This window comes from Hyphomonas sp. NPDC076881 (assembly GCF_050269995.1).
In the GTDB taxonomy this organism is placed as follows: domain Bacteria; phylum Pseudomonadota; class Alphaproteobacteria; order Caulobacterales; family Hyphomonadaceae; genus Hyphomonas.
In genome coordinates this window covers 113,595-169,605 of the sequence record NZ_JBNNJJ010000011.1, presented here as the reverse complement: position 1 = coordinate 169,605, position 56,011 = coordinate 113,595, and the positions used below count along the sequence as shown (strand labels likewise).

Below are 56,011 nucleotides of genomic sequence, written 5' to 3'. Positions count from 1 at the left end.
CTCGGCAGCGCCTGTGGGCGTGGGCGCCCGGCGGTCGGACACATAGTCAATCAGCGTCGTGTCGGTCTCGTGCCCCACCGCTGAAATCAAGGGGATTTCGCTGTCAAAGGCGGCCCGGACGACCATTTCCTCATTGAACGGCCAGAGGTCTTCAATCGACCCGCCGCCCCGCGCCACGATCAGCACATCGGGCCGGTCTGTCCCTGTCATCGCGTTGAACCCGCGGATGCCGGCGGTCACCTGGGCAGCGGCCTGATCCCCTTGCACCAGCGCGGGCCAGACAATGACACGCACCGGAAACCGGTCACGGATCCGGTGAAGAATGTCGCGGATCACCGCCCCGGTCGGCGAAGTAATCACCCCGATGGTGCGGGGCATATAGGGGATCGGCTTCTTGTATCTGGCGTCGAACAGGCCTTCGGCGGCGAGCTTTTTCTTGCGCTCCTCCAGCAGCTGCATCAGCGCGCCGGCGCCGGCGGGCCGCATCGTGCTGGCGATCATCTGATAGGCCGAGCGGCCCTCATAGGTGGAGAGGCGCCCGGTGGCCACCACTTCCAGCCCTTCCTCGGGCCGGAAAGTCAGCCGGTCCACCTGGCCCCGCCACATGATGGTGTTGAGCACCGCCTTGTCATCTTTGAGGTCAGCATACATGTGGCCCGACTTGGCAATCGTCACCCGGCCAAGCTCGCCGCGCACCGTCACCTGGTCATAATTGGTCTCAATCGTCCGCTTCAGGCTCGCGGCGAGTTCCGAGACGGTCAGTTCAGGCTGATTTGTGGTCGGCGAGTCAGGCATTTGGGCTTGATCCCATGCCCTGCTCAGCGCATCAAGCCGCCCCATGAACATACTCCTGATCGGATCGGGCGGCCGTGAACACGCCCTGGCCTGGAAGATGGCCCAGTCTCCCCTCGTGGACGTGGTGCATTGCGCGCCCGGCAATCCCGGTATGGACGCGGTGGGCCCCTGTTTTGATGTGGCGGCCGATGACATTGACGGGCTGGTGAAGCTTGCCCTGCAGATCGAGCCCGACCTGGTGGTGATCGGCCCGGAAGCGCCCCTCGCCCTTGGCCTGTCGGACATTCTGCGGGCACGGGGGTTTGATGTGTTCGGCCCGTCGAAAGAGGCGGCCCAACTGGAAGCCTCCAAGGCCTTCTCCAAGGGCCGGATGACGAAATACGGCGTGCCGACGGCGGCCTATGGCGAGTTCACCGAGGCTGCGCCCGCCAAAGCCTTCCTGCGCAAGATGCGCGCGCCCTATGTGCTGAAGGCCGATGGCCTGGCAGCCGGCAAGGGCGTTGTGATTGCCGGAACACTGGAAGAGGCCGATAGCGAAATCGACGAGATGCTGTCGGGCAAGTTTGGCGACGCCTCCGCCACGCTGGTGATCGAGGAATTCATGCATGGCGAAGAGGCCAGCGTGTTCGTCATCACGGATGGCGAAGGCGCGATCTTCCTGCCCGCCGCGCAGGATCACAAGCGCGTGGGCGATGGCGATACCGGCCCGAACACCGGCGGCATGGGCGCCTACGCGCCCGCCCCGGTCGTCAGTGAAGAGATCATGGCGCGCGTCAAGCGCGAGATTGCCGCCCCGATGCTGAAGGGCATGGCGAAAGACGGCATGCCCTATCAGGGCGTGCTTTACATCGGCATCATGGTGACCGCTGAAGGCCCGAAGGTTGTCGAGTTCAATGCGCGTTTTGGTGACCCGGAATGCCAGGTGCTGATGAAGGGCCTGAAGGGCGATATTGTGCCCGCCATTCTTGTGGCCGCGACCGGCGGCCTCAAGGGCAATGAAGAAGCGTTCGAGGCGCTGCTGGAACTGGAGGAATTCCAGCCGGCGGCAACCGTCGTTCTGGCGGCCAAGGGCTATCCCGGCAGCTATGAAAAAGGCACCGTGATTGAAGGCGTGAAACAGGCCGGGGCGCTGGAAGGCGTGACTGTATTCCATGCGGGTACGGATGTTGCCGATGGCGGAAAGCTGATCGCCAAGGGCGGCCGCGTGCTGAACGTGACTGCCAGCGGCGCTACCCTGCGGGAAGCGGTCGACCGGGCCTATGCAGGCGTTGACGCGATCAACTGGCCGGAAGGCTTCTGCCGCCGGGATATTGGCTGGCGCGCGCTCTAGCTAGTCATAGCTGAATGCAACGCTCATCCTGAGCGAAGTCGAAGGATGGCAAGCAGCGCGATCGCCAGCCCCGGCTCGTCCTTCGACTTCGATCAGGATGAGCCGTTCGGGGGGCCGCGGCGCCTCAGGAATTGGGATCGATCAGGATCTTGATCTCGCTGGGGTTTTTCGCGAGGCTGTCGAAAGCCGCTTCGGTGTTGGCGAGTGGCTGGCGGCTGGTGATGAGGCGGGCGGCCTTTTCCGGGTGCGCCTCTATCATGGCGAGGGCAGCGGCGAACTCTTCCGGGCGGTAGGCGAAGCTGAACTCAAGCGTCAGTTCACGGAGGATGCCGTCAAGCGGGGTGAGCTTCTCCTCATGCGGGCAGACGCCGGCCACGATGATATGGCTGTGCGGCGGGGCGCCCTTGATCACCTGATCCAGCATCCCTTGCGCGCCGGTGCATTCGAAGATGTTGGCGCCGGGCGGCAGGCCGCGGAAATCCCGCTCAAGCAGCGGTGACATCGGGTAGGGCGTCAGTTTCAGATCGCCCCAGTGATCGAAGGCAGACCCGGCCGAGGGATCAATGACGATGCCGGCGCCAAGCGCGCTTGCGGCGCGGCGGCGTTCTGCGGAGAAGTCTGCCGCCAGGATCGGCCCTCTCCCCTGCAGGCTGAGCGAGAGGATGACGGCGAGCCCGACCGGGCCGCAACCGATGACGACATTTGGCGCGCGGTTGCGGCTGGCCAGATTGGCCGCATGCAGACCAACGGCCAGCGGCTCGCTCAGCGCGGCAAGATCATGCGGCACACCCTCGGGGATGCGGAAGCTGCGGCAGGCATCAATGCAGGAAAGCTCGGCCAGCCCGCCGCCATGGGCGGGCGAGAGGCCGATGGTCTGCGGCCCTTCATGCGTGTGCGTGAAGGGCAGGCCGGTGATGAGGTCGCCGGTCCTGATCTGCGTCTCCGTGCCCGGCGCGATGCCGACCACTTCGGCGGAAAATTCATGGCCCGGGATAATCGCCGGCATCTGGGGCAGGGCTTCCGGCGGCAGGGTTTCGGCCATGGCCGCCATCTGCTTGCGCGCGCTGAGATCGCTGCCGCAGATGCCGGTAAAGATCGGCCGGACGAGGAGTTGGCCAGGCGCGGGCGAGGGATCCGGCATCTGGCGTATGCTGATGGATTTGCCCTGAAGAACGGCGGCGCGCATGATACGTGTCCTGATGCTTGCTGCAGGTCAGCTCTGGGGCGGAAGGGCGAAACGGGCGACTTCCGGCTGGCCGGTGTGTGCGGTGGTGCCACCATCGGCCACCATGATGGTTCCGGTAACATAGGAGGCGTCTTCCGAAGCCAGGAAGACGACGACACTGGCCATCTCTTCGGGCTGCGCCGCGCGGCCCAGCGGAATGCGGCTTTCCCATTCTTCCTTCAGGCCCGGCAATTGCTGGGCGCCGGCAGTAATCGGTGTATCGACGAGGCCGGGACACAGCGCGTTGACGCGGATACCGTCGCGGGCATGGTCCACCGCGAGGGCGCGGGTGTAGTTGATCACGGCGCCCTTGGCGGCGTTATAGGCGGCGAAGCGGTAGTCCCCGCCCATGCCGGAAATGGAGGCCGTATTCACGATGGCGCTGCCGCGCGGCATGTGGGGAATGGCGAAGTGGCAGGCGTAATAGACGCTGTGCAGGTCTACCGCGATGACACGTTCCCATTCCGCAGGCTGAACTTCGACGCTGGTGCCAAAACTGCCGATGCCGGCATTGTTGAAGAGGATGTCGATACGGCCATGGCGATCCACTGCCGCCTTGATGAGCGCTTCGATATCGGCGGCGCTGGAGACGTCGCATTTGACGGGCATGGCCGTAGCGCCAAGGTCAGCGGCGATGGAGGCGCCGCCATTGTCGTTCAGGTCCGCCAGCACCACATGGGCGCCTTCGCGGGCCAGCAGGCGGGCGGTGGCCGCGCCAATGCCGGAGGCAGCGCCGGTGATGACGGCGACTTTGTTCTCAAATCTTTTCCGGGTCATGTGAGGCTCGCCTATTGCGCGCTGCTGGGCGGGGCTTCGGTGGCCCAGGCCGGGCGGCGCTCCTTGATCACATCGGTGATCTTCGCCCAGGCGGGCAGCGTCTTGGCCAGGAACTTGATGTCAAAATTCTCTTCGCTGCGGAATTCCAGCACCTCGACGCCTTCCGGGCCGGGCGTGTAGCGATAGGCCTTGTCCTTGCCAATGAAGAAGCCGTCGCCCGCGCCCAGCTTTTCCGTGCCGAGCTGCAGCGAGCCGGCGACGATATAATAGAGGCAATCGGCGTTGTGCGTATGCAGAGGAAGCGGGAAGCCACTCTTGAACCAGGCATAGGTGAGGCTGAAGCCGGGGCGGGAGAAGAGGGTTTTCACAACATTGCCTTCAGCAAAGCCGGCTTCCAGCGCGCCGCCGATGCCGGCCTGCATCTCTTCATTGAGATCGGCCACTTCCATATGGCCTGTCTCGTCCAGCGTGGGCGCAGAGGCAAAGCGGAAAATTTCCATACCGGCGCCCGTATTGGCAGACGGTTCCGTGGCGGCAGTTGCAGTCATGTGTTCCTCCCGTGCCGGATGATTTCTTGTTATGGCTTCGAAAAGCCTCTGGCGCCGCGCCCGGCAACGCGGCAAGCTGGAAAATTAATATCATGGTCAGAAAAGTAGTCAATGTTGACTATTTTCGGGCCGGATAGCCAGGATGACGAGTGGGGAGCGCAGTCGTGATGGGAATGGACAACAGGAGCGATCCGCTGCCGCACGCGCTGGCGGCGCGGCCCCGGCGGACGCGGCGGGGCGAAGAAACGCGCCGGCAGCTCATTCTTGCCGCGATCGAATGCCTGTGTGAACGGGGCTATGCCGCCACCTCCATCGAAACGGTGATGGAGCGGGCAGGCGTCAGCCGCGGGTCTGTGCTGCACCAGTTCCCGACGCGGATCGCGCTGATCACCGGCGCCGTGGAAGCGGCAATGGACCAGATGATGGCGCACACGCGGGGCTTGATGCGTCAGATCCCCGATCCGGCCGCCCGCTACCGCGCGATGTGCGATCTTTTCTGGGAAACCCAGAATATTCCCGAAGGCGCCGCTGTGACAGAAGCGCTGCTCGCTTCACGCTGGGATGCGGCGCTGGGCGAAGCGCTGCGGCCCATCGGCATGCGGGTGGAAGCGGAGATCGATCAGGATACACGCGCCACGGCGATTGCCGCCGGGGTGAAGGATGTTGAGGCGGGAATGGTGCATGCCCGCGTGCTGATCCTCACGCTGCGCGGCATCACGCTGGAACTGATGTATGACAAGAACCGGGCGATGATCCACAAGGCCCTGGAACAGATCCGCGCGCAGCATAAGGCGCATTGCGAGGACATGCTGGGGCCGGAACCGGCTTAGCCCTGGGTTTCCTCGTCCTTGAACCAGACCTCGACCGGCCCCTTCAGGGTCAGCTGCATCGGGCGGCCCTTGCGGTCCACTGCCTTGCCGGCGGAGACCTTTATCCAGCCCTCGGAGATGCAATACTCCTCGACGGTGGTTTTCTCTTCGCCGCGAAAGCGCACGCCAATGCCGCGCACCAGCACGTCATAGTCATAGTACGGGCTGTTGGGATAGATTGAGAGACGGTCGGGAGGTGTATCGGTCATGGCCGGGGTTTAGCCGCCTCGGGCGGGGCTGATCAAGCGAAATAGGCGGCGTTATTTGCCGACGAAGATCAGCGTGCCCGCGGGCACTTCGTTTGCAAACCGGGCCAAGTCGTCCTTCGAGAACACGATGCATCCGTTCGACCGGCCGAGCTTGCCATGGCGGGTAAGGAAGGCGGGCTCTGCATAGTCGGCGGCATGGACGACGATTGCCCGCTCACGGGAGGTGCTGTTGGTTTTGTCCAGCCCATCGAGGCGGAAGGACAGGCCATGTTTGCCGGTATATTCCTCGGCGAAACGGAAGGTGCCTTCGCTGCTCGCCTGTGAACCGGGCAGGCTGGAGAAACCGTCGAGATAGCCATCATGATCCTTGTCGGTGCCCATGCCATGGGCGGCGCGATAGGCCGAGACGGCGCCCGTTGCCAGATCGATGACATGCAGCCGTTTCTTGCTGGAATGCTGGCCATAATCGACGATCACCAGCTTTCCGCTGCTGCCGCCATCGCGGGCGTGCGCTTCCATCGCAACGAGGGCGCGTTCCAGCAGTTCCGGGCGTATGAGCCCGTCCGGATCGAGCATTTTTGCCTGCGCGCTCAACCCGGCGCTGGAAAAGATCAGAAAGATCAAGGCGCAAAAACGGAATGCGGTTCTCATCCTGGTATCCTGAAAAGGTGACGCGACGTGGCGGCAGGTCTTGGCGGGGCGGCGCGGACTTGTATGGTATCCATACAGAATCCGGCAGAATTGAGAGAGACCAAAATGGCAGAGGGCGATACCGCACAAGACCTGTATTCCGGCACCAAGGAAGTCGCCGAGTCGCATCGTTTTGACGAAACCAAGCTGGCTGCCTGGATGGAAGCGAATGTCGAGGGGTATGAAGGCCCGCTGGTGGTGCGCCAGTTCAAGGGTGGCCAGTCCAACCCGACCTATCAATTGATCACGCCGAAGAAGAAATACGTGATGCGCCGCAAGCCGCCGGGCAAGCTGCTGCCAAGCGCACATGCGGTGGACCGCGAGTTCACGATCATCAACGCCCTCTACCCGCTCGGCTATCCGGTGGCCCGCCCCTACGGCCTGTGCCTGGATGAGAGCGTTACCGGCACGATATTCTATGTGATGGACTGTGTGGAAGGCCGCATCCTGTGGGATGGCACGCTGCCGGAGTATCAACCGGCCGAGCGCCGGGCGATCTATGAAGCCAAGGTGAAGACCTTTGCGGACCTGCACAATGTGGACTGGAAGAAAGCGGGCCTGGAAGGCTTCGGCAAGGAGGGCGATTATGTTGCCCGCCAGATCCACCGCTGGACGAAACAATACAAGGCCTCCGAGACGATCCACATTCCGGAGATGGAAAAGCTGATCGACTGGCTGCCGGGGAACATTCCGCCGGGCGACACGACGACGATTGTTCACGGGGACTACCGCCTCGACAACATGATCCTGCATCCGACCGAGCCGAAGGTGATCGCGGTACTCGACTGGGAGCTGTCTACGCTGGGTGATCCGATTGCGGACTTTTCCTACCATCTGATGAACTGGGTGATGCCGCCGGGGGATTCGGCGCGCGGCTCGATCATGGCGATCCCGGACCTGAAGGCCTGGGGCATTCCGACGATGGAAGAATATGTGGGCCTTTACTGCGAGCATACCGGCCGCAAGGGCCTGCCGGAACTCGACTATTACTTCTCCTACAATGCCTTCCGCCTGGCCGGCATCCTTCAGGGGATCATCGGCCGCGTGCGCGATGGCACTGCCAACAGCGCGAATGCCGAGTCGAATGCAGCCCGCGTGGTGCCGCTGGCGCGGTTCGCTTATGAATATGCCCGCCGCGCCGGCATGCCGGGGTGAGGCCTGAGCCTTCCAGCCCGCCGGTTCCGGAAGGGGGCCGGCGGCTGCTGACACGCCGGGATTTGCTGTTGCTGGCGCTGGCAAGCGCCGTTGTTACGGCAAACGCCTACTACATCCATCCGATCATCGCGCTTGTGGCGAAGGATTTTGGCGTTTCGCCATCGGGCATCGGTCTGGTGCCCGCGCTGAACCAGATTGCGCTGGCGATCGGGATTTTCGTGCTGCTGCCGCTGGGCGACCGGTTCAGCAACCGTCAGCTGGCGACCGTGTTTGCCGCCGGGCAGTTCCTTGGGCTGATGATGATGGCCTTTGCGGGCAGCTTCTGGCTGTTCGTGGCCGGATCGACTTTCCTGGGCTTCTCGACGATTACGCCCTATCTTCTGCCCGCTTATGCCTCCAAGCGGGTGGAGCCTCGGCGCCTCGGCCAGGTGACGGCGACGCTGACGACCGGGGTGATCGCCGGTATCCTGATCGCCCGCGTGGGCGCTGGCTGGGTGGGTGAGCATCTGGGCTGGAGAACGGTCTACTACATCGCCGCCTGTGTCATGCTGGCGATCACCCTGCTCCTTCCACGGATCATGGAGGGGCGTGAGAAATCCGCTGCAGAAGGCCCGGCAGAGAATTATTTCAGTCTTGTCCTCTCGGTCATCCCGATTGTGCGGCGGCATCCCGAAGTGGTGCTCTCCGGCGTGATCCAGGGGCTCGGCTTTGGCATTTTCCTGTCGGTTTGGCTGACGCTGGGGCTTCATCTCACCAGCCCCGAGATGGGCTATGGCACCGATACGGTCGGCTATCTGGCGGCGCTGGCGCTGCTGAACCTGATGACAACGGCGCCGCTGGGCGCCTGGGCAGACCGGGTGGGCGCCCGGAAGGCGCGCTTCCTCATTTCTCTGGTGCAGTTTGGCGGTGTCTGTCTGCTCGGGGTTTTCGGGCACAGCCTCTGGCTGCTGATTATCCCGCTGACGCTGATGAACGTTGTCGGCCCGTTGATTGACGTAACGGGGCGGATGACGTTCCTGAGCCAGCCGCCCGGTGTGCGGACCCGGCTGATGACGGCTTATATCGTGCTGATGTTCATCGGTGGCGGCCTTGCCAGCTGGGGCGCAACCTTTGTGTACGAGCAGGCCGGTTGGGATGGGACGACACGGCTGGCGCTGATACTCTCGGCCTTGCTGGTGACGCTGTCCTTTCTGAGTATGCGTTTCATGGGGCGCGGCAAGGCGTGACCCGGCAGCCTGAACATGGCAGGATCGATCAAAAGGGAGATATTATGACCGAAATTCTCAAAGGCCCGCTGCGCAGCCCCGTCAACATGCTGACCGAGCAGAAATATGGTGGCCACAAATCCCTGCATGATGACGCAGAAGCCGCGCGCCTTGGCATCAAGGCGGGCCCCATCGAAGGGCCGACGCATTTCCAGCAGTTCGTGCCGCTGCTGGCGGACGTCTGGGGACAGGCCTGGTTTGAGCGGGGCTGTTTTTCCTGCCATTTCCTCAACATGGTGTTCGATGGCGAGAAAGTCCGTGCCGAGATTGACAAGCCAGCGCCGGGCGCCACGCGGACGGCGGCACGCGCCTTCAAGGAAGATGGCACGCCCGTGCTGGAGGCGAGCGCCTCGCTGGGCCCGGGCCATGGCGAGACGCTGCTGGAGGCGCGGATGAAGGCGCTGCGCCCGGCGAGTGATCTCGTCATCCTGGCGGACATGAAAGTTGGCCTGCAAGGCGCCGCCGAAGAACGTGTGCGGATGGGGCCGGATCAGAATATGGGTGATCTTTACCCCTTCTCTCTGGCGGAGAAGCTGGCCGTGATCACCGAGAATGACCCGATGTATTCCGACGCCGGCGGCTCGCCCTGGGGGCGCCCGGTGGTGCCGCTCGAAATGGTCAGCGTGCTGGCCAACTATTCCAGCCATGCCGCCCGCTTCCCGGTGAAACATCCGAGCATTGGCCTCTTTGCCGATCTGGAAATCCGGATGATCGAGGGACCGCTTTTCGTGGGCGAGGAATATGTGCTGCGCCGTGAGGTCGTGGCGCTTTCCGAATCGCGGCGGGTGGAGAATTACTGGATCCGCACGCGCATCTTTGATGCCTCCGGCCAGAAGCAGGTGGCCGAGATGCTGCTCAACCACGGCGTGATGAAGGCGAGCTATCCCGAATATCCCAAGGAACGCCTCGCCTGACGCGCGGGGGGCAATTGCATCGGCGGTAAGAGGCGCTACCCTGCGCGGCATATCTCTGGGAGGGATTACCCGTGAAGAAACTGATTGCCGCCGCGCTCGGCGCGCTCATCCTATCAGCCCCGGCTGTCGCCGAGGATGCCGTCATCCATGCCGGCCATGTGCTCGCCAAGCCGGGCGAGGGCTATCTGACCCGCCAGACAATCCTCGTGGAAGATGGCCGCATCGTGTCGATCACGGCCGGCTATTCGGCGCCGAAGAACTATACCGTGATCAATCTGCGAGACGCCTATGTGCTGCCGGGCCTGATCGACAGCCATGTGCACATCACCAGCGAGAACGGGCCGGGTGGCCGTATCAAGGATTTCGAGGATTCCGAGGTCGACACCGCCTTTGATGGCGCTGCTTTTGCGCTGGTGACGCTGAAAGCGGGGTTCACCACGGTTCAGGATGTGGGCGCGCCCAACGATTCCATCTTCGGCCTGCGCGATGCCATTGCGCGCGGCGCTGTGCCGGGGCCGCGCATGCGTGCCTCCGGAAGCAGTGTGGCCATCACCGGCGGGCATGGAGACATCAACGGCTATTCCTCGCGCGTGATGGCGGCCTTCACGGGCAGCAGCATCTGCAACGGCGCTGATGATTGCCGCCGGGCTGTGCGCCAGCAGATCAAGGAAGGCGCCGATCTCATCAAGATCACCGCGACCGGCGGGGTACTGTCCAACACCGCTGCGGGGCTGGAACAGCAATTCACCGATGAGGAGCTGGCCGCCATTGTGGACGCCGCCCACAAGATGGGCCGCAAGGTGACCGCGCATGCCCATGGCAAGAGCGGGGTCGATGCTGCGCTGCGCGCCGGCATCGATTCCATCGAGCACGGCACGTACCTGGATGCCGAGTCGATTGCGCTGTTCAGGCAAAGCGGCGCCATTCTCGTGCCCACCGTGCTGGCAGGGGCGACGGTAACCGGCTGGACGAATGAGCCCTGGCTGCCGGCGCCGTCACGCGCCAAGGCGGCGCAGGTTGGGCCGTTGATGTTGGAGATGCTGCGCCGGGCGCATGAGGGCGGTGTGGCGGTGGCCTTTGGCACGGATACCGGCGTCTCGCGCCACGGGGATAATGCCCGGGAATTTGCGCTGATGGTTGAGGCTGGGTTCTCTCCCGAAGAAGCCATCCGGTCAGCGACGGTCGTGGCGTCCGAGCACCTTGAAATGGCCAAGGACATCGGCACCCTGGAGCCGGGCAAATATGCCGATCTGATTGCAGTGACCAAAGACCCGCTGAAGGACATCCGCGTGCTTGAGACGGTCGACTTCGTGATGAAGGGCGGAGAGGTCTACAAGTCCGGCAAGTAACTTGCAGGGCGGCAGGGGCGCAGCCTCCCGCTTTGACGGCGGGGGCTGCACCGCTTATGCATTTATGATGGTAAATCCTGCCCGCGCCGGCGTTACCCCTGTGAGGAAAGTCATGGCTATCCGCTCCTGCCTGCTTGTTTCGGCCGCGTTTCTGACGCTGGGTGCCTGTAGCGACACGGCCCCTGCTTCTACCCGTGCGGCGGCCCCAACCGCCTCAATGGCGGGCGGAGACGAATGTGTGCCGATTGCGGACGGGATGTACGAGATGCGGGATGGCCGCCTCCTGGTGAGCACAACGCCTCCGGAACTCGCCGCCAATAATCCCGCGCTCTGGGCACAGGAAATTCAGACCGGGCTGCAGGCTGCGGGAATTGACTGGCTTGGCATCGCCATGCGCGACCAGGTGGCCGTGGTGACCGGCACAGCGCCGGACGCCGGCGCCAAGACGCAGGGCCTTGCTGCCGGTGTGGCCGCCATTGAGGGGCATCCGCGCGCAGGGGCTGCCGGTATGCTGGTCGTGGACGGTATTTCGGTTGAGGGCGGCGAAGAGGGACTTGGCGTACCGCTCGCGGCGCTGGCGGGCCAGTTGACCACGGCGGAAAGCTGCCAGGCGGCGTTCGATGCGACCTCCAGAGACCGGGTCATTCAGTTCGGCACCGGCAATGCCAATATCTCCCCGGTCAGCCTGCCGCTGGTTGATGCGCTGGGCGGGGTTGCCATGCTCTGCCGGGCCTTCGAGATCGAGATTGGTACGCATACGGATACACGCGGCGCCGACGACTATAATTTGCGCGTTTCGCAAGAGCGGGCCGATGCCCTGCGCGCCTATCTGATCGGCAAGGGGCTGCCCGAAGAGACGCTGAAAGCGGTGGGCTATGGCGAAAGCCGTCCGATCGACACAGGCTCGACGGCTGAGGCGCACGCCCGCAACCGCCGGACCGAGTTCACGGTAAAGCCGCGCTGAAGCCTCAGAAGCTGAGGATCAGGCCGGTCGACGGGGAGACCTTGGCGTCCAGCGTCTGGCGCCAGGCGGTCTCGATGGCGGCGCGGCCCTTCTGATGTTCTGGCGTCAGGTATTTTGACGAGGCAGCGTAGAAACCCGCCAGTGACTTGCCCGTCCGCGCGTTGAGTTCATCCGCCCCCAGCGCCTTGGCGCGCTCGGCGGCATATGTTGGCACAAAGAAGAATTCAGGCTGGGGGCCGGGCGCCTCCACCGGCGCGCGGTTGCCTTCCCAATCTGTCACGCCAATCACCAGGCTGCGCACCAGCCGGTCTTTCAGGGCGTGGTGGACATCGGCTGTCAGCGCCGGGCGGCCAAGGAAATCCACATAGGCGGTGAGGCCGCGGGCATGCAGACTGTCGACTTCGTCATAGGTGGTGGTGCGCGCATAGAGGCCGGAGGCTTCGACAAAGGCCTTGTTGGCCGGTGAGGTGAGGCCGATGGCTTCCACGGCGCCCCGCTGTTTCAGGCAATGGGCAAGCGCCAGGGCCGTCTTCGATGAAGCAGAGGAGATGACGACGGTTTCGGGAATGTCCGCGCCCGTTTCCATCAGGCAGTCGTCGATCATCCAGCCGGTGGTGAACAGCGGGCGGAACAGCATTTGCTGGGCTTCGAAAGCAGGATTGTAGGACGGGTCTGCGGCGTTGAAGATGTAGGTGTTGTAGATCGGCGCGAGGCCCTGGCGGTGGGCGGCGCCGTCCATGAGGCTCGCCGCGCTGACGCGGATAGGCGAAACGTCGAACTGTTCGGAGACCGGCAGATAGCCATAGACCCGCGCGCCGGGCGAGACGCCCTCGGCTTTCGACTCGGTCACGGTCGCAAAGCCCCAGACCGGCACGCGGCCAAAGGCCGGGTCCGCAGCGGGAAAGAAGTTCCAATACCCCATCGCCTCGCCAAAGGTGGCATAGGTGACGTTGTTGGCTGTGAGCGCGAAGGCATCGACCTTGAGGCGGGCCTGGCCATCAGCCAGCGGAGCCACAGGCGTTTCGGCCCAGCTCGTGTCACGCAGATTGCCGCGACGGATCAGAAAGTCAGCCATGTCTTGTCCCCTTTTTTGGGGCTCAGCTACGGCCTTTCCCCATGAATGCGCCGATGCGAGCCTGCATGTCCGGGCCTACACCCTCATTGTTAAGTATTTCCCATTGCAGGCCGCTGTCCATATCCCGCGCGTCTGTCGCCTCCAGAAGGCGCTTGTTGGCGGCGTGGCTGAAGGGCGAGTTGGCGAGGATCTGACGGGCGATCCTGTCGATGGCGGCGTCAAATTCCGCATCCGGAACAACGAGTTCTGCAAGGCCAATCCGGTGCGCCTCGGCGGCGCCGAACATTTCGGCGGTGAACATCAGGCGCTTGGCGGTGGCAATGCCGACGCGCCGGGGCAGGCGCTGGCTCATGCCCCAGATCGGGGTGAGCGCCCATTTGGCGTGGGTGTCGCCAAACTTTGCGCTTTCGGCGGCGATGATGAAATCGGCCGCCAGTGCCACTTCCAGGGCGCCGGTATAACAATGCCCGTGCACGGCAGCGATGACCGGTTTGGGCAGGCGCTCCATCAGACGGAGAGTTTCCGAATGCCAGCCTCGCGAGGGCACAGCTTCGCCTTCGGCAATATCGGCCAGGTCATGCCCGGCGGAGAAACACCGCCCGGCGCCGCGCAATACTACGCAGCCGATGGAGTCGTCCTTGTAGAGCGCGAGCACATGTTTGCGCAGCTCCTCAAACATGCCCACGGTAAGCGAGTTGAGCTTGTCCGGGCGGTTCAGCGTCAGAATGGCCAGGCCATCGCGGTCTTCGCGGAGAACGACGCTCATTTGCCGAGATCCACCATCAGCGACGAGATCGCATGCACGAAGTTGTTGGGCGCGATGGTCTGCTCACCGGTCCAGCGCACATTCGGGAAGCGGCCAAGAATGTTCCGGTAGGCCGATTCCAGCTGCATGTTCGCCACACGCTGGCCAAGGCAGACATGCGGCCCGTGGCCGAAGGAAAGGTGTTCCTTGGCGTTGGCGCGGTCGATGTCGAATGTGTTGGGATTGGCAAACTTTGCCGGGTCGCGGTTGGCGGCCGGATAATACATTACGATCTTTTCGTCCGCGGCGATCTTCTGGTCACCCAGTTCGGTGTCCTGCGTGGCGGTGCGGCGCATATAGGTGACGGGGGTGACCATGCGGATGGCCTCATGCACGAAATTCGGGAAGCGCTCGGGCTTCTCCTTGAGCTGGTCACGCAGATGCGGATTTTCCGTCAGCAGGCGCATGGTTCCCGAGAGGGAGTTGCGCGTGGTATCGTTCCCCGCAAAGACGATCAGCAGCCAGGAACCATCCAGGAATTCCGGCGAGAGCGGCTTGCCATCAATCTGTACGTTGGCGATGGCGGAGAGAAGGTCCGGCTGCGGATTTTTGCGGCGCTCATCCAGCAGATAGCGCCCATATTCGAACATGGCCTGAATTTCGGTCATGAAGGTCATGATCTGCTCAGGGGTCACATTGCCGAGGCCTTCCTGCTGGGCCTGGTATTGCGAGGTCTCCAGGAAGTGCATCCAGTGGACGAGTTTCGGCCGGTCGGCCGGCGGCACGCCGAGGATTTCGCAGAGCGTGAAAAGCGGCAGTTCGGCCGAGAACATCTCCACCATATCGACCACGGGCCCCTGCTTTTCCATGGCATCGAGCAGGCGATTGACTTCCACGTCCACCCGCTTGCGAAGTTCGGTAACAAAGTCCGCGCGGAAATAGGCCATATGCTCCATGCGGAGCGGCGTATGGTAGGGGCGGTCCAGATTGATCAGTGAGTTCAGGGAAGATGAATGCAGCAGTGGATGGCGGGGCGTGCCTTCCATCCCGTAATTCATCAGGATACCGCCTTTCTGGGACGAGAAGGTTTCCGGTGCCAGCTCGACTTTCTTCACCAGATCATAGGACGTAACCGCCCAGAAGCCCGCGCCATAATCTTCCGGGTGCCACATGACGGGGGCATTTTCCCGCATGGCGTCGAAAGCCTCATGCGTATACCCGCCATGGTCAGAAAAAACCGTCGGCTGGGTCAGGTCCAAGGGGCGCGTAAGGGCGTAAGCCTTGCCGAATTTTGGCTCCTTCGGCGGGCTTTCAACCTGATAGGTGTCGGTGACATTCAGAAGCGTCATGGATGCTGCTCACTGTGATGGCGCCTCCCCCAGGGAGGCGATTGACTAGAACTTGTACCGTACCGGGATGGATTTCGGGCCGCCGACGAAATTGGCCTTGATGAAGCTCGGCTCTCCGGAAAGCTCGATCGATTTCACGCGGCTGAACAGCTCCTCATAGATCGCCTGCATTTCGAGGCGGGCAAGGTGCATCCCAAGGCACATGTGGCCGCCATAGCCGAAGGAGATCAGCTTGTTGGGCGAGCGGTCTGCGCGGAAGGTGAAGGGATCGTCGAAGACGTCCTCATCCCGGTTGCCGGAGGGATAGCAGAGCAGAACGCTCTCCCCCTTTAGGATCTTCTTGCCCCGGATTTCATAGTCATCCTGCGCGGTGCGCATGAAATGCTTCACCGGCGTCGTCCAGCGGATGGCCTCGTCCACAGCGGTGCGCGAGATGGCTTTCGGATCGGCCATCATCTTTTTCAGCTCGGATGGGTTTTGCAGCATGCCGAGCACGCCGCCGCCGGTCGAGGCGCTGGTTGTGTCATGGCCGGCGGCGGCCACGATGATGTAATAGCTCATCGCTTCCAGCTGGCCGATCGGCTCGCCATCCACCGTGCCATTGGCGATGACGGTGGAGACATCATCTTTGGGGTTGGCGCGCCGGTCGGCTGTGATGCTCGTGAAGTACATGAAGAATTCGGCCAGCGTTGCCTGGATGGAGGCAAGGCCCTTTTCCACGTCGCGCTCCTCGGCGAGGGACTTGTCGCGCATCAGGTCTTCATCCTGCGCGCCGAAAATCTCCTGCGTCAGTTTCAGCATCATCGGTTCATCCGATTCCGGAACACCGAGGATCTGCATGATCACGCGCAGGGGATAATAGAGCGCCACATCGCGCTGGAAGTCGCATTCCCCGCCCAGGTCTTCCATCCGGTCAACATACTGCTTGGCGATGGATTTGATGGCGTCTTCGCGCTTCTTCACATTCTGCGGCATGAACCATTCCTGGCTCAGGTGGCGCAGCTTGTAGTGAAGCGGATCGTCCAGCTGGACGAGGGTTTTCAGAAGGTGGGGCTGGCCGAATTTGGCGTAAACGCCCTTCTCCGCCTCATGATAGGAGAGCATTTCGCGCTGGCCATTGGTGAACAGCTGGTTCTGGCGCGAGATGTCCATGATGTCGGCATGTTTGGTGGCCGCCCAGAAGGGACGGAAGCCTTCAGGCTCGCACCAGGCCAGCGGATCTTCGGCGCGCAGCCGCTTGAAAGCCGCGTCCAGCGCCGCCTGGTCGGCATAGACGGCCGGGGTGACGATCTGGTCGCAGGTGGCGGCCGCTGCTTCGCTCATGCGGCGCGCAGGGTCTTTCTTTGTGTCCGGCGGAACCGCCAGCACAGCTGTATCGGACATAGGAGTTCCTCCAGAGCGTTGGGTGCGGATCTAGGCCCGCTTTCCCTTCACTCTAGTCGAAGGCCCCCGCCTGCCAAGGCGTGACTTAGGGGCAGGAGCAGGCTTGGCGGGCGCAGAATCGACCTTATGGCCAAGCTCTGCCAGCGCCGCTTCGAGGAGGTCGGAGGGCACTTCATCCACCTGGCCGGGTTTCAGATCTGCCAGCACGAACGGGCCATAACTCACCCGGATCAGGCGGTTCACCGTGAGGCCCACCGATTCCAGCGCCTTGCGCACTTCCCGGTTCTTGCCCTCTGTCAGCGTCACGGTCAGCCAGGAGTTGGCGCCCATTTCCCGGTCGAACACCGCCTTGATCGGCTGGTATTTCACGCCCTCGACTGTGATGCCGCTGGCCAGTTCGTCGATCTTCAGCTGCGTGACAGTGCCTTTGGCGCGGACGCGGTAGGTGCGCTCGAGCGCCGATTTCGGCAGCTCCAGGAAGCGGGCGAGTTCCCCGTCATTGGTGAGGAGGAGCAGGCCTTCGGTGGTCAGGTCGAGCCGGCCAACGGTGACGGTCCGGGGCAGGGATTTGGGCAGTTCGTCGAAAATCGTGCGCCGGCCGGCCGGATCGTTGGTGGTGGTGATCAGGCCAGCGGGCTTGTGATAGCGCCAGAGGCGGCTGGCATCGGGCGCCCGAACCGTCTTGCGGCCAACCTTGATCAGCTCCTTGCCGGTCACCTTGAAGGCAGGGGATGTCAGCTTCTGGCCGTTGACGGTCACTTCGCCCGCCTCGATCAGGCGTTCGACCTCGCGGCGGGAGGCAATGCCTGCCCGCGCCAGATATTTGGCGATGCGCTCGCCTTCCGACCAGTCGGCCGGGGCGGCAGCAGGTTTATGGGAGGGGGCTGGCCGTTTCGCGCCGGAAGGTTTCCGGTTCGGGCGGGCCGTCTCGCGACGCTCCGTCATGGCGGTGTCTTTCTATGTAGCTTCAGCCGAGGAATTGCAGGACTGGCGCGCCAATAGCAAGGCCGAGCGCCACCTCAGTGGCCATCCAGATCGGGAGGATGCGCGTATCGCCGAGTTTCGAGCGGTCAAACAGCAGCGAAACCACCCGGCCAAACGCTGCGCCAAACCATCCCGCCGCAATCGGCATTACCGCGAGAGCAGAGCCCGCCGGCGGGGTGGCCAGCACAATGCCCAGCGCCATAGCATGAACCAGGAAGAGGAGGCCGCCATACGTGGCGCGGAATTCCGAATAGCCCCCGCCCTTCGCCGGATCTGCCTTGAGGCGGACGATACCCGAAGCCCATTCGGGCACAAGGAGGGCGCCCAGCCCCATCGCCGCCCCGAGGCCAAGCCCTGTAATCGCTAGAATTTCTGTCAGCGGCATGACGGTTCCCTGCGTTTTCTGAAGTGAGGATAGTCCGCTCAGCCTGTCCGGCCATACGGCTCCACAAAACGTTACAAACGCCCTGCTTTCCTGAATTTCCTGTAAACCCTAACGCAGTTTCGGAAAAAATTAACCTTTGGGCGGCTTTGATCAAATCGAGTTCAGCGGCGCCCCAGAGAATCACTCCCCACTCCCGCCGCAGCGTAACCTGAGGACACGACGCCCATGCGCATGAAGATGTTCGCCGCAGAATCGATGGAAGCTGCCAAGGCGATGATCTTTGCGGAAATGGGCGCGGATGCGGTCATCCTGTCCGAGCGCGAGGTGGATGGCGGCGTGGAAGTGCGCGCGGCCACCGACCGGAAAGGCGCAGCCGCTGCCGGGAACGAGCCGCTCTTCCTGCGCGACGCCCGCAATCTCGGCCATGGCCGCGGCGTGGACAATCCGATCTTTGCCCGCGTGCGGGACGCGCTGGTGTGGCATGGCGCCCCGCAACGCTTTGCCGAACGTGTGGCCAATGAAGGCGCTGGCCGCCGCCCTGGCGAATTCTCCACGCCTGAGGAGGCGATGGCCGAGGGCCTGTCGCGCCTTGTGACCTGCGATCCGATCCCGGCCCGCCTGGACCGCGACATTCTTCTCGTTGGCCCGCCCGGCCATGGCCGCACCTCGACAGCGGCCAAGCTGACCCGCCGCGCTTCGGTGGCGCGTGCCGAGATCACCCCGCTGGCGGCTGACCTCGACGGGTCTGCGGCCGGTGAGCAGCTAGCTGCCTATCTCGAGCGCGAGCGCGGGCAGATCCGGGTGGCTGAAACGCCCGACGCGCTGTTCAGTGAGCTGAGATCCCTGCGCAATGAGAGCCGCCGCTGCGTGATCGACCTGCCCGCCATCAACCCCTTCGAGGGCGATGATCTTGCGAGCCTTGGCGATCTCGTCGCTGCCATCCGCGCCGAGCCTGTGCTGGTGCTCTCCGCCGAGGGGCACCCGGAAGATCTGGCCGAGTCTGCGCGCGCATTCCACCGCGCAGGTGTGCGCCGCGCTATCCTGACCAAGCTTGATGTTGTACGCCGCCGGGGCGGGGCCATCGCGGCCCTTACCTCATCAGGTATCGCATTCTCGCATCTGGCAATCACGCCGTTCATTGGTGGCGGGCTCGTCCCGGCCGCCCCGTCACGTCTTGCTGCGCTTCTCATGGAAGACGCCCGCTGCGATGTGATTGCCCTTAGAGGAGCTGCATGATCCCATGAGCTTTGCCCTTCGCAGATCGCAAGACCGCCCGCCCGTTCGTCCGCCCCCGCGCGTGACGCCGGCTTCCGTCATCACCGTTGCCAGTGGCAAGGGCGGGGTCGGCAAGACCTTTGTATCCATCTCTCTGGCCTCGTCCCTGGCGCAGGCCGGCCGCCGCGTTCTGCTGGTGGATGGCGACCTGGGCCTTGCCAATGTCGATGTCCAGCTGGGCATCGCGCCGGAGACGGATCTGGCGGCTGTGGTGGCTGGCTGGGTTGAGCTTGAAGACGCCGTCACCCCGATTGATGGCGGCGCAGGCCATGGCGGATTCGATGTGCTGCCGGGCCGTTCGGGCTCCGGTGCCCTGGCTGAGCTGCCCACGGAAGAAGTTGCGCGCCTGGCCGCCGGTCTCTCGGCGCTGGCGCTGCAATATGACCATGTGGTGATTGATCTTGGCGCCGGCATCGAAGCCAACTGCATGCGGCTCGCCCGCTCGGGCGACAAGGCGCTGATCGTCATTACCGATGATCCCGCCTCGATGACCGATGCCTACGCCTTCATCAAGGTGCTGCGCGGCTATGCGCCGTCGGTTGAGCCGCTGATCTGCATCAACCAGGCCGATACGCGCGCGGCGGGTCAACGCACCTATGAAGCCATTGCGCGCGCCTGCCAGACCTTCCTCGGTTTCCGGCCGCGCCTGGCGGGAACCGTCATGCGCGATCCCAAGGTTCGCGATGCCATCCGGTGTCAGAAGACGCTGATGTCAATTGATCCGCAGGCCCAGCCTGTTCAGGATGTGATCGCGGTGGCCCAGGTCATGATGGGCCAGGCCTCCGCAGAGCTTGGCAACTGATCCGTTCAGGGAAAGTGAATCATTTCGTCTGTGGTCCAACGCTTTTTTAATACCTGTTAATAAAGGTACGTTAGGATTCACAATGTTAACCAAAACAGCTACGACTGACTTTAAGATGATTCGGGAGACGAGCGATGCGCGTCCTGCTAATTGAAGATGATCGGGCGCTGGCCCGTTCGATCGAGCTGATGCTCAAAGCCGCTGGCTTCAACGTCTATCTCACTGATCTGGGGGAAGACGGCGTTGATATCGGCAAGGTCTACGAGTTCGACATGATCCTCCTGGATCTGTCGCTGCCTGACATCACGGGCTTTGAAGTTCTCAAGCAGCTCCGCATGAGCCGTGTGAACACGCCCGTCATGATCCTCTCGGGTAATCCGGACATTGAAGCCAAGGTGAAAACCCTCGGCTACGGCGCTGACGACTACCTCACAAAGCCGTTCAACAAGGACGAGCTGATCGCCCGCATCACCGCCATTGTGCGCCGCTCCAAAGGCCATGCCGAGAGCGTGATCCGCACGGGCGAGATCCTGGTGAACCTCGACGCCAAGACGGTCGAAGTGGAAGGCGAGCGCGTCCACCTCACCGGCAAGGAATACGCCATGTTCGAGCTGCTCTCCCTGCGCAAGGGAACGACGCTCACCAAGGAAATGTTCCTCAACCACCTTTATGGCGGCCTCGACGAGCCAGAGCTGAAGATTATCGACGTCTTCATCTGTAAGCTGCGCAAAAAGCTGCAGCAGGCCACCGGCGGCAACCACTATATCGAAACCGTGTGGGGCCGTGGCTATGTGCTCCGTGATCCGCGTCCCGGCCAGAAGGCTGGCGAGATCGAGGAAGCCGCCTGAGGCTCCACGGAATATTGAAAATCAGCGCCCGGAGAGTCTGAGCTCTCCGGGCGTTTTCATCTCTGAGTTAACTTCCGAGAGCGGCCCTGACGGCATCTGCCAGCGGTGTGGTTGGGCGGCCGATCAGTTCCCTGAGCTGGCGCGTTTCGTCAAAGAGGGCTCCCCGCGAGGCCAGAAAATCCCAATGAGCGAGGTTCTTGGCAACGGCTTCCGGCAGGCCGGCGGTTGTCAGAACGGCAGCATACTCTGCTTCCGGCAGGTTGCTGTAGGGGATTGTGTTGCCGGTTTGGCGGGAGATTTCGGCGGCAAGATCGGCCATCGTGAAGGCGGTATCGCCCGCCAACTCGTAGGTTTTGCCCGCATGGCCCTCTGTGGCTAGCACGACGGCAGCGGCCTCGGCCAAATCTGCGCGGGTGGCGGCAGAAACCGCTCCGTCCCCGGTGCTGCCAATCAGGGCCCCGGCGGCAATCGCACTTCCGATTGAGCCTGTGTAATTCTCAGTATACCATCCATTGCGCAGCAGGATGTATGGCACGCCGGATGCCTTGAGAAGGGCTTCTGTCTCGCGATGCTCTTCTGCGAGGCTCAAGGGTGAAGTGTCTGCGTGCAGAAGGCTGGTATAGGCGATCAGCTTGACGCCAGCGCCTTTGGCGGCGTCGATGACATTCCGGTGCTGAGCGGTGCGCGCGCCGATCTCGTTGGAGGAAATGAGCAGAAGCTTATCGACCCCGGCAAGAGCCGCTTCGAGCGAGGCTGGATCGGTATAGTCGGCCTTACGCGCGGCGACGCCGAGATCGGTCGCCTTTTCGGGGCTGCGCACGAGGGCCAGGATCCGGCTGCTGGGGATATGGCGCTTTAAGGCGGCGATGGTGAGGCGGCCTAGCTGGCCGGTGGCGCCCGTTATGGCAATCATTGTGTTGTCTCCTTTGCGGCTTGCCAGAGACAACGCATCTATGGCCTAAGCTTACTTATAGTAAGTACGCACATAGAGGTAAGTATGGATCAAACTGAAAAGAACGACATCGGGCCAAGTCAATCGCTGTCCGAGGCTATGGCGCGAGGCCAGCTGTTTGCGGGAGCCTGCCCCTCGCGCGAGGTGCTCAAGCATGTCACCAGCCGCTGGGGCATATTGGTGTTGATAGCCCTTCTGACGGGCACGCACCGGTTCAGTGAATTGCGCCGCAAGATCGGGGGCGTGAGCGAGCGCATGTTGGCGCAGACGCTGCAATGGCTGGAGGAGGATGGATTTGTGAATCGTGTCTCCTATCCGGTTGTTCCGCCACATGTGGAGTACAGTCTCACGCCGCTTGGCGAGGAGGTCGGCGCGCGCGTCCGCGACCTGGCTGATTGGATCGAGGTGAACCTGCCACGCATTTTGCAGGTTTGGGACGCGCGCAAGGAAAAGGCGTAATTGGCTATTTCCGCCCGCGCGCTTCATCCGTGCCTTTGCGCGCAAGGGCGTCGGCGCGCTCATTGCCTTCGTCGCCATTGTGGCCCTTCACCCATTTCCAGGTGATGTCATGGCGTTTGCAGGCTTCGTCCATCGCCATCCAGAGTTCCTGGTTTTTCACGGGCTTCTTGTCGGCGGTTTTCCAGCCATTGCGTTTCCAGCCCTTGATCCATTTGGTCAGGCCGTCCTTCACATAGGTGGAGTCGACATTGAGCGTGACCTTGGACGGCCGCTTGAGGGCGTTCAACGCCTCGACCACAGCGGTCATTTCCATCCGGTTGTTGGTCGTCGCCGGATCGCCGCCATAGAGTTCCTTCTCATGGCCGTTCCAGCGGATCAGCGCGCCCCAGCCGCCCGGCCCGGGATTTCCGCTGCAGGCGCCATCGGTCCAGATTTCAATCACATCATCAGTCATCATCGCGAGGTGCGGGGCTTCGGTGCCTGCGTCAAGGCGGGTTTAGAAGACGCTTACATCCAATTGCGTGAGTTGCCGGGCCGGCTGCACGATGGTGTGGAAAAGATACCCACAGAAGGTGCCGGCGATGCCTCCGATGAAAGCCCCGCCAACCAGCGCGCCGAGGCCGGAGGCGAGGCTGTCGATCAACCCGAAGAGGCAGGTTGTCCCGCCAACAAGAAGGGCGCCCCAGATGGCCCCCCAGCGAAGATAGGATTTCACCCCGGCGATGCGCCGATAGGGAAAGCGGGCAACGGAAAGTCCCATCAAAATTGCGGCGGCAGGGATGGTGATGAAAAACAGAATGAAATTCAGCGCCGAAAGCTGGGCTGCCAGCAGGAAGCCCTCGCCGAACGCTCCGGCGCCCGTTGGCGGCCCTGCGCCCAAGCCGCCGAGGCCTGTAAAGGTGGCGCTCAGCGCCAGTACCAGAAAGCCGATAATGGCAACGGACAGGCAGGCAACAAGCGCGCAGAGGAAAACCGCCAGCTTGACCCGTTTGAAGCGCCTGGGCTGCATATCCATGGCATAGGTGGGGGCCGCGCCGGCGGGTGCGGGCGTCTTGCTTTGCGGGTCGGAAGCTGTGTTTTCCGTCATGCCCCATAGCCCTCGGCGGTTTCCATCTTGCGATGGAAAGCCAGCCGAGCGGCGTATTCAAGGGGGTTTTTGGGCCGGACGAGGGCGCCCGCCGGTGTGGACGACCAGTCGGCAAGCCGCGTCAGGAAGAAGCGCATTGCTGAGCCGAGGCAGAGCGCCGGCAGTGCTTCAAGCTCTACCGCCTCCAGCGGGCGCACGGACTGATAGCCCGCGATCAGCGCCGAACCTTTGGAGAAATTGTATTCCAGCCGCGAGGCGTCCGTCGCGTTGCCCTCTTCGAATGCCCAGGAATTGAGGCAGACGGCGAGGTCATAGGCGAGGGCGTCGGTGCAGGCGAAATAGAAGTCGATCGCGCCGGTAAATGTGTCGCCCAGGAAGAAGGCGTTGTCCGGGAAGAGGTCTGCATGGATCGTTCCGTGCGGCAGATGGCCGGAAAAGGCGGGCGCTGGATTGATCCGCGCGAAACAGGCGTTCACCTCATTGGCGAGACCCGGCTGCAGCGCGTCCGCATCGCCTGCGCGGCCTTCCCACATACGCCGCCAGGAGGCAGGCCCGAGCGCATTTTCCCGGCGCCCTTCAAAGCCTGCCAGCGCCAGATGCATCCGCGCGAGCCCTTCGCCCAGCGAGCGGCACTGCCTTGCATTCGGCCGTTTGGGCGAAAGCCCTTCCAGGAAGGTGACGATCACCGCGGGCCGGCCTTCCAGCGTGCGCAGCGCCTGCCCATCCCGGCCCATAACGGGCTGCGGGCAGGGAAAGCCCTGCGAGGAAAGATGCTGCTTCAGACCGATGAAGTAAGGCAGGTCTGCCGCGTTCACCCGCTTTTCGAAGAGGGTGAGAATGTAGCGGCCCTTGCGGGTCTCCAGATAGTAGTTCGAATTCTCGACGCCCTCGGCAATGCCCTTGAACGCCAGCGCCTCGCCGAGATCATACTCGGCGAGGAACGATGAGAGCGCTTCGTCTGAAACCTGTGTGTATACCGCCATAGGCGGCGCCCTTACGCAGTTTTCGGCAGCATGTCACGGCCCAGCGTCTTGCCGGCCAACAGGTAATGGATCGCTGCCCAGCCATAGAGCGAGGCAAAGATGATGATCGACCATTGCAGGCCGCGGGCATCGGCGTCGCGGCAGGCCGCAACCTGATCTGCTGCCAGCCCGGTTACATCCTTGCACATCGAAAGCGTGAGCCCGAGATCATTCCCGCCGAGCATCATGGTCTTGAGGCCGGTGGAAAGGAAGCCGATCAGTGTGGGGCCAAGGCCGATGCCGATCAGATTGACCGCGAACAGGGTGATGGCCACCGCCGTGGCCCGCGTGCGGCTGTCCACAACGCCGGCAGAAACGGCATACATCGGCCCGAGATAGAAATAGTGCAGCGTGGCGGCCAGCATCAGCGGCGGGATCATCAGCGGCACGGTGGGGCTGAGATAGCCGAGCCAGTAGAGCGGCACCGACAGGCCCATGCCGAGGGCGGGCATCCAGGAAAGCGCTGTCGGGTAACGCGCTGACAGCTTGTCAGCGAGGAAGCCAGACAGGAACACGCCCAAGGCTGCCATAAGGCCGAGCACCAGGGAGAAGATCAGCGCGGCCTGGGTCAGTGTCAGACCATGTGTGCGCAGCAGGAAGGATGTGGAGAAAGCGGCAACGCCATATCCGGCAAAGGAGGCAATCGCGGCGCCAGCAACGACATGCACATAGGTCGGCTTCCGCATCAGATCCTTGAGCACGGTGCCGAACCCATCGGGTACAGCTTTGCGGGGCGCGCCCGGAGGGTCGGAATAGCCGCGCGGCGGCTCTTTCACGGTGAAGAAGAGAGTGAGGGCAAACAGAACGCCGGGCAGGCCCACGGCAATGAAGGCGATCCGCCATCCCTCGAGGCTGTTCCAGTCAGCCAGGCCCTGCGCCCAGGTCCAGCCCCATGAGCCGAGAAGGTTATAGACGTTTTCACCCGTCACATAGTCGTTGATCGGGCCGGCAGAGAGGCCCGCCAGCATGCCGCCAAGGGGCACGCCCAGCGCGTAGATCGAGGCGGCCGTCGCGCGGCTGGTCGGCTTGAAATAATCCGCGATCACCGATTGGGCTGGCGGCGTGCAGCCCGCTTCGCCCACGCCGACCAGCAGCCTGAAGATGAACAGCGTGAGGAAGCTCGTCGCAAAGCCGCACATCACCGTCATCAGGCTCCACAAGGTGAGCGAGACAACAATGATCATCATGCGGCTGCGCCGTTCGGCGACCCGCGCGATCGGGATGCCGAGCGTGGTGTAGAAGATCGCGAAGGCGAGCCCCCCGAGAACGCCCATATGCCAGTCTTCAAGCTGCAGAGAGAGCTTCATCGGTTCAGTCAGGATTCCGAAGATCGACCGGTCGATGAAGTTGAAGATGTAAACAACGAGAAGCGAAGACAGCACATATCCGCGGTAAAGCGGTGTACCAAAACCGGTGAGATAGCCCGGCTGGGTGGTAGAGCTTGTCTGGCTAGGGGTGGCGGCGTCGGTCATTCGGGTCTCCACGAATAGTCAGGCAATATTTTGCGGATTATCAGGTCGCAGGGCTCCAGCGGTCCTTGAGGAAGGTGCGGGAGGCGAGGAAGTAGAAGGCGGCGGCGATCACAAAGAACAGCACGGTGGCCACCATCGACTGACGCAGGCCTTCGGCATAGGCCGAGCAGAGGGCCGGGCCGAGGTCTCCAAGCTCCGCCATCCGGCTGGCGCAGAAGCCGGGATTGAAGGTGGTGAAGGCTTCCTCCAGCCCGTTCTTGCGGATGATCCCGCCCATGAAGGCGCTGCTCATCATGCCTGTAAACATCGGGCCGAGGCCGTTGCCGATGAGGCTGACGATCAGCAGGAGGACGGAGACCGTCGTGGCGCGAGAGCGCGGGCTGACAATGGCGGTTGATACCATGTATTGCGCGCCGAGATAGGCGTAGTGCGCAATCGCGGCGATGACCCACATCCAGAAGGCCATGGTCAGCGACGGCGTCGTGAAGGCGGCGATATAGGCCGGAATCGCAACAAGCAGCCCCACGCCGGGAAGCCAGGCCACCACGGCCGGAAAGCGCGGCGACAGTTTTTCCGACAGGAAGCCGCCCAGGAACGTGCCGAAGGCGGCAACTGCCGCCAGCGGCGCGCCATAGCGGATGGCCGCTTCCGAAACGCTGACCCCATGCACGCGCATCAAGAACGGGGCTTGGAAGCTGATCAGGCCATAGCCGACGAAGGCAACAAACGCGGCGCCCAGCGACAGAGTCCAGAAGGTTGGTTTGGCGCCGAATTCCCGGAAGGCTTCAAAGAAGCCGGCTTTTTCCACAGGTGTCTTGCCCTTGGGATCTGAATAGCCGCGCGGGGGCTCGCGCGTGGTCAGCCACAGGATCAGGGCGACCAGAATGCCCGGCGCGCCGACGATCACGAAGACCAGACGCCAGCCCTCAACCTCTTCCCAGTTGATGCCCGAGAAGAGGCCGCCAAGGCCGATGGAAGCAAGGAAGTTGCCGAAATCAGGCCCCTGTAGACCCGCGAGCGCGCCGCCGAAAAGCTGAGCCATCACCCCGCCGATGGTAACGCCCATCGAGTATATGCCGATCGCATTGGCGCGGCTCTTCGGGGGATAATAATCGGTGATGATCGAGTTGGCGGGCGGTGTGCACCCGGCCTCGCCAATCGCCACGCCCACGCGGAAGAGAAGCAGCCAGATGAAGCTCGCCGCCAGGCCGCAAAAGACCGTCATCACAGACCAGATCACCACGCAAAGGGTGATGATGAAAACGCGATTGCCCCGGTCAGCCCACATGGCGATCGGAATGCCCATCAGCGCATAGAAGAGTGCGAAAGGCGGCCCGGTCAGCAGGCCCCACTGCGTATCCGTCAGCGAAAAGGTGTTGATGATCGGCTGGGCGACGACGGTAATCACCGTCCGATCGATGAAGTTCAGCGTGTAGATCAGCGTGAGAGCGATGAGAACATAGGAGCGGTACGGCTTGGTGCCGAAACCGGTAATGTGTCCGTTGCCAGTTTCAGCCGCGTCTGCGGGTGCCGTCATGTGTCGCTCGCCTCCCAGGGAAACGCGCTTCTGCCGGCGCGCCGATTGATGTCCGGACGGTAACGGTCCCGTCGCGCCCTGCAAGCCTTATCGTCAGGGAAGGCGCCAGGGGCCTGCGCCTTTCTTGCCGGATGCGAGTTGAACTTTTCGTGAGCGGTGCCTATCTGGGCAGCCCTGCGAAGAATTCCACAGCCAAGTGTGAGGCCCTGCGTCATGAACGATCACCGGAAAACGACCGCCCTCGGATCAGTTTACCGGATGAGTTCACATCATGCCCGCCTCGATAACCTTCGCCTCGCTGAGCTTTGCCCTGCCTGACGGGCGGGTTCTTTTTTCAGACCTTAATCTCAGTCTCAATCAGGAACGCGCGGGGATTGTCGGCCGCAACGGCGCGGGCAAATCCACTCTGCTCAAGCTGATTTCCGGCACGTTGAGCCCTGCGTCCGGCTCGGTAACAGTTGCCGGCACGACCGGTGTGCTGCGCCAGTCTTTTGAGCCCTCACCGGAGGAAACCCTCGCCGGTCTTTTCGCGGTAGAGCCTGCGCTCGCCCGGCTCCGGCGCATCGAGGCGGGCGCTGGCACCGAGACCGATTTCGCCGAGGCCGACTGGACACTGGAAGCGCGGCTGGGTGAAGCGCTTGGCCGCGCGGGCCTGCAGGGCATGGCTTTGGAAACGCCGCTCGCCACCCTCTCCGGAGGCCAGCGGACGCGGGCAAGCCTTGCGGCGCTGATCTTTGCCCAGCCCGACTTTCTTTTGCTGGACGAGCCGACCAACAACCTTGACCGCGAGGGACGCGCCACTGTGGCAGAGCTGCTCGCCGGCTGGCGCGGCGGCGCCGTGGTGGTTAGCCATGACCGGGAATTGCTTGAAAACATGGATGCCATCATCGAGCTGACATCGCTGGGCGCGGCGCGCTATGGTGGGGGATGGAGCAGCTATGAAGCGCAGAAGGCGCGTGAACTCGCAGCCGCTCAGCAGGATTTGGCGCACGCAGAACGGCGCGTCGAGGAGGCGGGGGAAAAGGCGCAGACCGCCGCCGAGCGCAAGGCAAGGCGTGATGGCGCAGGCAGCCGCAAGGCCGCCAGGGGCGGCGCGCCCCGCATTCTGCTCGGCACACTGAAGAACAGGGCGGAAGATTCTTCCGGCGCCCTCGGGCGCCTGGCCGAGAGGCAAAAGGCTGAGGCGGAGGAGGCAGCAATCGAAGCGCGTGGGCGGGTCGAAGTGCTTCAGCCCTTCATCGTGAAGCTCGCCCCCACGGGTCTGCCGCCGAATAAAGAGGTGGTGCGTGTAACCCGTCTTGTGGCGGGATATGAGGCGGATCGCCCCGTAATCCGTGATCTGTCATTTGATCTGCGAGGGCCCGAGCGAGCGGCGATTTCCGGGCCGAACGGGGCGGGCAAGTCCACCCTGCTCAAGGTCATAACCGGCGCCCTGCCGGCGCTTTCCGGCGAGGCGCGGGCCTCCGTGCCTTGGGCGCTGCTGGATCAGGAGGTGAGCCTGCTGAAGGGCGCCGGCACCATCCTTGACAACTTTCGGCGATTAAATCCGGAGGCGGATGAAAATGCCTGCAGGTCCGCGCTGGCGCGCTTCCGCTTCAGGGCGGACGCGGCGCTTCAGCCGGTGGCCACGCTGAGCGGTGGAGAGCGCCTGCGCGCCGGCCTTGCCTGCGTCCTCGGCGGAGTTGCCCCGCCACAGCTTCTGATCCTGGACGAGCCGGCCAACCATCTCGACATTGCTTCCCTGGAAGCCGTCGAAGCGGGGCTGAACGCCTATGACGGCGCGCTGCTCATGGTCAGCCATGATGAGACATTCCTGGAGCGCGTGGGCGTGACCCGGAAGATCAGCCTCAGATGAGGCCGGAAGTGCGGAAGCTGACAACGCCCGATGTGCCGACCACGAGATGATCATGCACGGAAATATCGAAAGGGCCGAGCACATCGATAATCTCGCGCGTAATCGAGATGTCGGCACGCGACGGTTTGGGATCACCCGAGGGGTGGTTGTGCACCACCCTAATGGCCGCTGTAACCAATTGATATTGCTCGTAAAAAGCGCCCCGTGGATGCAAGTGGAGCCGCTTATTGGGGGCGGTCCAAGGTGACCGATCGTGATCATCACGCCTGATCACCCACAGGCTCGCTGAGTCGCTCAGAGGCACTGCAAGGCACTCTATTCCTTTTGTCCAAATCCTCAAGCTCCTCCACCGGGTAGAGGACGGCCTTTCCGATCTTGATGAACGAGGGGCCAATACGCTTCGTTCGCCAGTTTCGTAGGGTGCCAAGCGACACACCGCCGCGATAGCGGTCCACCACTTCCTCCGGCGTCAGAAACCTGCTGTCTGTCATATTCGCCTCCTGCGGCTCGTTGTGCGCGAGGCGGTTCTGATCGAAACGTTCCGCACTCCGGAGCACTCTCGGGATCGTTCAAGCGCGATGTCTCACGCTACTGCCCGCAAGAGGTTGCATTGAGTTTGTAGCGAGAAAAGCCCCCACGCTCGGGCGTCGGGATGCCGGATACAGGCGGCGCCACATAGGCGGGCTTGACGATCGTCCATAACCTGCTGACCTGAGAGCGGGATTCTGCGCGAGGTAGGCTCTTTGGCCAGAATCCCACTTGGCCCATTCAGTCTCTTCTATGATTGAACAGGATTAAATTCCCGTCGCGACACTTCCAGTTCGGGTAGCGAAACCTCATTCCTCCTTGTCGTTAGAGTCGCGTCATCAATGAACCGTCTCCCGCGAACGGGAGACGGGTGGCGCCCGCCCCTTATCCCTTCGCGACCTCGCGGACAAAAGAGGCATCGTCTTCGATCGGCCCGTTGGTATCATGAACATGCTGCGAGACCTGAGAAAGAATGGAGCGATGCCAGCAAGCACCGATGAAATGCTCCGCGCGCTGCGTATCATGAACGAAGCCTCGCACGGCGTGGACGTCGACCCTGACGCGGCCAAGCGAGCGGTGGAGGTTGGAACAGTCTTTCTCACCGAACTGAGAGCCATGGACACCCATAACTGAGGCATGAGGTTCGGCAGGCATTGAGTGACTTCAAAAGTTTCATGGAGAGCGACGCCGGCGCATCCGCACGATACCAATCACGGCTCGGGCGACGCATCCACATAAATCGAGCCGCAGTCAAAGAAGATGTCCCCCCGCGGATCGCACCGCCTTTCAAGCCGCTGTCGCCGAACAGCTTGGTTCCATTAAGCGTAGCACCTTTAGCGGTCAGGACCATGCGTGTGGCTATGGTGGGAATGATCGCCATGGGCGGCAGCACCCTCATGGTGATGTGCGGCATGCGCTGCCAGTGCCGCATAATGCACGGGGTCGGCGTCGAACTTCGCCTTGCAGCCGGCCGAGCAGAAGACGTAGCGCTCGCCTTCATACTCAGCCTTGTGAGCGGTCCTGGCGGGATCGACCACCATGCCGCAGACCGGATCATGGTCGACGTGACCGGACGGCGTTTCGCCGTCCGGCTCATGATGGTGATGATGGCCGTGCACCCCAGTCACCTCGGCGGCGCGTTCGCTCTTCTGATCGTCGTCGGCCATTCATCACCTTTCACACGCCGCGCGTGCCTTCCGGTCTCTGTTCAAACCTCGATCAGATGGAACTCTTCGAGCAGCTTGGCGATCTCGGTGCCTTCGAGCTTCTTCATCAGCAGCTTGCGCAGGAAGGCCGGTCCGGGAAGGTCGATGCCCTTGCCGTCCCGCAGCGGACCGATCGCTGCCAGCAGCGTACGGATATCGTAGGTCGAGTTGAAGACTTCCGGCACGCCGCGCTCGACATTCATCAGGGTGTAGACGGCCTCCATCGGGGTCCTCACCGAATATTCCGTGGTGAAGATGCAGTCCCGCTGTTTCGATTCCGCGAACTGTCCGATGAAGGCGAAATTGACCGCGCCCTCCGGCACCACGTCCGGCCGGTCACCCGCCTGGCGCGGCATGAAGAAGGCGGTGATATAGGGCATCATCGTGGGCACGGTGCTGGCGCCGGAGGCTGCGAGCTCCGGAATGTCCTCGACCGGTACACCGAGATGGTAGAGCCACTCCTGGGTGATTTCCTCGCCGGTGCATTCCTGCATTGGCTTCTTCACATAGTCGCCGGGCTTGTCGACAAAGAGCGCGTAGAACCAGGCGATCATCTGGTCCTTGGGCTGCTTCTTGAAATGCGGCTGGCGATGAACCGTCCAGCTCAGCAGCCACGCCGAGTCCTTCACCGTGACGATACCCCCCGAGACGATCTTGCCGGTGAAGGGGTTGCGCTTGGTGATCTTCTCGACATAGGCCGGAATACGGGCATCGAGGGCGGTAATCGTTGCCGAGGCCCATTTCGTTTCCGGGATATGGGCCCCGAATACGTCCGGGCGGCCGAAGGCCGGATCCTTCGCCGCGATCCGCCGCCACAGGTCCCAGGCCGGCGCCGGTCCTTCGTTGAGCTTCGCCGGCGTCTTGTGATCGCCATTGTCGGAATTCTCGGTCAATGAGCCGATGGTTATGAAGACGAGATCGTCTGGCGCGAGATCGACGCCGCCTTCGACGCCGCGCTCTTTCCAGTGAATGCGGGTCGCTTGCTTGCGGCCGGGCTGGATGTCGAAATCGACGTCGGTGACCTCGACGCCGTAGCGGAACGTGACGCCGTGATCGGTCAGCCACTTCACCAGCGGCAGGACCATGGATTCATACTGATTGTAGCGATTGAACTTGAGCGAGGAGAAGTCGGCGAGACTGCCGATATGATGGATGAAGCGGTGCAGGTAGAGCTTCATTTCCAGCGCCGAATGCCATTCCTCGAAGGCGAACATGGTGCGCCAATAGAGCCAGAAATTGCTCTTCAGGAAATCTTCGCCGAAGACCTCGTTGATGCGCTTGTTCTCCATCTCCTCGCGTGTCGCCAGGAAAACGGAGAGCAGGTCCTTCTGGGCCTTGTCGTTCAACGTCAGCAGCGCCTTGTCGGGCACGTCCTGGCCCTGGTTCTGCGTCGTACGCTGGAGCGAAAAGTTGGGGTCGTCCTTGTTGAGCCGGTAGAATTCGTCGAGGACGCTGGCATCCTCGATCTCCAGCGAGGGGATCGAGCGATAGAGGTCCCACAGGCACTCGAAATGCTCCTCCATCTCGCGGCCGCCGCGAATGACGAAGCCCTTCTCCGGCACATCAAGACCATCGAGCGCGCCGCCGGGGATTCCCAGCTCTTCCAATATGGTGATGCGATCGCCCGAAACGCCGCCGTCGCGGATCAGGAAGGCGGCGCCGGCGAGCCCCGCCAGCCCCGAGCCGACGAACCAGGCCGTCTTCTTGTCGGCCCCCTCGGGCTTGCGGGGACGCACGAAGGCTTCATAGTTTCCACTGCTATAGTGCATGGCGAACTCCTGTTCTTCTTGTTGGGATCAGTCTGCGGAGGGTTTGTAGCTGTAGAAGCCTTCGCCCGAGGCGATGCCGAGCCTGCCCTTGTCGATGTAGTTTTCCTTCAGCCATGCCGCGAGCGACTGGGCGTGCTCATCGCCATGCGACAGAATGTTGTAGGGGGTGTTCAAGCCGATGATGTCGTAGATCTGGAACGGCCCCATCGGCGCGCCGGTGGCGATCCGCCAGACCTTGTCGACATCTTCCGGCTCGGCATAGCCGCCGGCGGCGAGATCGGCCGCCGCGTTCAGGAACGGCACCAGCAGGGAATTGAGGACATAGCCTGCCTTTTCCTTGCGCACCGGGATCGGCACCATGCCGATGGCCGAGGCGAAGGCGATCAGGGCATCGAACACGGCCGGATCGGTGTCGTCGGTGCCCATCACCTCGGCGGTGTTGAACTTCCAGATGCTGTTGGCGAAGTGCAACGCCAGAAACCGGTCCGGGCGGCCGGTGAAGGCCTTGAGGTCGCTCGGCAACAGGGTCGAGCTATTGGTAGCGAAGATCGCCCTTTCCGGCGCAAGCCCCGCGAGCTTCTCGTAGAGCGCCTGCTTGATCGAGAGAAGCTCCGGAACCGCTTCGATCACGAGGTCCGCGTCCGCGACGGCCGAACCGAGATCGGCGGACAGGGTGATGCGCTGCAGGGACTCGGCGGCCTTGCCGTCGGCCGCACCGGCCACCTCCTTGCCATAGGTCTCGACGAGCATGGCAAAACGCTGCCTTGCCTGTTCAAGCGCCTCCTCGCTGGTGTCGTAGGCGGTAACGTCGAAGCCGCTATAGGCGGTCTGGAAGGCTATCTGGCTCCCGAGGACGCCCGTGCCGAGAACCGCCACTTTCCTGATATCGCTCATTCAATCTCCTTCTGCGCGGTATCGTCACCAAGAAACGGAGCCGCCACCTCCACCGGGACGCGGGCCAGCTTGCCGGTTTCCCGATCGACAAGGGCCCACTGGGTCAGCGAGGCGACGAGCGTCCGCCCGTCTTCATCATGGAATTCGACGCATCGTGCATAGCGCGCACCGCGCGGCACTCCGACGACCCAGGTGATCGCGCTGACCGCGTCTCCCGCCCGGACATTGCCGCGATAGTCGACCTCATGGCGCAGCACGACCGCGACGAACCGGTCGCGATCTTGCGGACGCGCGGCCGTCAGCCAGTGCGCCACCGACGCATCCTGGATCCAGGTCACCCAGACAGCATTGTTGACATGGCCGAGTTCGTCGATGTCGGCGTCCTGGGCGCGGAAGCGGATATGGAAGCGCCGATGCTCATCCACCTCGCCGACGAGCGGGTGTCCGTGCTCATCGCAGCCGATGCGTCGACGATCTGACACGATCCCGCTCACGAATACGCCTGCTCCTCATGCGACGAACCCAGTCCAGCCATGGCGCGGAAGAAGCCGACGAGCATCTCGTCGCGCGGCATGGCGCCTTCGACATCGCCCTGGACCGCCAGTCCCATCCAGAGCGCGTATAGACCGATGCCCGTCTGCATCGGCGGCAAGGCCGGACGCAGTGCGAAGCGTTGCGTTAGATCGGCAACGAGTTCACCGAACATCCGATAGCAGGCCGCCTTGCCCTCCCGGTGCCGCTCGGCGAAAGCCGGATCGCGCCGCGCGTGAAGCTGCAATTCGATCGAGAGGAGCGACCATTGCGCTTCACCGGCCAGCTTCGCGAGCCGGGCGGCCAGCACCTGGAGCGTTGCCTCGATATCATCGCCGGAGCAGTGCGCGACCAGGTCGCGAAGCAGTGTGACCTCATCCTGGATATGGCTCTGCAGGATCTCGACCAGCAGATCGTCCTTGCTGGCGAAGTTCGAGTAGAAGGCACCCTGCGAATGGCCGGCCGCGCTGCAGATGTTGCGGATCGACATGGCGGCGACCCCCTCCTCGATGATCGAGGTATGTGCGGCGGCGATCAGCCGGTCCCGCGTCTGGCGCTGCGTGTCCTTGCGCGTAAGCGGCATGGGTTCGTTCTCCAACCAACGGGCGAGACGTGCGAAACCTTTTCGGCGGTTCCGCGTTCTCAGTAAAACCAGGTATCAAGTGATATCCGAAATCAACGGCGATTTCGACCCGAAATCGTCCGCAGTATCGAAATTAAAACGCGAAGGAGTGTGACCTGCCCCCCGCCGGTCCCTCGATCATTATGAGAGCCCAGGGGGTTGGTAGCTGATCTCCAGCGCCGGCGGTAGCGGCCGGGCGGTGGAGCTGATCAAGTTGCGCAGCCGGCCGGCCGCGGGGTTCAGACGCACGGCTTCCGGGGTCAGTCCGCCGTGCGCCGAGTGCGGCCTGACGTGGTTGTAGTCGAGCCGCCAGCGCTCGATGACAGCCCGGGCCTCGGCGAGGTTGGCGAAGACCTCCTCGTTCAGGCACTCGTCGCGCAGCTTGCCGTTGAAGCTCTCGACGAAGCCGTTCTGCTGCGGCTTGCCGGGCGCGATGTAATGCCAGTCGACGCCGGTGCGGTTGGTCCATTCCAGCATGGCCCGGCTGGTCATCTCGGTCCCGTTGTCGCTAACGATGGTCGCCGGCCGGCCGCGCCGGGCGATCAGGGCGTCCAGCTCGCGGGCCATGCGATGGCCGCCGATCGAGGTGTCGACCACCAGCGCCAGCGCCTCGCGGGTGAAGTCGTCGACGATGCACAGGATCCGGAAGCGCCGGCCCCAGCTCAGCGTGTCGGCCACGACGTCCAGGCTCCAGCGCTGGTTCGGCCCGTCCGGCAGCGCCATGGGCGCCCGCGTGCCGGTGGCGCGCTTGCGGCCGCGCCGCCTTCGCACCGCCAAGCCCTCCTCGCGGTACAGCCGGAAGAGCTTCTTCTTGTTCATGCTGACGCCTTCACGCTCGAGCAGGATGCCGAGCCGCCGGTAGCCGAAGCGGCGTCGCTCCGCCGCCAGGCCCCGCAGCCGGGCGCGTACCTCCGCATCGCCTGGCTGGGCCACGCGGCGCACTGTCTTCGGATCGACCTGGACCAGCCCGCAGGCGCGCCTCTGCGAGAAGCCGCGCTCCGCCATCAGGCGAAGCACGGCCTCCCGGCGCGCTGCAGGCCCGATCAGTTTTTTCCCAGCAGGTCCTTCAGCGCCGACACGTCGAGCATGGACTCCGCCAAGAGCCTCTTCAGTCGCCGATTCTCGTCCTCCAGCGTCTTCAGCTTCTGGGCATCCGACACGTTCATGCCGCTGTACTTCGCCTTCCGCCGGTAGAAGGTCTGCTCGCTGATCCCATGCCGCCGGCAAACCTCCGCCGTCGGGCTCCCGGCCTCCTGCTCCCGCAGCACGCCGATGATCTGCGCCTCGTTGAACCTGCTCTTCTTCACGTCCGTCTCCTCAGGGTGACGGACTCTCACTCAAACCGAGGGATCAGGAAGGGGGCAGGTCAAGTGCCCTTGGCTGAAACCTACATTGGCTATTCCCCGGACGTGGAGGTTCTCGGCGAAGACGAGGAGCGGCTGGAAGCGCTGAAGGAACTCGGCATCGCTGAGGTCGAGTGCCTGCTCGCCTCTGACGACGACACCTATACCTACAACAAGCGCGTCAACCGCATCCCGCCGATCCAGGAGCACCGGATGATTGCGCGCGCGATGGATCGAGGCGTGTCATCTGCCGACATCGCCGCGGCCCTGAACCTCCAGGTCGAGTCAGTGCTGCGACGTTTCCGGCTGCTGGAAGGGATCAGCCCCGAGGCGGCCGAGATGCTGAAAGACACGCCTTGCTCGATGAAGGTGTTCGACATTCTGCGCCAGATGACGGCCGTGCGGCAGATCGAAGCCGCCGATCTGATGATCGGCCAGAACAATTTCACGGTCATGTTTGCCCGCGCGTTGCGCGCGGCGACATCCGAAAACCAGCTTGCCGCCACCAAGAGGGGAAAGGGCGGCGGCAAGCCGACGCCCTCGGGTCAACAGATCGCCCGGATGGAGCGGGAACTGGCAGCGCTCCAGACGCAGGTCAAGTCGGTCGAGGAAACCTACGGCATCGACAATCTGCATTTGACCGTTGCGCGTGGATACGTCGCCAAGCTCCTTGCGAACAATCGGGTGGTCCGTTGGTTGGCGACCCATCAGCAGGACTATCTCAGCGAGTTTCAGAAGATCGCCGAGATCGACACGCTCGGCCCGATCGCGGAAACGCCGAGCGCCTGAGTCAGATATGGGGACCCGGACCCGATAAGCGCGGGGACCATGGGAGAAGCCGCAGCGTGGGGCGGATCAAGCATGGCGGTGGGAATGGCGGCGAACCCGCATGAGGCCCACCAGGCTGGCCGTCATATGGTCCAGCCGCATGGGGGCGGTTCGCCTCGCATGAACTGAAGGCGGGCGGGCGCGTCGGGAGCGTCGACCGGCGCGCCCGCCATTTGTGCTGAGCGATCAAGCACGATCCATGGCGCTTTGTTCAATTCGTTTCGGGGGGCGGCACTGCACACGGTTCCTGTCGTCCCACGCCTCAAGCTCATCGACCCGGTAGAGGACCGCTTTGCCGATTTTTACGAACGACGGCCCGATCTTCATCGCACGCCAGTTCCGAAGGGTGCCGACCGAAACGCTGCCACGATAGCGTTCGGCCACCTCTTCCGGCGTGAGGAATGTGGTCTCTGACATACGCCCTCCTTCGGCAGGAGACCTGCCGCTGATAATCGTTGATGGTCGAGCGCGAGACGCATTTCGCAATGCGTTGGTCATTCAGAGGCACCGACACGCTGGCCGAGCCTCGATGGCGCACGCTCCTGCACGACCGAACATGAGCGCGCGGAAGTGGCCAGGGAAGTATCAATCGTCAGGCGTAGGGAAGGCGGATGGTGGGGGATATAAATAGGCGGGGATGCGGAGTGGTCTTCCCGCTCGCAAAGGGCATTTGGAGCCAGGCGCGGTGAGGTCATCACGCTGACCTGTCGAACACCTCTGGCTCAAGCCGAATTTGCAGGTCTGTAAGCAGGTTGGAGTCCATGCCGTCGCCGGCCAGGGTTTGCAGGTAGTCGAGCAGATCGTCCTGCCGCGGTTGACCGAAGGCCAGTCGATAGACCGTGAGGCTGCGTTTGAGCCAGGCGAGTCGCGTGACTTCCCGACTGAACGGCAGCATCGGCACGCGCCGTTCGACGCGCACGGAACCTTCGTAGATCCAATAGGGGATGAGATCGGTGTCGACCGCCGCCTCGGATCGCGCGTGCTCGAACATCAGCTTCCACGGATCGTCAGGAGCCTGCCCACGGCCCCTGACGACCGCGGCCTGGCGTTCGGCCAGATTGAGGCGCACGGCATGGCCCTTGAAGCGGTGGACGCGGCCTTCGCGCTGCTCGAGGTCCACCGGGTTGCCCGGCAAGTTCCAGTGATAGACGCGATAGCAATAGGGATGGAAGTCCAGCCCTTCCTGGCCGACTGACGTGGTGGCGAGAACGAACGGCCGGAACGGTGAGTTGAAGGCGTCACGCACGCCTCCGAGCCGCGCGACGGCGCCGTCTTCGTCCTTGTAGTCGGCGAGCCGCATCGCGAAGCGTCCGCGCATCTGGAACTTGCTGATGGCGAGGGACTCTCCATCGACTTGCACGTCATCGACGTCGATCTGCGACGGGCGGATAGCGAGGGCCTGGGCCATGGCGCGAGCGACACCGATTGCGCGGTCGTAGGCTGGGTAGGCGCCGAGACCTTCGGCATCGACGAGGTAATGTGCGTATTCGTCCAGGACGGCCTGTAGGTTGTGCTGGGCGCAATAGGCCAGCACGCGGCGCCAGTAGTGATCGTCGGTATCCCGTCTCAGCAAGGCGACCGCGTCATGCTGATTGAACAGCGCCCGGAACGACCAGGCGACTTCAGCGGCGGCGCTGAGCAAGCGTGGGTCATCCCACGCCAGCTCGGGCGCGATCCGCTTGAGGGCGCGAAGCGCGCAGACGGCCGGACTGCCGAGCGCGACGTCAACCAGCAGGTCCGAAAGATCGTCGGACAAAGCGCCGATGTCGTGCGTCTTCACCGCTGCCGCCAGTTCGGTGATATGATCGTGGAAGGCGTCTTCGCTCGCCAGGGCGCGCATGCCGTGGGTCGCTTCCAGCCAGGCGCGGGATCGCGCGCCCAGCAGGTCATCGATCACGGCTGGGGCGGCCCACTCGGCGCTGTGCGCGTCCTGATGCGACACCGCGCCTTCCTTCAAAGCACCGAGGGCGGGCTTGAGGCGGTCGCCCACAGCGGAGCGCATTTCCTCCAGCGACAAGGCGGTCCCCGTTTCGCTGAACACCGCCAGCGGATCGGCCAGCTCGGCCAGCGCCGGCGAGGGATAGATCAACAGCAGCGCGCGCAGACCCGCGAGCCGGCCGTGATCCTGCCGGAACTGCAAGGGACGCAGGCGATGCTGCTCGAAATAACGCCGGCCGGATTCGCCGACGCCCATGCGCCGTTCCGCTTCGTAGGACAGCAGGGCTGCGACCGCGTCGGGCACCATGGACCAGGACGAAAATATCAGCGCCTTGGTCAGCGGCGCCCCGGCTCGCGCCTCGCCGTAATAGGGCATGGCGGCGGGTATCCAGAGGTTCTGTTCCAGATGCTGGCCGAAGATGTCGTCCATGATCGCGCGCATGCGACCGTTAGCCGGGTCAAGCGGCGCATAGGTGTCGATGGCGTCGTGATCGAGCATGGCCGGTCGAGCCGCCTGGATTGCGGTGCGGAGCACGGCCGAAGGCGCGTCGATCTGGTCTTCCAGCAGCCGCTTCAGGCTGTAGTGGCGCATAAAATTGAGCAGATAGGGCGAAGACTTCCAGTATTCGATGATTTCCGGCGCATCGAGCGTGCGCGCCACCTGAGAAACGGCGGATGCCTGCGCGAGGTCGGCGGGCGCGATCGAGACCGTGATGGGAGGCTCGCTCATCATGGAGTCGCGCTCGACCGTGGATGCGACCCGCTCGGTTCGGGCGATCACACGGCGCAGGCGCCGTTCGATGGTCTGGCGGGTCTCGACCGCTGAGGCATGTGACTGTGGCAGGGCATGCAAGAGGCCGCGGAAGGCGCGCATTTCACGTGCCAGCGTGGCTGCCACCTCCGGCCCCTTTTCCCGGCCATAGAGGAAACTCAGGGTCTCAAGGAAGTCCTGATAGTGGTCGCCTTCGTCGGGCTCGTCGCCGGCGAGCGTGAGCATTCGGTAGGGTGTGGCGGAGAGCAGCAAGGTGCGGGCGGCATGCCCGTCGCCTCCCGAGTAGTCGAACAGTTCGCGCGCGAGGATCGCCGCGTCGCTGTCGCCATGCAGCAGATCCCGAAACCGCTGGAACTCGTCCATGACGATGAGGTCGGGTTGCAGCGCATCCACGCAGGCGTGGGACAGCTTGGCGCGGAGCCGGGCGACCAGGCTGTTGCGGGGCTGTGTCATTTCTGCGGGATAGGTGTCCCGGCGGCGCGGGAAGAGTTCGCAAATCCGTTCGAGTTCCTCGAAGATGTCGCGATCCGCCTGCACGTCGCGGCGGAAACGCTCGATGATGCGCTTGTCGACGCCTTCGAGGGTGAGGTTGTCCACGGCGCGGCTCCAACCCTCGACGCCGGCCGTGACCTGCAACAGATTGTGCAGGCCGCGCGGGCGCGTAACGAGGTCGCGCAGGAGATGGAACAGCAAGGCGCGCTCCTGCGTCACGCCCGTCGCGGAGCGCAGATCGAAGGTCGTGCCCGGCGTCAGGCTGATGAAGTTCACCCTGTTGGCGTCGAGGCCCGCCTGGTCGCGCAGTTGCAGGGGAACGAGCGTCATGCGGGTCGGCAGGGCCAGCTCGCGCCGCCCGAGGACGTTCAGCCGGTTGAGGTTCTGGGCGGCGATCGCCTGGTTCGAGCAGATGTAGAGGATGTCGATCCGCTTGGTGCTGTCCCACAGGTGTTCGATCATGCGGGCGATGACCCCGCGCGCCACCATCGTCTTGCCGAGGCCGACTTCGTCGGCGACCAGGAACTGGCGGACAGGATCGTCCTGGCCGTAGAGCCGATCGAAGACGTAGTCGACGGTGCGCCGCTGAAAGACCTTGAGGGGAGCGAGCGCCGCGTCGGCGCGAAACCGTTCATTCGGCATGCGCGGCATCCTGCGTGGCGAGCGCAATTCGGAATGTATTCCAGAGTGCGCGGAACTCGGCCGGAATCGGATCGGTATCGTCACCGTCGCCGGTTTCCAAGCGTGCGATCAGCCGTTCGATGGCGCGAAGCTGGTCTCCGCCCCGGCAGAAGGCCCGAACCATCTCCTCGAGGATGGGCGCGTCGTCGCTTGCCGCGCGCCAAGCGCCCTGACCTGACCCGTCCTGCGCCGCGAGGGCGGCGGCGAAGGGATCGCCTAATTCGGAGAGGAGCAGGCGGAGATAGCGGAAGAAGGCGTCCTTGCTGTCGATCACCCAGCGCAGGATGGCGGCGTGGCGCTCTGCGGGCAGCCCCTCCATCATGAGCCCGGTGCTGAACAGGATCGAGACGTCTTCCGTCTCGTCCGTCAGGTGACAGGCGAGGAACCGGGTAAGGTCGACCAAGGGCATTGCGCCAAGGTCGGCGGGCTGTCCCTGCCGGAGCGGCTCCAGCAGATCGCGCGCATGTCCTTCGCCCCGCGTGATCGGCCAAACTCGCAGCGCACCGAGCCCGGTAAGGGGCAGCGGTTTGGACGGGATCAGCCAGACCCGCCAGACCGGCGCGCCATCGGCGGCGTGCTCGCCGCGCTCGCAACGGAGCGTGAGGCCGCTGCGGCAAATCTCGCGCCGTGCCCGATCCAAACGAGCCTCGGCGGCTCGTTGCGCGGCATCGGCGGCTCCCGTCTCGTCGCGGACGAACGGCCGCGTCAGCCGGCCAAACCCCTTGTCGCCGAGGATTTCCTCGACGCTGCCGACCCGTGATCGCTTCCCGGTCAGGGTGGTGAATATCTCGACATTGCTGCCGGTCAGCAGCGCCGGCCGCGTGGCGTTTCCCGAGCCGACCGTGATCGCGGTGTCCCAGCCGCGTTCGGCGATGAACGCCTTGGCATGGAGCCCTTGTAGGGCCGCTGCGTCCTCCTCCTCGCCATCTTCCGTGGCCGCCATTTCCTCGAGCACGGCCACGCGGGCAAAGCCATCGAGCGTGGCGCCGGGCACCTGGGCGAGTTCGTCGGATCGCCCGATGAAGATGGGCTTTTCGGCGCTGGCCAGGCCGGCGAGCATCGACAAGGTTTGATCGTCGCAGAAGGGCGACACCACGCCCAGCCGAACGCAGGGTTCCGGGCGCCATGGCTTTCCGCCGAGGCCGTTAACGGCGAAGGAGACGCTCTGGAACGGTTCGGGCAGGCTCCATTCGGCGCGGCGCATGTCTTCGGCCAGGTCATCGACAAGCGTCTTCGTTCCGTCGGGAACGCCGACGGTCGCGAGGTCGGGGAGCTGGCGAAGGAAGTCGGCGACCGGGCGATTGACGGCTTTGGGCTGCTTGGTGATCACGCCGTCGAGGGTGGCGGCGATGTCCCATGAGCGATCGCGCGTCAGGTTTCTGGAGAGAACGAGCAGACGCAGGCGGGCGGGGTCTTCGGGCCGCAATGGCGTGAAGCGCAGCGCCCACATCTTGGGATGGAAAGCCCCGCCTTGAGGGGCGGCGACCTCGACGATGATGCGTTCGAGCAGCGAGCAAAGGCGGGAATGCGGCCGGGCGCTCGCCTGGATATGGCCGGCGTCGGTGAAGACGACGAGGCGGCCGGCGATGCGCTCGGCACCCTCGAGCAGCGCCAGAGGATGAGAGAGAATGTCGTCGCGGTTCTCGGCGGCGAAGAGCGCCAGACTGACCGGCACGGCGAGCGCGGTCTCGAAGTCGAGCGAGAAGGTCGTGGCGACGGCCGCGTCGAAGACATAGCCCGCCGGCGGCTGAAGATTGGCGCCGTAGAGCGTTCGTTGTTCGGGATCGAGGCTGCGCCTATTCAGCATGGGCGAGATCCCGCAGGTGGGATTTGGCCTGCGCCCAGCGGAAGCTGAGGCGGTCGGCGCCCGATGCGCCGGTCCAGCGGTCGCGGACAGCGTGATTGGCGTAGCGGGACTGGCTGATCTTGAGCCGACGTTCGCGCTCCTCGACAAGCCGCCGCGCGGCGGGCGCCGAGATTACCTGCTCCGTCCCGGCCAGAACCAGATCGCGCCACTCGCTCACGAACCGCTTGGCGGCCGGTCGGACGGCGTGCGCCGGGTGTTCCACGACATTCCAGAAATCATCGAGCGACCACGCGCGGACGGCGCCGGTATCGAGTTCGTCGCGCCAGGCTTTAAGCCTAGCGCGATAGTCCTCGATCCAGTCGTCGCGCTGGCGCAGCTCGCTGAGCGCGAGGTTATAGAGCAGCGCGGCGCCGTGCATCACATGGGAGAAGACTTCCCCATGCTGGACGAGGCGGCGCGCGGCGGATGGAAACGCCGACAGATGAGGATGTGTCCAAATATAGTCGCAGTCCGCGTCGATGCCTTCGCGCGCCAGCATCGTGAGCAGTGCGGTGGGCTGGCTGGCGATCAGGCGGTCGATGAGGAATTGCGCCTCGTCGGTGGTCAGGCGGAAGACGGCGCTCTCAAGTAGATCGCCGGGCATCTGGGGCAAGGCCGGATTCCAGACGGCGGGCGTCTGGGTGTCGGCCAGAGCGTCTTCGCCGCTGGATGCGCCGCGAGACCGGCCACGGCCCCGCAACGCGACGAACAGACTGTCGAGCGAGCCCGGAAAGACCCGGATGCCCCACGCGCCCAGGCCAGCCCAATAGACGGAACTCGGCAACCGCTGGAGCCGTGGTCCTGCATCCCGGCCGATGATGCCGTTGGACTCACCGCCGGCTTTCAGGGCGTCGGCAAGCCGGATTTCGGTGTCGCGCGCCTCGGTGCGGAGCTGCGCTTCGGGGACTTCGCGCTTTTCCAGCGCCCGATAGAGCCAGGGAATGAACAGCATGTATCGCAGGCGCGTCTGGATCGTGCTCGTGCCCGGAAAGAGGTGATCGGCGATGGAATCCCGGATCGCCCCCAGCCCCAGCTCGTCGCGGGTCTCGCGCTCCTGAAAGAGCGCCATGATGCGCTGCGCGCGCTGCCGCTCGGCTTCATCGAAATCGATCCAGGCAAGAGACGACATGGACTCAGGCCGCCTCGCTTTCGGTCGGCTTCGTCGGCAGGACGGGAATGACGGCGCCGGAGGTCATCAGCACGATCAGTCCGCGCTCGGCGCCGGTCATGTCGAGATAGGCCCGCACCTGCGCGCGATAGTGATCGAGCGTTCCCGTTGCCGGCGTCACATCGCTTTTCCAGTCCACGACGACGGCGGGGCGGCCCTCGGCCGTCAGGGTCAGGGCATCGGCGATCCCGGCCGTTGCGGTTTCCACGCCGTCGGCCGCCTGTGCGGAATAGACGGGAAATTCGGCCAGAAGACCCGGCCGTAGGGCCGCGATGTCAGGCAGAGCCAGGGTCCGGACCACACAGGCCGCCAGTTCCTGCGCCGACAGCCCCGTGGCCGGGTCGGCGACCGGAGACTGCCCGAGGGCTCGGATGAGGTGGCCAGCCCGTTCGGTCAGGGCGGCTTCCGCTTCGGGGATTTCGCCGGTCAGCACCTCTTCCATGAGCTTGTGGAGGATCAGCCCGCGCTCGCGGCCCCCCTGCACGAGGACGGCGGCTTCCAGCTCGGGGGGCTGATCGTCGGCCGATCCCGTCCAGAGCGCGGCTTCTTCTTCCCGCAGCACGGTCCCGGCGGCGTTTTCGTCACGGCTGGGCGCGAGCCAGGTCAACCGCGTCTGCGCGGCCGCGATGGCTTCGGCTTCGGCGGCGAAGCTCGCGCGCGTCTGGGTGTTGCCCGCGCCCGCACCTGCGGTCGTGAGACCGGCAGGCAAGTGAGAGACGTCCAGGGCGGGCAGGTCGGCGAGCGACAGATCGACGAGACCGATCCAGGCCGATTTCGACGGCGTGGCGTCGAGCCGGGGCAAGACGAGGAGTTCGCGGGCGCGGGTGGCTGCGACATACCAGAGTCGGATGCGTTCGCGGTCCAGCTCCTCCTTTTCCGCCTGGCGCGCGGTTTCGTAGCCCTCGGGCACGACGCCCAGGACCGGACAATAGAAGGTCTCGGTCTGGCGGTCGATCACGGCGCTGTCGGGCGCCATGACGCCGGTCATGGTGTTGACCGGAATGACGATCGGCCATTCCAGCCCCTTGGCCGCGTGCATGGTGAAGAGCGCGACCGCTTCCTCCTGGGCGTCGGGCCGTCCCTCGACGGCGCGGGCCTCGTCGGACCACGCCGCTGTCATCGCCTCGGCGAAGGCGCGCAAACCGCGCACGGCGTAGCCGGTCGACAGGCTGAGATAGAGATCGACATTGGCGAGCGCGCGCTCGGCCTGGCCGCGATGGCGCTCGAGGAGGAGCGGACGGACGCGCAACACGTCCACGGCCTGCGAGAGCAGCTCGTGCGGGGTCGTGCTGTTGCCGCGCCGGGAGAGCGATTGCAGCCGCTCGATGACTTCGCGCGCGAGCGGGTGCGCGATGACGGCGGGATCGATGCTGAGATCCAGGCGCGGAATCCGATCCGGCTGTTCCTCCGAGCGCGGAAGTCCCCAGATGATGTCCAGCAGGTTTTCTTCGGTGAGGCCAACCAGAGGCCCGCGCAGCAGCGCGCCGAGCGCCAGGGTGTCGCGGCGGTCGGCCAGAACGCGGGTCAGCGCGATCAGATCCTGGACCTCCTGGCGGCGGAACAGACCCTTGCCGGCTTGGGTCGCGACAGGGATGCCGCGGCGTTCCAGGGCTTCCTCATAGCGCCACAGCTCCGCGCCGGTTGGCGCCAGCAAGGCGATGTCGCCCGGCTGGCAGGGGCGCTCGGCGCCGCTGCGACGGTCGATGATGGGGTGGCTTTCGATCAGCCGGGCGCACAACTCGGCGATGGCGTCGGCTTCGGCGTCGCGCTGCTGTTCGGCGCTGGCCTTGCCGTTTTCGTCGGCCACGGCGATGTCGAGAGCCGCCACGCACAGGCCGCTCCGATCGTCATGAAACGGGTCGAGAGCGGTAAAGCCCGGCTGGCCGTCGGTCGAGAGCACGGCCTCGAAGCGCTCGTTGACGAAGGTGAGGATCGAGGCGCAGGAGCGGAAGTTGGTGGAGATCGACAGAAGGTTGCCGGGGTCTTGGGCGCGGAAGGCGTCGCGCGCCTGCACATAGGCGCCGACATCGGCGCCCCGGAAGCGATAGATCGCCTGCTTCGGGTCGCCGACCAGGAAGAGCGCGCCCGGCCGGATTTGGAACCGGGTCCAGTCGTCATCCCCGTCGACCGGCTCGCCACACAGCCGCCAGAAGATTTCGGTTTGCAGGGGATCGGTGTCCTGAAACTCGTCGACGAGGACATGGGCGAAACGCTGTCCCAGCGCCTGGCGCACGGCGTCGTGGTCGCGCAGCAAGTCGCGCGCGGCGAAAATCAGATCGTCGAAATCGAGCTGGGCGCTGGCGCGCTTGTGGTCGCGATAGCGTTGCAGGATCGGACGCGCTTCGTCGATCAGCGCGGCCAGGGCATGGCCGGCGACGGCCTGCGCCAACGCGACCCAAGCGTCGCAACAGGCGGTGTAGTGGGTCTCGGCGGCGTCGTTCAGCCGGTCGCCATCGGCCTTGGAGAGACCGGCCTGTTTGGCCGTGGCGGCCCATTTGCCCTTCTTGCGGTAGGAGGCGAAGGCGCCGGTCTTGGTGCAAAGATCCGGGTGGGGCCGCGCGGTCAGGAGCCGAACGAGGCCCGCGGGCGTCGCGGGATCGGGACCGTTCGCCACGGCGGTCGCCATTTCGGCCAGCCGCTCGACGATCGTCACCGTTTCGGGCTCGGCCGCCGCCGTGCCATCCATGAAGTTCGCGAAATCCGCCGTGGCCTGCCGGAACGCCGTGAGGTGGCCGCCAAGTGGAGACACGGGCGGGGCCGTGAGCGTGGGGCGACGGCGCAGATTCTCGGCGATCTTATGGATGAGCGCCACGGTCTCGCCGGGGCTGTGCAGCACCAGCTCGGCCAGGATACCGCCCTGACCGCCGGACAGGCGTTCGCGCAGCCAGCCATCGACAATTTCGAGGAAGGTGAGGTCGGCCTGGTTGCGATCCATGACGCCGGCGCCGGGATCGATGTCGGCCTCCGCCGGATAGGGCTTGATCAGGCGCTGGCAGAAGCCGTGGATGGTCGAGCAGGTGATTTCGTCGATCGCGGCGCTGGCGGCGGCGAGATTGTCGCGATGGGCTTGGGACAGCCCATCGGGCAGCGCCACGCGCAGCTCGGTCGCGATCGTGTCGGCCGAGAGATCGGCGACGAACTCGCGGACACGCGACAGCAGCTCGCTCGCGGCGAGTTCGGTGAAGGTGACGGCGGCGATGGAGCGCGGCGCGACGCCTTCGGCCAGCATGGCGGCGATGCGGCCGGCCATGACGGCGGTCTTGCCTGAGCCCGCGCCGGCCTCGACCAGGATGGAGCGATCATGGAGGCTGATCGCATTGCGGCGGGCGCCGTCGTCCTTCAGCACCTTGGACACGCTGCTCATCATTCCGCCTCCCAGACCTGAGCGACTTCGCCAAGCCGCTCCGTGGCGGCCGGCATTTTGCGTTTGCAATAAGTGGCGCTGGCGTTGGCCGGCAGGGCGAAGGCGAGGTCGTCATAGTCGCCGCCGGTATCCGGGCCAGGAAGGGCCGCGCCTCCGGCGAGGCTCGACCGTGCTGCGCGCAGATAGCCCGTGATCTCTGCCAGTACGGCCTCGGGATCGTCGAGCTGGAGATCGACGGGCTCGCGCGGGTAGAGCAGCGAGGCGCTGATGGCGACATCGTCGCCGAGGAGCGCCTTCACCGCGAAGGCATAGAGACAGCGCTGAAGCTCGCGTCCGCCGTTGAGGCGGATCTCGCCGCGCGGCGGCCGTCCGGTCTTGTAGTCCCGCACGAGGGCGCGCTTGCCGTCGCCCGAGATGTCGAGCCGGTCGATATAGCCGGCGATGTTGAAGCCCGTGTCGGGAATCGTGACCGGCGCGCTCGCATCCCAGGGCGCCTCCGCGTCGGATTTCGGCTCCGAGCCGCCGAAGGGCACCTCTCCGTAGGAGCGTGCGCCCGGCAGGACTTCATCACCATAGGACAAGGCGCGGCCCGCCATAACGCGGGCGTCGTCGAGCGTGCGGCTCCAGATGACGACCGGCGGAACCGGACGCTCGCTTTCCCAATCGCCGGCGACGGCTTGCGCGGCCCGCGCCACCGCGGCCTCGATGGTCTCGGCGTCGGCGGAGGCAAGACCGTCTCCGGTTTCGAGGTCGCGCAAGGCGCGGTCGAGAACCAAATGAACGAGATCGCCGATCCCGAGCGCGTCGAGCACGAGCGGTTCGGCGCTGCTCTGCGGTTCACGCCATCCGAAGGCATAGACCCAAACGAAACTCAGCGGATTGCGCAGCAGGCGGCGCAGCGAGCTGGCCGACTGGGTGCGGCCGAGGATGGCGAGAACGAGCGGATGATCCGCCCGCACGAGCCCGTCATGGGGAGTGATCTCGGCCTGCCGCCAGTCGCGCCAGCAGCCCTGCGCGCCGACCGCTTGCGGATCGGCGGCGAACTCCTGGGGCCGGGCCATGAGGCGGTCTGTTTCGCTGAAGGCGTGCGCCGGCGTCGCGTTGCGGCGCAGATAGGTTTCGTCGCCACGCCCGGCGAGCAGAGGGCTGCGACCCAGGAGACGCCCGTCGCTGTCGCGCCGGGCGCGCGACAGAACGACGGTATCGGCCGTCGTGGCGAGGATCGTCTCGAAATCGCGTCGGTCGGCGAGATTGACCGGCAGTGGATCGAGCACCGGGGTCGGGATGATATGGTCCGGGATCAGGCGGTCCTCGGCGATCCCGCGCGGCCAGCGCGAGGAATTGAGGCCGAGGAGCCGCACGAAGCGGCGGGGCGACGCGGCGAGCGCGCTGGCGGGCATCCAGGCGACGCATACGCACGCTTCCAGCCCGTCGTCCTGCTTCAGGAGTTCCAGCGTCGCGTCGATCGAGGCGGCGGGGCCGGCGAGCAGCGCCTTGCGCCAGATCGCGAGCGCGCGGCCCTTGAGGAAGGCTTTTCCGATCTCGCCGGCGGCGTCCGGCCCTTTCGCCAGAGTCTCGACCGCTGTGCGCAGCGCCGGAACATGGTCGGCGCCGTCGGGCCAGTCTTCCGGCGTCAAGCGGACCAGCAGGCGGTTCCACGCGCCCGGCGTCGAGAGCGGCGCATCGGTCGGCAGGACCCGCAGCCAGCCTTCGGGCAGGGTCTCGAATGGCCCGCTGTCCCGGCAGAGCGCCGCGAGGCGCCGCAGCCGGGATTGCGACAGGCCGCGGACCACGATGTCGGCCAGCGCCGCGGCCGACTGGCCCTCGCGGGTCGTGACGGTGCGGACGCCGTGGACGAAGTGCAGGTCGATGTTGGCGTCGGCGCGCAGGGCCAGGAAATGATCGTCATAGTCGGCGGGCGATGCGGTCGCGATGGCGATCTCCGAGGGCGAGACGCCAGTTGCGAGCAGGCTGCGCGCCCAGCGCATCGCCTCGATGGCCTCGTGATAGGCGGTCGCGGCGCTGACGGCGCTGATCCCTGGCGTTTGCGCCGGTGCGCGCGTGATCGTGATGCCGGTGCCGTCCAGCCATGCGGGAACGCTCCTCGGGCCGGCAGTCCACTGCACCGGGATATGGGCGGTGAGGGCCTGGAGCAGCGGCCGCCAGCAGGGCGAGAGTTCGGTAAGGCCGACGATCTCCATCGGGCCGAGGACCGCCGGCGCATGAGCAATGCGGGCGGTCGCGGCTGCAACGATGTCGAGAGGCCGCATCATGCCGGGCGGAAGCTGGTCGAGGACGGCCGCTTCCAGCCGCGCGATGGCGTCGAGACGGGAATGATCCGCCGCGCGTGCGGCAAGATCGATGCCGGCGCGCCAGGCTTTGTGGAGCGTGTCGGCTGCCGCGTCGATCATGCCGGGAAGAGCCTTGATGCTCTCCAGCTCGCCCATCGGCGTGGCTGGGAGGGCCGACTGGATGGCCGCGCGCAGGCTCTCGTCATCGATAGGGCGGGCGAAGCCGCCCGCCAGCCGGACGGCGGCCTGCTCGAACGACATGATCTGGAGGCCATGACGACCGCCACGACCCGCCGCCAGGCGGCTCTCTCGCATGGCGAGGCGACCGTGAACGACCAGGGTGGATCGATGCGCGATGCTCACTGCCGTCCTCCTTCCGGGCGCTGCTCAGGGCTGGGCGCCGGGCCAGCAATCTGACGTTCCAAGCTGTGCTGCCGCATGTTTCGCCCCCCTCCGCGTCCGATCGCCCATTGACGAAAGCCCATAATGGAAATAATAATTACACGGACTATGATGGATTGTCCATATAGTTTTTACTCTCACTGACGCGAGGCGGAAGCAATGGCAAAGGCCGCAACGGCGTTGAAATGGGGGGTGGGACGCCGACTCGAGTTCATCGAGTTCCGGCTGTTCTGGGAGGGTTCGATCAACCGTGCCAACCTCGTTGAGGCGTTCGGCGTGTCGGTGCCGCAGGCGTCCAAGGATTTGACGCTCTATCAGGAGCGCGCGCCGGGAAACATGGAATATGACACCCGCGCCAAGCGCTATGTCGCCGCCGAAAAGTTCGTTCTGCGCTTCCTTGAGCCGGACCCCTACATCTATCTCTCGCAGCTCCGCTCGGTCGCCGAAGGGGCCGTGCCCGCGAGCGATTCGTGGATTGCGGCGCTTCCCAGCGTCGATGTTGCGTTGACCCCCAGGCGGGACATCGACATCGAGGTTCTACGCAAGATTCTCGACGCCACTCGCGAGGGCGTCTCCATCGACATCTTCTATCAGTCGATGAACAAGGTGCGGCCGGACCCCATTTGGCGGCGGATCACGCCGCACGCCTTCGGCTATGACGGGTTCCGCTGGCACGCGCGGGCCTATTGCCACCTTGAGCACAAGTTCAAGGACTTCCTGCTGCCGCGCATCCTCGAAGTCGGTGGGAAGGGCGAGCCTGGGGAAGCCGGCGAGGGGGACTGGCTTTGGAATAACTATTTCGATGTCATCATCGGCCCGCATCCGGGGCTTACGGCGAGCCAGAAGAAGGTCGTCGCCAAGGATTATGGGCTGGATCAGGGAAATGGTGTGCTCTCGATACGTTACGCGATGCTCTTCTATGTTTTGAAGCGTCTGGGTTTGCTTGGTGACGCCGCGAAACAGAGCGCCCATACGCAGCATATCGTAACGATAAACCGCAAAGAAACTGAGGCTGCGCTTGAGAAGGCGGAGTTTCAGCTATGAGCGAATTGGGGGGCGCCGGCTAATGGCGGCAAGGCTTGAGGAAATAAAGAACGGCGCATCCGTGCGGGGCATTGCTTCGGCGCAGGCCGTGCATGTGATCTCGGTGGACTGGATCGGCGATCAGGCGATCAGCGTCGTTTTTCGCGATCACAATGGCACGGTGGCCGAGGCCGTTCTTTATCGGGACGACGAGCACCGGCTTGAGGTCGAGCAGAGCGGACGGCCATGGTCGTTCGACGCCGACGGCGCGTTGCTGCGTCTGGTGACGGAAGCCAACCGCATCAAGCTGGCGCACTATTTCGACCCGTATCTGGCGATCCACACGAGTCTGGTCGATCCGCTGCCGCACCAGATTTCGGCGGTCTATGGCGAGATGCTGCCACGGCAGCCGCTTCGCTTCCTCCTCGCCGACGATCCCGGCGCCGGCAAGACGATCATGGCCGGGTTGCTGATGAAGGAGCTGATTGCCCGCAGCGATCTCGAACGCTGCCTAGTCGTCGCGCCGGGCAGCCTGGTCGAGCAATGGCAGGACGAACTCGGCCAGAAGTTCAATCTCGAGTTCGACATCCTCTCCCGCGACATGATCGAGAACTCGCGGTCGGGCAATCCGTTCAGCGACCGGGATCGGCTGATCGTCCGCCTCGACGTGCTGGCGCGCAACGAGGAGCTTCAGGAGAAGCTCATGAGCGCGCGCGAATGGGATCTGATTATCTGCGACGAAGCGCATCGCATGTCGGCCACCTATTTCGGCGGCGAGGTCAAATACACGCGGCGCTATCAGGTCGGCCAGAAGCTCGGTCAGGTCTGCCGGCACCTGCTGTTGATGTCGGCGACGCCGCACAACGGCAAGGAAGAGGATTTCCAGCTCTTCATGGCTTTGCTCGACGGCGATCGGTTCGAGGGCCGGTTCCGCGATGGCGTCCATTATGCCGACACCGAAGACATGATGCGGCGGCTGACCAAGGAGGAACTGCTCAAGTTCGATGGCCGGCCGCTCTTCCCCGAGCGGCGGGCGCGCACCGTCAAGTATCAGCTCTCGGAAGGGGAAGCCGCGCTCTACACCGCCGTCACCGAATATGTTCGCACCGAGATGAACCGCGTGCAGCGCTTCGCCGAAGGTGACGGGAAGAAGCGCAATAATGTCGGCTTCGCCTTGCAGATTCTTCAGCGGCGTCTCGCCTCATCGCCAGCCGCCATCTACCAGTCCCTCAAGCGCCGCCGCGAGCGGTTGGAGAACGAGCTGGGCGAAGCGCGCCTTGCCGCCAAGGGCCGACGGGCCGGCGCGAGCGAACCGACGATCAACGCCGACATGCTGGGCAACATCGAGGAATATGGCCAGGAAGAGATCGACGAGCTTGAGGATCTGATCTCCACGGGCGCGACGACGGCCGAGACGGTCGAGCAGCTCGCCCTGGAAGTCGAGACGCTGAAGGGCCTGGAGACGATGGCGCTCGGCGTGCTGCGCTCGGGCGTGGATACGAAGTGGAGCCAGCTCAATCGTATCCTCGACGACGATCTGATGGTCGACGCGGCCGGCAATCGCCGCAAGCTGATCATTTTCACCGAGCCCAAGGACACGTTGCACTACCTGCTCGACAAGGTGCGGGCGCGGCTCGGCAATCCCGAGGCCGTGGAGGTGATCCACGGCGGCGTTTCGCGTGAAGAGCGGCGCAAGGTCGTCGAGCGCTTCATGCAGGACAAGGACATGCTGGTCCTGATCGCCAACGACGCGGCCGGCGAGGGTGTGAACCTTCAGCGCGGCCACCTCATGGTCAACTACGATCTGCCGTGGAACCCGAACAAGATCGAGCAGCGGTTCGGCCGCATCCACCGCATCGGCCAGACCGAGGTTTGCCACCTCTGGAATCTCGTCGCGGCCGATACGCGCGAGGGCGAGGTTTACGCGCGGTTGCTCGAAAAGCTGGAGGCTGCGCGCGAGGCGCTGGGCGGCCGTGTCTATGACGTGCTCGGCGAATTGTTCGACGGCGTGGCGCTCAAGGACTTGCTGTTCGAGGCGATCCAGTATGGCGAGCAAGAGGACGTCAAGGCGCGCCTCTTCCAGCAGGTGGATGGCGCTGTCGACCAGGCAAATCTGCTCGAGTTGCTGCGTCGCCGCGCTCTGACCAACGACACCATGCCGGAGGCGAAGGTCGAGGAACTGCGGCTCGAAATGGAGCGGGCCGAGGCGCTGCGCCTACAGCCACATCACATCCAGAGCTTCTTCGTCGAGGCGTTCCAGCATCTGGGCGGCCGGATCAAGCGCCGCGAGGAAGGGCGTTGGGAAATCACCCATGTCCCGGTGCGTATCCGCGAGCGGGATCGCCAGATCGGGACCGGCGCCCCGCTTCAGACCCAGTATGAGCGGATCTGCTTCGAGAAGGACAAGATCAATCAGCAGCCGGTCGCCGCCTTCGTCTGCCCCGGCCATCCGCTGCTCGAAGCGGTGATCAGCCTGATCCGCGAGCAGTATGAGCAGATCATGCGGCAGGGCGCGATCCTGGTGGACGACACCGACGCCGGCGATGGGCTGTCGGCGATTTTCCTGCTGGAGCACACGGTCCAGGACGGACGTGTCACCAGCGCCGGCAAGCCGCATGTGATTTCGCAGCGCCTCCAGTTCGCCGCGATCGACAAGACCGGAAACACCGTCAACGCTGGCATCGCACCGCATTTGAATCTGCGCCCCGCCAAACCGGAGGAGGTCGCCAGCGTGAGCGACCTTCTGGACGAGAGCTGGCTGACCGCCGATCTGGAAAAGGCCGCGATCCGGTTTGCGACGGTCGAACTGGCGCAAGGCCATGTCGCCGAGGTCAAGGCGCGGCGCCTGCCCGAGATCGAAAAGGTCGAGCAGGAAGTTCGCGCCCGGCTGAAGAAAGAGATCAACTACTGGGACTCGCGCGCCTTCGAGCTGAAGGAGGAGGAGCGCGCCGGCAAGAAGACGCGCGTGAACTGGCAGAACGCGCAGCGCCGGGCCGAAGACCTGGCGGATCGGCAGAAGCGCCGCATGGACCAGCTTGAACGGGAACGGTTCATCTCATCGCAGCCGCCGCGCGTGCGCGGCGGCATGGTCGTCATCCCGCGGGGCCTGTTGGAAGCACGTCAGACGTCAAGCGTCCCGGACCATTTCGCGGAAGACCCCGCTGCGCGCCGGGCGATCGAGCTGGCGGCGATGGAAGCCGTCATGGCGGCCGAGCGGGCGCTGGGCAATGAGCCGGCCGACGTCTCCGACCAGAAGATCGGCTACGACATCGCTTCCCACGATCCGAAGGCGGGGCATCTGCGCTTCATCGAGGTCAAGGGGCGGATCGACGGCGCCGACAGCGTGATGGTCACGCGGCAGGAGGTCATCACCTCGCTGCACGAGCCGGATAAGTTCATTCTCGCCATCGTGTCGGTCGCCGCGGGTTCCGCCCATGCGCCGCGCTATGTGCGCGGCCCTCTGGTGGAGCGGGAACCGTCGTTCCTCGAAACCGCGATCCAGTTTGACCTCCGACGCCTGCTGGAGCGGGCGCAAGAGCCGGCATAGGGGGCGAGATGACCGGCATTTCGGATTTTTCCATCCTGGCCCCCGTGCCGCTGGAGCACCTTCAATCCGGGCGCGCAATCGCCAGCGCCACGGGTTTCGTCGCCTTCGGATCGCGGAAGTGGGAGCTGTTTCGCAAGGTCGATGAACTACGCGGTGGCGCGCGCGTGCCGGTCCTGATCTATCCGTCGCACGAGGACGTGGCCGCCAAGCTCAGTTTTGTGGTGTCCTGGCTGGGTTGGTATGTCGGCTGCGAGGAAAGCGGAAACGGCAAACATTCAAAGGGAATGGCGCATCGCCCGCCGACGACAGGCCAATATACGTCCGACAATCAAGGCCACTGGGCGGTGTTCTGGCACGTTTGCGATCTGTACGAGCTCCCGGCCGCGCAACGGTTGCCGATTTCCGCCATCCAGACCGTCAAGGGCGGCTGGCGCAAGACAGCCCCGCCGCGCGGACCCGAACTGGTCGCCACGCCATCGACGCTGGAGGTGCCGCTATGAGCGCGGGCCGCCAGATCGAGACCATCCTCGCCGATCCTCCCGACTATTTCCGGTCGATCCAGGAACGCGCCACCAAGCGCTGGGACCAGCTTGAGGCGGACCCGGAGCTTGCCGGGCCTTGGCACCAGCTCTTCAAGCAGGTGCAGAGCCCCCGTCATATCCTGTCCGAGCTGCTCCAGAACGCCGATGATGCCGGCGCCAGCGAAGCGCGGGTTTCGATCGAGAACGACCGCTTCGTGTTCGAGCACAATGGCGAGGACTTCATCGAGGCCCACTTCGCTTCGATCTGCCGCTTCGGCTATTCCAATAAGCGCGCGCTGCACACGATCGGCTTCCGCGGGATCGGATTCAAGAGCACGTTCAGCCTGGGCGATCGGGTCGAGCTGTTCACGCCGACCTTGGCCGTGGCCTTCGAGCGAGCGCGGTTCACCGAGCCCCACTGGATCGATAGCCGCTACCAGACATCGGGAACCACGCGCGTCGAAGTGGCGATCGCCAACCCGCTGCTGCGCCGCGAGGTCGAGAAGAACCTCGACGAGTGGCTGAAGAGCCCGGTGTCTTTGCTGTTCTTCAAGAAGATTCGTCGCCTGCGGATTGGCGACAGCGAGGTGCATTGGCAAAGTCTCGGGCCTGGCCCCATCGCCGAGAGCGAATGGATGGCTTTGGATGAGAAAGCGGATGATCCGTTCCTCCTCGTGCGGTCGGGGGAGGAAGCCTTCCCGGCCGAAGCGCTCGATGAGATCCGCAAGGAGCGGATGCTGGGGGCCGAGGACAGCGGCGATTTCCCGCCCTGCCGCGTGGAGATCGTGCTGGGCGCGAAGGGCCGGCTCTATGTCGTGCTGCCGACCGGCGTGGAAACGACGCTACCTTTCGCCTGCAACGCGCCCTTCATCCAGGACCCCGCTCGTCTCAAGATCAAGGACCCGGAGACATCGCCGACCAACCGC

The 56,011-nt window shown here is 64.3% G+C and carries 50 protein-coding genes (2 of these 50 only partly in view); 18 read left to right on the top strand and 32 right to left on the bottom strand.

Annotation, left to right across the window (positions count from 1 at the left end; genetic code table 11):
* Positions 1–795, bottom strand: the 5' portion of a protein-coding gene (gene xseA / locus ACQKI2_RS13680; protein WP_427380156.1) for an exodeoxyribonuclease VII large subunit. It extends 606 nt beyond the left edge of the window; the window shows 795 of its 1,401 coding nt (coding positions 1–795); it begins with the start codon at positions 793–795; its stop codon lies off the left edge, out of view.
* A 43-nt stretch (positions 796–838) separates the two neighbouring features.
* Between xseA and purD the strand changes: the two genes are divergently transcribed.
* The gene (gene purD, locus ACQKI2_RS13675; RefSeq protein ID WP_427380155.1) at positions 839–2,125 is read left to right on the top strand and encodes a phosphoribosylamine--glycine ligase; all 1,287 of its coding nucleotides are present in this window, start codon (positions 839–841) and stop codon (positions 2,123–2,125) included.
* A gap of 124 nt (positions 2,126–2,249) precedes the next feature.
* On the opposite strand, the gene ACQKI2_RS13670 is transcribed toward purD, so the two are convergent.
* From ACQKI2_RS13670 to ACQKI2_RS13660, 3 genes are read right to left on the bottom strand one after another with little or no spacing between them, the layout of a single operon-like run.
* A complete protein-coding gene (locus ACQKI2_RS13670; RefSeq protein WP_427380154.1) occupies positions 2,250–3,311 on the bottom strand; it encodes a zinc-binding dehydrogenase in 1,062 nt (353 codons plus the stop codon).
* Between the two features lie 27 nt (positions 3,312–3,338).
* Positions 3,339–4,127, bottom strand: coding sequence for an SDR family NAD(P)-dependent oxidoreductase (locus ACQKI2_RS13665; RefSeq protein WP_427380153.1), 789 nt, complete (start codon positions 4,125–4,127; stop codon positions 3,339–3,341).
* A gap of 11 nt (positions 4,128–4,138) precedes the next feature.
* Positions 4,139–4,675, bottom strand: a complete 537-nt coding sequence (locus ACQKI2_RS13660) for a cupin domain-containing protein (RefSeq protein ID WP_427380152.1) — start codon at positions 4,673–4,675, stop codon at positions 4,139–4,141.
* A gap of 167 nt (positions 4,676–4,842) precedes the next feature.
* Here ACQKI2_RS13660 and ACQKI2_RS13655 point away from each other — a divergent pair, with 167 nt between their 5' ends.
* A complete protein-coding gene (locus tag ACQKI2_RS13655) occupies positions 4,843–5,505 on the top strand; it encodes a TetR/AcrR family transcriptional regulator (RefSeq protein WP_427380151.1) in 663 nt (220 codons plus the stop codon).
* On the opposite strand, the gene ACQKI2_RS13650 is transcribed toward ACQKI2_RS13655, so the two are convergent.
* Positions 5,502–5,753 (bottom strand): DUF3297 family protein, encoded by a 252-nt coding sequence (locus ACQKI2_RS13650; RefSeq protein ID WP_427380150.1) that lies wholly within the window; start codon positions 5,751–5,753, stop codon positions 5,502–5,504. The two genes, ACQKI2_RS13655 and ACQKI2_RS13650, sit on opposite strands and share 4 nt — an antisense overlap.
* A 51-nt stretch (positions 5,754–5,804) precedes the next feature.
* Entirely contained in the window at positions 5,805–6,404 is a 600-nt protein-coding gene (locus tag ACQKI2_RS13645; RefSeq protein WP_427380149.1) for a murein L,D-transpeptidase catalytic domain family protein, read from the bottom strand.
* Positions 6,405–6,509: 105 nt separating this feature from the next.
* Between ACQKI2_RS13645 and ACQKI2_RS13640 the strand changes: the two genes are divergently transcribed.
* The 5 genes from ACQKI2_RS13640 (at position 6,510) to ACQKI2_RS13620 (ending at position 12,090) form a co-directional block, all read left to right on the top strand.
* Positions 6,510–7,598 carry a phosphotransferase family protein gene (locus ACQKI2_RS13640; RefSeq protein ID WP_427380148.1) on the top strand — a complete coding sequence of 363 codons (1,089 nt, stop codon included), beginning with the start codon at positions 6,510–6,512 and terminating at the stop codon, positions 7,596–7,598.
* Positions 7,595–8,824: an MFS transporter gene (locus tag ACQKI2_RS13635; protein WP_427380147.1), complete on the top strand. Its 1,230-nt coding sequence runs from the start codon at positions 7,595–7,597 to the stop codon at positions 8,822–8,824. The genes ACQKI2_RS13640 and ACQKI2_RS13635 overlap by 4 nt, the downstream gene beginning before the upstream one ends.
* Before the next feature lie 44 nt (positions 8,825–8,868).
* A complete protein-coding gene (locus ACQKI2_RS13630; protein WP_427380146.1) occupies positions 8,869–9,777 on the top strand; it encodes a hypothetical protein in 909 nt (302 codons plus the stop codon).
* Between the two features lie 71 nt (positions 9,778–9,848).
* Positions 9,849–11,126 (top strand): amidohydrolase family protein, encoded by a 1,278-nt coding sequence (locus tag ACQKI2_RS13625; protein WP_427380145.1) that lies wholly within the window; start codon positions 9,849–9,851, stop codon positions 11,124–11,126.
* A 112-nt stretch (positions 11,127–11,238) separates the two neighbouring features.
* A complete protein-coding gene (locus tag ACQKI2_RS13620) occupies positions 11,239–12,090 on the top strand; it encodes an OmpA family protein (protein WP_427380144.1) in 852 nt (283 codons plus the stop codon).
* Positions 12,091–12,094: 4 nt separating this feature from the next.
* On the opposite strand, the gene ACQKI2_RS13615 is transcribed toward ACQKI2_RS13620, so the two are convergent.
* The 6 genes from ACQKI2_RS13615 to ACQKI2_RS13590 are packed head-to-tail and all read right to left on the bottom strand — an operon-like array spanning position 12,095 to position 18,011.
* On the bottom strand, positions 12,095–13,165 hold the full coding sequence (locus ACQKI2_RS13615; protein ID WP_427380143.1) for a DUF2855 family protein: 1,071 nt from the start codon (positions 13,163–13,165) through the stop codon (positions 12,095–12,097).
* A gap of 22 nt (positions 13,166–13,187) precedes the next feature.
* On the bottom strand, positions 13,188–13,931 hold the full coding sequence (locus ACQKI2_RS13610) for an enoyl-CoA hydratase/isomerase family protein (protein WP_427380142.1): 744 nt from the start codon (positions 13,929–13,931) through the stop codon (positions 13,188–13,190).
* Positions 13,928–15,259, bottom strand: a complete 1,332-nt coding sequence (locus ACQKI2_RS13605; protein ID WP_427380141.1) for a cytochrome P450 — start codon at positions 15,257–15,259, stop codon at positions 13,928–13,930. Before ACQKI2_RS13605 ends, ACQKI2_RS13610 begins: the two co-directional genes overlap by 4 nt.
* 45 nt (positions 15,260–15,304) lie before the next feature.
* Complete coding sequence (locus tag ACQKI2_RS13600) at positions 15,305–16,642, bottom strand: cytochrome P450 (protein WP_427380140.1); 1,338 nt, start codon at positions 16,640–16,642, stop codon at positions 15,305–15,307.
* Positions 16,643–16,672: 30 nt separating this feature from the next.
* Entirely contained in the window at positions 16,673–17,587 is a 915-nt protein-coding gene (locus ACQKI2_RS13595) for a pseudouridine synthase (RefSeq protein WP_427380139.1), read from the bottom strand.
* Between the two features lie 22 nt (positions 17,588–17,609).
* On the bottom strand, positions 17,610–18,011 hold the full coding sequence (locus ACQKI2_RS13590; protein ID WP_427380138.1) for a hypothetical protein: 402 nt from the start codon (positions 18,009–18,011) through the stop codon (positions 17,610–17,612).
* Positions 18,012–18,236: 225 nt separating this feature from the next.
* On the opposite strand from ACQKI2_RS13590, the gene ACQKI2_RS13585 reads away from it, so the two are divergent.
* The 3 genes from ACQKI2_RS13585 to ctrA all read left to right on the top strand — a co-directional run bounded on the left by ACQKI2_RS13585 (position 18,237) and on the right by ctrA (position 20,936).
* The gene (locus ACQKI2_RS13585; protein WP_427380137.1) at positions 18,237–19,247 is read left to right on the top strand and encodes a flagellar biosynthesis protein FlhF-like protein; all 1,011 of its coding nucleotides are present in this window, start codon (positions 18,237–18,239) and stop codon (positions 19,245–19,247) included.
* A 4-nt stretch (positions 19,248–19,251) separates the two neighbouring features.
* Positions 19,252–20,088 carry an AAA family ATPase gene (locus ACQKI2_RS13580; RefSeq protein ID WP_035599637.1) on the top strand — a complete coding sequence of 279 codons (837 nt, stop codon included), beginning with the start codon at positions 19,252–19,254 and terminating at the stop codon, positions 20,086–20,088.
* Between the two features lie 134 nt (positions 20,089–20,222).
* A complete protein-coding gene (gene ctrA, locus ACQKI2_RS13575) occupies positions 20,223–20,936 on the top strand; it encodes a response regulator transcription factor CtrA (RefSeq protein WP_035599634.1) in 714 nt (237 codons plus the stop codon).
* A 67-nt stretch (positions 20,937–21,003) separates the two neighbouring features.
* Here the strand turns inward: ctrA and ACQKI2_RS13570 are convergent, their stop codons facing one another.
* Positions 21,004–21,849, bottom strand: coding sequence for an SDR family oxidoreductase (locus tag ACQKI2_RS13570; protein WP_427380136.1), 846 nt, complete (start codon positions 21,847–21,849; stop codon positions 21,004–21,006).
* An 84-nt stretch (positions 21,850–21,933) separates the two neighbouring features.
* On the opposite strand from ACQKI2_RS13570, the gene ACQKI2_RS13565 reads away from it, so the two are divergent.
* Positions 21,934–22,347 (top strand): winged helix-turn-helix transcriptional regulator, encoded by a 414-nt coding sequence (locus ACQKI2_RS13565; protein ID WP_427380135.1) that lies wholly within the window; start codon positions 21,934–21,936, stop codon positions 22,345–22,347.
* A gap of 4 nt (positions 22,348–22,351) precedes the next feature.
* On the opposite strand, the gene rnhA is transcribed toward ACQKI2_RS13565, so the two are convergent.
* From rnhA to ACQKI2_RS13540, 5 genes are read right to left on the bottom strand one after another with little or no spacing between them, the layout of a single operon-like run.
* Complete coding sequence (gene rnhA / locus ACQKI2_RS13560) at positions 22,352–22,801, bottom strand: ribonuclease HI (RefSeq protein ID WP_035599815.1); 450 nt, start codon at positions 22,799–22,801, stop codon at positions 22,352–22,354.
* A gap of 42 nt (positions 22,802–22,843) precedes the next feature.
* Complete coding sequence (locus tag ACQKI2_RS13555) at positions 22,844–23,434, bottom strand: hypothetical protein (protein ID WP_427380134.1); 591 nt, start codon at positions 23,432–23,434, stop codon at positions 22,844–22,846.
* On the bottom strand, positions 23,431–24,417 hold the full coding sequence (locus tag ACQKI2_RS13550; RefSeq protein WP_427380132.1) for a homoserine kinase: 987 nt from the start codon (positions 24,415–24,417) through the stop codon (positions 23,431–23,433). Before ACQKI2_RS13550 ends, ACQKI2_RS13555 begins: the two co-directional genes overlap by 4 nt.
* A gap of 11 nt (positions 24,418–24,428) precedes the next feature.
* The gene (locus ACQKI2_RS13545; RefSeq protein WP_427380131.1) at positions 24,429–25,928 is read right to left on the bottom strand and encodes a spinster family MFS transporter; all 1,500 of its coding nucleotides are present in this window, start codon (positions 25,926–25,928) and stop codon (positions 24,429–24,431) included.
* Between the two features lie 40 nt (positions 25,929–25,968).
* Positions 25,969–27,465, bottom strand: a complete 1,497-nt coding sequence (locus ACQKI2_RS13540; protein WP_427380130.1) for a spinster family MFS transporter — start codon at positions 27,463–27,465, stop codon at positions 25,969–25,971.
* 271 nt (positions 27,466–27,736) lie between these two features.
* Here ACQKI2_RS13540 and ACQKI2_RS13535 point away from each other — a divergent pair, with 271 nt between their 5' ends.
* A complete protein-coding gene (locus tag ACQKI2_RS13535; protein ID WP_427380129.1) occupies positions 27,737–29,320 on the top strand; it encodes an ABC-F family ATP-binding cassette domain-containing protein in 1,584 nt (527 codons plus the stop codon).
* Here the strand turns inward: ACQKI2_RS13535 and ACQKI2_RS13530 are convergent.
* Both ACQKI2_RS13530 and ACQKI2_RS13525 read right to left on the bottom strand, forming a co-directional pair.
* A complete protein-coding gene (locus tag ACQKI2_RS13530; protein ID WP_427380128.1) occupies positions 29,313–29,594 on the bottom strand; it encodes a JAB domain-containing protein in 282 nt (93 codons plus the stop codon). The two genes, ACQKI2_RS13535 and ACQKI2_RS13530, sit on opposite strands and share 8 nt — an antisense overlap.
* The gene (locus ACQKI2_RS13525; protein ID WP_102115166.1) at positions 29,581–29,811 is read right to left on the bottom strand and encodes a helix-turn-helix transcriptional regulator; all 231 of its coding nucleotides are present in this window, start codon (positions 29,809–29,811) and stop codon (positions 29,581–29,583) included. Before ACQKI2_RS13525 ends, ACQKI2_RS13530 begins: the two co-directional genes overlap by 14 nt.
* A 517-nt stretch (positions 29,812–30,328) precedes the next feature.
* Between ACQKI2_RS13525 and ACQKI2_RS13520 the strand changes: the two genes are divergently transcribed.
* Entirely contained in the window at positions 30,329–30,481 is a 153-nt protein-coding gene (locus ACQKI2_RS13520; RefSeq protein ID WP_427380127.1) for a hypothetical protein, read from the top strand.
* 200 nt (positions 30,482–30,681) lie between these two features.
* Here the strand turns inward: ACQKI2_RS13520 and ACQKI2_RS13515 are convergent, their stop codons facing one another.
* The 6 genes from ACQKI2_RS13515 to ACQKI2_RS13490 all read right to left on the bottom strand — a co-directional run bounded on the left by ACQKI2_RS13515 (position 30,682) and on the right by ACQKI2_RS13490 (position 36,176).
* A complete protein-coding gene (locus tag ACQKI2_RS13515) occupies positions 30,682–31,014 on the bottom strand; it encodes a YHS domain-containing protein (protein ID WP_211107968.1) in 333 nt (110 codons plus the stop codon).
* A 41-nt stretch (positions 31,015–31,055) separates the two neighbouring features.
* Positions 31,056–32,822: an oleate hydratase gene (locus tag ACQKI2_RS13510; protein ID WP_102114735.1), complete on the bottom strand. Its 1,767-nt coding sequence runs from the start codon at positions 32,820–32,822 to the stop codon at positions 31,056–31,058.
* 27 nt (positions 32,823–32,849) lie between these two features.
* Positions 32,850–33,716: a 3-hydroxyacyl-CoA dehydrogenase gene (locus ACQKI2_RS13505; RefSeq protein ID WP_007407172.1), complete on the bottom strand. Its 867-nt coding sequence runs from the start codon at positions 33,714–33,716 to the stop codon at positions 32,850–32,852.
* Positions 33,713–34,141: an acyl-CoA thioesterase gene (locus ACQKI2_RS13500; RefSeq protein ID WP_102114736.1), complete on the bottom strand. Its 429-nt coding sequence runs from the start codon at positions 34,139–34,141 to the stop codon at positions 33,713–33,715. Before ACQKI2_RS13500 ends, ACQKI2_RS13505 begins: the two co-directional genes overlap by 4 nt.
* A gap of 65 nt (positions 34,142–34,206) precedes the next feature.
* The gene (locus ACQKI2_RS13495) at positions 34,207–34,830 is read right to left on the bottom strand and encodes a TetR/AcrR family transcriptional regulator (RefSeq protein ID WP_007407173.1); all 624 of its coding nucleotides are present in this window, start codon (positions 34,828–34,830) and stop codon (positions 34,207–34,209) included.
* Positions 34,831–35,010: 180 nt separating this feature from the next.
* A protein-coding gene (locus tag ACQKI2_RS13490) for an IS3 family transposase (protein ID WP_370466015.1) occupies positions 35,011–36,176 on the bottom strand; the annotation gives its coding sequence in 2 pieces (ribosomal slippage) (positions 35,011–35,918 and positions 35,918–36,176; 1,167 coding nt in all).
* A 69-nt stretch (positions 36,177–36,245) separates the two neighbouring features.
* Here ACQKI2_RS13490 and ACQKI2_RS13485 point away from each other — a divergent pair.
* A complete protein-coding gene (locus ACQKI2_RS13485; RefSeq protein WP_245924314.1) occupies positions 36,246–37,001 on the top strand; it encodes a plasmid partitioning protein RepB C-terminal domain-containing protein in 756 nt (251 codons plus the stop codon).
* Positions 37,002–37,226: 225 nt separating this feature from the next.
* On the opposite strand, the gene ACQKI2_RS13480 is transcribed toward ACQKI2_RS13485, so the two are convergent.
* From ACQKI2_RS13480 to ACQKI2_RS13455, 6 genes are all read right to left on the bottom strand, one after another.
* Complete coding sequence (locus ACQKI2_RS13480; protein WP_039244277.1) at positions 37,227–37,457, bottom strand: helix-turn-helix transcriptional regulator; 231 nt, start codon at positions 37,455–37,457, stop codon at positions 37,227–37,229.
* A 277-nt stretch (positions 37,458–37,734) separates the two neighbouring features.
* On the bottom strand, positions 37,735–40,884 hold the full coding sequence (locus tag ACQKI2_RS13475) for a helicase-related protein (protein ID WP_102115168.1): 3,150 nt from the start codon (positions 40,882–40,884) through the stop codon (positions 37,735–37,737).
* Positions 40,874–42,730, bottom strand: coding sequence for a phospholipase D family protein (locus tag ACQKI2_RS13470; RefSeq protein WP_102114738.1), 1,857 nt, complete (start codon positions 42,728–42,730; stop codon positions 40,874–40,876). Before ACQKI2_RS13470 ends, ACQKI2_RS13475 begins: the two co-directional genes overlap by 11 nt.
* A complete protein-coding gene (locus ACQKI2_RS13465; RefSeq protein WP_102114739.1) occupies positions 42,720–43,898 on the bottom strand; it encodes a DUF6361 family protein in 1,179 nt (392 codons plus the stop codon). The genes ACQKI2_RS13470 and ACQKI2_RS13465 overlap by 11 nt, the downstream gene beginning before the upstream one ends.
* Before the next feature lie 4 nt (positions 43,899–43,902).
* Complete coding sequence (locus tag ACQKI2_RS13460; protein WP_102114740.1) at positions 43,903–47,301, bottom strand: UvrD-helicase domain-containing protein; 3,399 nt, start codon at positions 47,299–47,301, stop codon at positions 43,903–43,905.
* Positions 47,301–49,955: a PD-(D/E)XK nuclease family protein gene (locus tag ACQKI2_RS13455; RefSeq protein WP_102114741.1), complete on the bottom strand. Its 2,655-nt coding sequence runs from the start codon at positions 49,953–49,955 to the stop codon at positions 47,301–47,303. The genes ACQKI2_RS13460 and ACQKI2_RS13455 overlap by 1 nt, the downstream gene beginning before the upstream one ends.
* A gap of 198 nt (positions 49,956–50,153) precedes the next feature.
* Between ACQKI2_RS13455 and ACQKI2_RS13450 the strand changes: the two genes are divergently transcribed.
* The 4 genes in view from ACQKI2_RS13450 to ACQKI2_RS13435 are tightly spaced (at most 22 nt apart) and all read left to right on the top strand, a layout consistent with a single transcriptional unit that may run on beyond the window.
* Positions 50,154–51,038, top strand: coding sequence for a WYL domain-containing protein (locus tag ACQKI2_RS13450; protein ID WP_102114742.1), 885 nt, complete (start codon positions 50,154–50,156; stop codon positions 51,036–51,038).
* 22 nt (positions 51,039–51,060) lie between these two features.
* Positions 51,061–54,564: a protein NO VEIN domain-containing protein gene (locus ACQKI2_RS13445; RefSeq protein WP_102114743.1), complete on the top strand. Its 3,504-nt coding sequence runs from the start codon at positions 51,061–51,063 to the stop codon at positions 54,562–54,564.
* Positions 54,565–54,572: 8 nt separating this feature from the next.
* Positions 54,573–55,064 (top strand): hypothetical protein, encoded by a 492-nt coding sequence (locus ACQKI2_RS13440; protein WP_102114744.1) that lies wholly within the window; start codon positions 54,573–54,575, stop codon positions 55,062–55,064.
* Positions 55,061–56,011, top strand: partial view of a sacsin N-terminal ATP-binding-like domain-containing protein gene (locus ACQKI2_RS13435; protein WP_102114745.1) — the 5' portion only. It continues 3,279 nt past the right edge of the window; 951 of the gene's 4,230 nt are visible here — the first part of the coding sequence; it begins with the start codon at positions 55,061–55,063; its stop codon lies off the right edge, out of view. The genes ACQKI2_RS13440 and ACQKI2_RS13435 overlap by 4 nt, the downstream gene beginning before the upstream one ends.

What these genes read in the sequence shown, in the direction of transcription:
- ACQKI2_RS13440 (WP_102114744.1), top strand. Translation starts at nt 54,573, where the DNA reads ATGACCGGCATTTCGGATTTTTCCATCCTGGCCCCCGTGCCGCTGGAG.
- ACQKI2_RS13470 (WP_102114738.1), bottom strand. Translation starts at nt 42,730, where the DNA reads ATGCTGAATAGGCGCAGCCTCGATCCCGAACAACGAACGCTCTACGGC.
- ACQKI2_RS13645 (WP_427380149.1), bottom strand. Translation starts at nt 6,404, where the DNA reads ATGAGAACCGCATTCCGTTTTTGCGCCTTGATCTTTCTGATCTTTTCC.
- ACQKI2_RS13545 (WP_427380131.1), bottom strand. Translation starts at nt 25,928, where the DNA reads ATGACCGACGCCGCCACCCCTAGCCAGACAAGCTCTACCACCCAGCCG.
- ACQKI2_RS13610 (WP_427380142.1), bottom strand. Translation starts at nt 13,931, where the DNA reads ATGAGCGTCGTTCTCCGCGAAGACCGCGATGGCCTGGCCATTCTGACG.
- ACQKI2_RS13570 (WP_427380136.1), bottom strand. Translation starts at nt 21,849, where the DNA reads ATGATTGCCATAACGGGCGCCACCGGCCAGCTAGGCCGCCTCACCATC.
- ACQKI2_RS13480 (WP_039244277.1), bottom strand. Translation starts at nt 37,457, where the DNA reads ATGTCAGAGACCACATTCCTCACGCCGGAAGAGGTGGCCGAACGCTAT.
- ACQKI2_RS13460 (WP_102114740.1), bottom strand. Translation starts at nt 47,301, where the DNA reads ATGAGCAGCGTGTCCAAGGTGCTGAAGGACGACGGCGCCCGCCGCAAT.
- ACQKI2_RS13450 (WP_102114742.1), top strand. Translation starts at nt 50,154, where the DNA reads ATGGCAAAGGCCGCAACGGCGTTGAAATGGGGGGTGGGACGCCGACTC.
- purD (WP_427380155.1), top strand. Translation starts at nt 839, where the DNA reads ATGAACATACTCCTGATCGGATCGGGCGGCCGTGAACACGCCCTGGCC.
- ACQKI2_RS13630 (WP_427380146.1), top strand. Translation starts at nt 8,869, where the DNA reads ATGACCGAAATTCTCAAAGGCCCGCTGCGCAGCCCCGTCAACATGCTG.
- ACQKI2_RS13600 (WP_427380140.1), bottom strand. Translation starts at nt 16,642, where the DNA reads ATGTCCGATACAGCTGTGCTGGCGGTTCCGCCGGACACAAAGAAAGAC.
- ACQKI2_RS13660 (WP_427380152.1), bottom strand. Translation starts at nt 4,675, where the DNA reads ATGACTGCAACTGCCGCCACGGAACCGTCTGCCAATACGGGCGCCGGT.
- ACQKI2_RS13585 (WP_427380137.1), top strand. Translation starts at nt 18,237, where the DNA reads ATGCGCATGAAGATGTTCGCCGCAGAATCGATGGAAGCTGCCAAGGCG.
- ACQKI2_RS13535 (WP_427380129.1), top strand. Translation starts at nt 27,737, where the DNA reads ATGCCCGCCTCGATAACCTTCGCCTCGCTGAGCTTTGCCCTGCCTGAC.
- ACQKI2_RS13475 (WP_102115168.1), bottom strand. Translation starts at nt 40,884, where the DNA reads ATGCCGAATGAACGGTTTCGCGCCGACGCGGCGCTCGCTCCCCTCAAG.
- ACQKI2_RS13525 (WP_102115166.1), bottom strand. Translation starts at nt 29,811, where the DNA reads ATGACAGACAGCAGGTTTCTGACGCCGGAGGAAGTGGTGGACCGCTAT.
- ACQKI2_RS13520 (WP_427380127.1), top strand. Translation starts at nt 30,329, where the DNA reads ATGCCAGCAAGCACCGATGAAATGCTCCGCGCGCTGCGTATCATGAAC.
- ACQKI2_RS13615 (WP_427380143.1), bottom strand. Translation starts at nt 13,165, where the DNA reads ATGGCTGACTTTCTGATCCGTCGCGGCAATCTGCGTGACACGAGCTGG.
- ACQKI2_RS13620 (WP_427380144.1), top strand. Translation starts at nt 11,239, where the DNA reads ATGGCTATCCGCTCCTGCCTGCTTGTTTCGGCCGCGTTTCTGACGCTG.
- ACQKI2_RS13655 (WP_427380151.1), top strand. Translation starts at nt 4,843, where the DNA reads ATGGGAATGGACAACAGGAGCGATCCGCTGCCGCACGCGCTGGCGGCG.
- ACQKI2_RS13550 (WP_427380132.1), bottom strand. Translation starts at nt 24,417, where the DNA reads ATGGCGGTATACACACAGGTTTCAGACGAAGCGCTCTCATCGTTCCTC.
- rnhA (WP_035599815.1), bottom strand. Translation starts at nt 22,801, where the DNA reads ATGACTGATGATGTGATTGAAATCTGGACCGATGGCGCCTGCAGCGGA.
- ACQKI2_RS13580 (WP_035599637.1), top strand. Translation starts at nt 19,252, where the DNA reads ATGAGCTTTGCCCTTCGCAGATCGCAAGACCGCCCGCCCGTTCGTCCG.
- ACQKI2_RS13445 (WP_102114743.1), top strand. Translation starts at nt 51,061, where the DNA reads ATGGCGGCAAGGCTTGAGGAAATAAAGAACGGCGCATCCGTGCGGGGC.
- ACQKI2_RS13640 (WP_427380148.1), top strand. Translation starts at nt 6,510, where the DNA reads ATGGCAGAGGGCGATACCGCACAAGACCTGTATTCCGGCACCAAGGAA.
- ACQKI2_RS13605 (WP_427380141.1), bottom strand. Translation starts at nt 15,259, where the DNA reads ATGACGCTTCTGAATGTCACCGACACCTATCAGGTTGAAAGCCCGCCG.
- ACQKI2_RS13665 (WP_427380153.1), bottom strand. Translation starts at nt 4,127, where the DNA reads ATGACCCGGAAAAGATTTGAGAACAAAGTCGCCGTCATCACCGGCGCT.
- ctrA (WP_035599634.1), top strand. Translation starts at nt 20,223, where the DNA reads ATGCGCGTCCTGCTAATTGAAGATGATCGGGCGCTGGCCCGTTCGATC.
- ACQKI2_RS13505 (WP_007407172.1), bottom strand. Translation starts at nt 33,716, where the DNA reads ATGAGCGATATCAGGAAAGTGGCGGTTCTCGGCACGGGCGTCCTCGGG.
- ACQKI2_RS13465 (WP_102114739.1), bottom strand. Translation starts at nt 43,898, where the DNA reads ATGTCGTCTCTTGCCTGGATCGATTTCGATGAAGCCGAGCGGCAGCGC.
- ACQKI2_RS13540 (WP_427380130.1), bottom strand. Translation starts at nt 27,465, where the DNA reads ATGACGGCACCCGCAGACGCGGCTGAAACTGGCAACGGACACATTACC.
- ACQKI2_RS13650 (WP_427380150.1), bottom strand. Translation starts at nt 5,753, where the DNA reads ATGACCGATACACCTCCCGACCGTCTCTCAATCTATCCCAACAGCCCG.
- ACQKI2_RS13670 (WP_427380154.1), bottom strand. Translation starts at nt 3,311, where the DNA reads ATGCGCGCCGCCGTTCTTCAGGGCAAATCCATCAGCATACGCCAGATG.
- ACQKI2_RS13495 (WP_007407173.1), bottom strand. Translation starts at nt 34,830, where the DNA reads ATGCCGCTTACGCGCAAGGACACGCAGCGCCAGACGCGGGACCGGCTG.
- ACQKI2_RS13555 (WP_427380134.1), bottom strand. Translation starts at nt 23,434, where the DNA reads ATGACGGAAAACACAGCTTCCGACCCGCAAAGCAAGACGCCCGCACCC.
- ACQKI2_RS13565 (WP_427380135.1), top strand. Translation starts at nt 21,934, where the DNA reads ATGGATCAAACTGAAAAGAACGACATCGGGCCAAGTCAATCGCTGTCC.
- ACQKI2_RS13590 (WP_427380138.1), bottom strand. Translation starts at nt 18,011, where the DNA reads ATGCCGCTGACAGAAATTCTAGCGATTACAGGGCTTGGCCTCGGGGCG.
- ACQKI2_RS13515 (WP_211107968.1), bottom strand. Translation starts at nt 31,014, where the DNA reads ATGGCCGACGACGATCAGAAGAGCGAACGCGCCGCCGAGGTGACTGGG.
- ACQKI2_RS13595 (WP_427380139.1), bottom strand. Translation starts at nt 17,587, where the DNA reads ATGACGGAGCGTCGCGAGACGGCCCGCCCGAACCGGAAACCTTCCGGC.
- ACQKI2_RS13510 (WP_102114735.1), bottom strand. Translation starts at nt 32,822, where the DNA reads ATGCACTATAGCAGTGGAAACTATGAAGCCTTCGTGCGTCCCCGCAAG.